Source organism: Campylobacter concisus, from assembly GCF_050447505.1.
Classification (GTDB): Bacteria; Campylobacterota; Campylobacteria; order Campylobacterales; family Campylobacteraceae; genus Campylobacter_A; species Campylobacter_A concisus_BP.
Genome location: NZ_JALMFZ010000001.1, coordinates 1,837,288 through 1,894,788, shown reverse-complemented (window position 1 = coordinate 1,894,788; position 57,501 = coordinate 1,837,288). Strand labels below are relative to the sequence as shown.

The 57,501-nt window shown below is 40.0% G+C and carries 56 protein-coding genes (2 of these 56 cut by a window edge); 37 read left to right on the top strand and 19 right to left on the bottom strand.

Annotated features, from left to right (window positions below; all coding sequences use genetic code 11):
* Positions 1–315, top strand: partial view of a carbamoyl-phosphate synthase large subunit gene (gene carB, locus MTT09_RS09550; RefSeq protein ID WP_107964718.1) — the 3' end only. The gene continues 2,946 nt to the left of window position 1, outside the view; the window shows 315 of its 3,261 coding nt (coding positions 2,947–3,261); its start codon lies beyond the left edge, outside the window; its stop codon occupies positions 313–315.
* Between the two features lie 52 nt (positions 316–367).
* Here carB and MTT09_RS09545 read toward each other — a convergent pair whose 3' ends face one another.
* The 10 genes from MTT09_RS09545 to MTT09_RS09500 form a co-directional block, all read right to left on the bottom strand.
* Positions 368–844, bottom strand: a complete 477-nt coding sequence (locus MTT09_RS09545; protein WP_429803640.1) for an NAD(P)/FAD-dependent oxidoreductase — start codon at positions 842–844, stop codon at positions 368–370.
* Between the two features lie 68 nt (positions 845–912).
* Positions 913–1,476: a MotE family protein gene (locus tag MTT09_RS09540; RefSeq protein ID WP_429803639.1), complete on the bottom strand. Its 564-nt coding sequence runs from the start codon at positions 1,474–1,476 to the stop codon at positions 913–915.
* Positions 1,476–1,898 (bottom strand): flagellar export protein FliJ, encoded by a 423-nt coding sequence (locus MTT09_RS09535; protein ID WP_429803638.1) that lies wholly within the window; start codon positions 1,896–1,898, stop codon positions 1,476–1,478. The genes MTT09_RS09540 and MTT09_RS09535 overlap by 1 nt, the downstream gene beginning before the upstream one ends.
* The gene (locus tag MTT09_RS09530) at positions 1,895–3,145 is read right to left on the bottom strand and encodes an adenylosuccinate synthase (protein WP_012140419.1); all 1,251 of its coding nucleotides are present in this window, start codon (positions 3,143–3,145) and stop codon (positions 1,895–1,897) included. The genes MTT09_RS09535 and MTT09_RS09530 overlap by 4 nt, the downstream gene beginning before the upstream one ends.
* A gap of 2 nt (positions 3,146–3,147) precedes the next feature.
* Entirely contained in the window at positions 3,148–4,008 is an 861-nt protein-coding gene (locus MTT09_RS09525; RefSeq protein WP_429803637.1) for an ATP phosphoribosyltransferase regulatory subunit, read from the bottom strand.
* Positions 4,001–8,053, bottom strand: a complete 4,053-nt coding sequence (locus tag MTT09_RS09520; RefSeq protein WP_429803636.1) for a diguanylate cyclase domain-containing protein — start codon at positions 8,051–8,053, stop codon at positions 4,001–4,003. Before MTT09_RS09520 ends, MTT09_RS09525 begins: the two co-directional genes overlap by 8 nt.
* A 120-nt stretch (positions 8,054–8,173) precedes the next feature.
* Complete coding sequence (locus MTT09_RS09515; RefSeq protein WP_429803635.1) at positions 8,174–8,803, bottom strand: NAD(P)H-dependent oxidoreductase; 630 nt, start codon at positions 8,801–8,803, stop codon at positions 8,174–8,176.
* A gap of 107 nt (positions 8,804–8,910) precedes the next feature.
* The gene (selD, locus tag MTT09_RS09510) at positions 8,911–9,933 is read right to left on the bottom strand and encodes a selenide, water dikinase SelD (RefSeq protein WP_180999384.1); all 1,023 of its coding nucleotides are present in this window, start codon (positions 9,931–9,933) and stop codon (positions 8,911–8,913) included.
* Positions 9,930–10,532 (bottom strand): sulfurtransferase-like selenium metabolism protein YedF, encoded by a 603-nt coding sequence (yedF, locus tag MTT09_RS09505; RefSeq protein WP_429803634.1) that lies wholly within the window; start codon positions 10,530–10,532, stop codon positions 9,930–9,932. The genes selD and yedF overlap by 4 nt, the downstream gene beginning before the upstream one ends.
* 146 nt (positions 10,533–10,678) lie before the next feature.
* Positions 10,679–11,626, bottom strand: coding sequence for a formate dehydrogenase subunit gamma (locus MTT09_RS09500; RefSeq protein ID WP_103578161.1), 948 nt, complete (start codon positions 11,624–11,626; stop codon positions 10,679–10,681).
* Positions 11,627–11,860: 234 nt separating this feature from the next.
* Here MTT09_RS09500 and MTT09_RS09495 point away from each other — a divergent pair, with 234 nt between their 5' ends.
* Positions 11,861–12,457 carry a DJ-1/PfpI family protein gene (locus MTT09_RS09495; protein WP_103611632.1) on the top strand — a complete coding sequence of 199 codons (597 nt, stop codon included), beginning with the start codon at positions 11,861–11,863 and terminating at the stop codon, positions 12,455–12,457.
* 282 nt (positions 12,458–12,739) lie between these two features.
* On the opposite strand, the gene nspC is transcribed toward MTT09_RS09495, so the two are convergent.
* Entirely contained in the window at positions 12,740–13,879 is a 1,140-nt protein-coding gene (gene nspC, locus MTT09_RS09490; RefSeq protein WP_103611633.1) for a carboxynorspermidine decarboxylase, read from the bottom strand.
* Between the two features lie 84 nt (positions 13,880–13,963).
* Between nspC and MTT09_RS09485 the strand changes: the two genes are divergently transcribed.
* Genes MTT09_RS09485 through MTT09_RS09475 form a run of 3 tightly spaced genes read left to right on the top strand, consistent with a single transcriptional unit; the run spans position 13,964 to position 15,099 of the window.
* On the top strand, positions 13,964–14,185 hold the full coding sequence (locus MTT09_RS09485) for a MoaD/ThiS family protein (RefSeq protein ID WP_103575825.1): 222 nt from the start codon (positions 13,964–13,966) through the stop codon (positions 14,183–14,185).
* A gap of 1 nt (position 14,186) precedes the next feature.
* Complete coding sequence (locus tag MTT09_RS09480) at positions 14,187–14,621, top strand: molybdopterin synthase catalytic subunit (RefSeq protein ID WP_012140409.1); 435 nt, start codon at positions 14,187–14,189, stop codon at positions 14,619–14,621.
* A 10-nt stretch (positions 14,622–14,631) separates the two neighbouring features.
* Positions 14,632–15,099 (top strand): molybdate transport repressor, encoded by a 468-nt coding sequence (locus MTT09_RS09475; RefSeq protein WP_103608529.1) that lies wholly within the window; start codon positions 14,632–14,634, stop codon positions 15,097–15,099.
* Positions 15,100–15,106: 7 nt separating this feature from the next.
* On the opposite strand, the gene MTT09_RS09470 is transcribed toward MTT09_RS09475, so the two are convergent.
* Positions 15,107–15,745: a Crp/Fnr family transcriptional regulator gene (locus MTT09_RS09470; protein ID WP_103589931.1), complete on the bottom strand. Its 639-nt coding sequence runs from the start codon at positions 15,743–15,745 to the stop codon at positions 15,107–15,109.
* 149 nt (positions 15,746–15,894) lie between these two features.
* Positions 15,895–16,308, bottom strand: coding sequence for an acyl-CoA thioesterase (locus MTT09_RS09465; RefSeq protein WP_009295346.1), 414 nt, complete (start codon positions 16,306–16,308; stop codon positions 15,895–15,897).
* Between the two features lie 89 nt (positions 16,309–16,397).
* Here MTT09_RS09465 and ciaB point away from each other — a divergent pair, with 89 nt between their 5' ends.
* Both ciaB and MTT09_RS09455 read left to right on the top strand, forming a co-directional pair.
* On the top strand, positions 16,398–18,242 hold the full coding sequence (ciaB, locus tag MTT09_RS09460) for an invasion protein CiaB (protein WP_429803633.1): 1,845 nt from the start codon (positions 16,398–16,400) through the stop codon (positions 18,240–18,242).
* Positions 18,235–20,595 carry a putative bifunctional diguanylate cyclase/phosphodiesterase gene (locus MTT09_RS09455; protein ID WP_429803632.1) on the top strand — a complete coding sequence of 787 codons (2,361 nt, stop codon included), beginning with the start codon at positions 18,235–18,237 and terminating at the stop codon, positions 20,593–20,595. Before ciaB ends, MTT09_RS09455 begins: the two co-directional genes overlap by 8 nt.
* An 18-nt stretch (positions 20,596–20,613) precedes the next feature.
* Here the strand turns inward: MTT09_RS09455 and MTT09_RS09450 are convergent, their stop codons facing one another.
* Entirely contained in the window at positions 20,614–21,153 is a 540-nt protein-coding gene (locus tag MTT09_RS09450) for a hypothetical protein (protein WP_429803631.1), read from the bottom strand.
* Between the two features lie 64 nt (positions 21,154–21,217).
* Here MTT09_RS09450 and MTT09_RS09445 point away from each other — a divergent pair, with 64 nt between their 5' ends.
* On the top strand, positions 21,218–23,587 hold the full coding sequence (locus MTT09_RS09445) for an EAL domain-containing protein (protein ID WP_429803630.1): 2,370 nt from the start codon (positions 21,218–21,220) through the stop codon (positions 23,585–23,587).
* Here the strand turns inward: MTT09_RS09445 and MTT09_RS09440 are convergent.
* Complete coding sequence (locus MTT09_RS09440; RefSeq protein WP_002940779.1) at positions 23,584–23,772, bottom strand: hypothetical protein; 189 nt, start codon at positions 23,770–23,772, stop codon at positions 23,584–23,586. The two genes, MTT09_RS09445 and MTT09_RS09440, sit on opposite strands and share 4 nt — an antisense overlap.
* A 129-nt stretch (positions 23,773–23,901) precedes the next feature.
* Here MTT09_RS09440 and dut point away from each other — a divergent pair, with 129 nt between their 5' ends.
* A complete protein-coding gene (gene dut / locus MTT09_RS09435) occupies positions 23,902–24,597 on the top strand; it encodes a dUTPase (protein ID WP_009294967.1) in 696 nt (231 codons plus the stop codon).
* Positions 24,594–25,334, top strand: coding sequence for an EI24 domain-containing protein (locus MTT09_RS09430; protein ID WP_429803629.1), 741 nt, complete (start codon positions 24,594–24,596; stop codon positions 25,332–25,334). Before dut ends, MTT09_RS09430 begins: the two co-directional genes overlap by 4 nt.
* 17 nt (positions 25,335–25,351) lie before the next feature.
* Here MTT09_RS09430 and MTT09_RS09425 read toward each other — a convergent pair whose 3' ends face one another.
* Positions 25,352–25,873, bottom strand: coding sequence for an ATP/GTP-binding protein (locus MTT09_RS09425; protein ID WP_149720112.1), 522 nt, complete (start codon positions 25,871–25,873; stop codon positions 25,352–25,354).
* An 84-nt stretch (positions 25,874–25,957) separates the two neighbouring features.
* Between MTT09_RS09425 and MTT09_RS09420 the strand changes: the two genes are divergently transcribed.
* The 23 genes from MTT09_RS09420 to MTT09_RS09310 all read left to right on the top strand — a co-directional run bounded on the left by MTT09_RS09420 (position 25,958) and on the right by MTT09_RS09310 (position 48,996).
* The gene (locus tag MTT09_RS09420; RefSeq protein WP_223154214.1) at positions 25,958–26,326 is read left to right on the top strand and encodes an L-arabinose ABC transporter; all 369 of its coding nucleotides are present in this window, start codon (positions 25,958–25,960) and stop codon (positions 26,324–26,326) included.
* Positions 26,327–26,734, top strand: coding sequence for a pyridoxamine 5'-phosphate oxidase family protein (locus tag MTT09_RS09415; protein WP_429803628.1), 408 nt, complete (start codon positions 26,327–26,329; stop codon positions 26,732–26,734).
* A gap of 290 nt (positions 26,735–27,024) precedes the next feature.
* A complete protein-coding gene (locus tag MTT09_RS09410; RefSeq protein WP_429803627.1) occupies positions 27,025–32,454 on the top strand; it encodes a retention module-containing protein in 5,430 nt (1,809 codons plus the stop codon).
* Positions 32,455–32,563: 109 nt separating this feature from the next.
* Positions 32,564–33,157, top strand: a complete 594-nt coding sequence (locus tag MTT09_RS09405; protein WP_429803626.1) for a LemA family protein — start codon at positions 32,564–32,566, stop codon at positions 33,155–33,157.
* On the top strand, positions 33,157–34,011 hold the full coding sequence (locus MTT09_RS09400; RefSeq protein WP_429803625.1) for a TPM domain-containing protein: 855 nt from the start codon (positions 33,157–33,159) through the stop codon (positions 34,009–34,011). The genes MTT09_RS09405 and MTT09_RS09400 overlap by 1 nt, the downstream gene beginning before the upstream one ends.
* A 663-nt stretch (positions 34,012–34,674) precedes the next feature.
* Positions 34,675–35,358 (top strand): sulfate ABC transporter ATP-binding protein, encoded by a 684-nt coding sequence (locus tag MTT09_RS09395; protein ID WP_429803624.1) that lies wholly within the window; start codon positions 34,675–34,677, stop codon positions 35,356–35,358.
* A complete protein-coding gene (locus MTT09_RS09390; RefSeq protein WP_429803623.1) occupies positions 35,339–35,860 on the top strand; it encodes a 4'-phosphopantetheinyl transferase family protein in 522 nt (173 codons plus the stop codon). Before MTT09_RS09395 ends, MTT09_RS09390 begins: the two co-directional genes overlap by 20 nt.
* The gene (locus MTT09_RS09385; protein ID WP_429803622.1) at positions 35,844–36,263 is read left to right on the top strand and encodes a hypothetical protein; all 420 of its coding nucleotides are present in this window, start codon (positions 35,844–35,846) and stop codon (positions 36,261–36,263) included. The genes MTT09_RS09390 and MTT09_RS09385 overlap by 17 nt, the downstream gene beginning before the upstream one ends.
* Complete coding sequence (locus MTT09_RS09380) at positions 36,250–37,416, top strand: beta-ketoacyl synthase N-terminal-like domain-containing protein (RefSeq protein WP_429803621.1); 1,167 nt, start codon at positions 36,250–36,252, stop codon at positions 37,414–37,416. The genes MTT09_RS09385 and MTT09_RS09380 overlap by 14 nt, the downstream gene beginning before the upstream one ends.
* Entirely contained in the window at positions 37,413–37,856 is a 444-nt protein-coding gene (locus MTT09_RS09375; protein WP_429803620.1) for a thioester dehydrase, read from the top strand. Before MTT09_RS09380 ends, MTT09_RS09375 begins: the two co-directional genes overlap by 4 nt.
* Positions 37,849–38,568, top strand: coding sequence for a 3-oxoacyl-ACP reductase FabG (gene fabG, locus MTT09_RS09370; protein ID WP_087581352.1), 720 nt, complete (start codon positions 37,849–37,851; stop codon positions 38,566–38,568). The genes MTT09_RS09375 and fabG overlap by 8 nt, the downstream gene beginning before the upstream one ends.
* Positions 38,568–39,821 carry a beta-ketoacyl-ACP synthase gene (locus tag MTT09_RS09365; protein WP_429803619.1) on the top strand — a complete coding sequence of 418 codons (1,254 nt, stop codon included), beginning with the start codon at positions 38,568–38,570 and terminating at the stop codon, positions 39,819–39,821. The genes fabG and MTT09_RS09365 overlap by 1 nt, the downstream gene beginning before the upstream one ends.
* Positions 39,822–39,833: 12 nt before the next feature.
* Positions 39,834–40,250, top strand: coding sequence for a hypothetical protein (locus MTT09_RS09360; RefSeq protein ID WP_021085308.1), 417 nt, complete (start codon positions 39,834–39,836; stop codon positions 40,248–40,250).
* Positions 40,250–40,918 (top strand): beta-ketoacyl synthase chain length factor, encoded by a 669-nt coding sequence (locus tag MTT09_RS09355; RefSeq protein ID WP_429803618.1) that lies wholly within the window; start codon positions 40,250–40,252, stop codon positions 40,916–40,918. The genes MTT09_RS09360 and MTT09_RS09355 overlap by 1 nt, the downstream gene beginning before the upstream one ends.
* A complete protein-coding gene (locus MTT09_RS09350) occupies positions 40,908–41,654 on the top strand; it encodes a lysophospholipid acyltransferase family protein (RefSeq protein WP_429803617.1) in 747 nt (248 codons plus the stop codon). Before MTT09_RS09355 ends, MTT09_RS09350 begins: the two co-directional genes overlap by 11 nt.
* Positions 41,638–41,895, top strand: coding sequence for a phosphopantetheine-binding protein (locus MTT09_RS09345; protein ID WP_012140381.1), 258 nt, complete (start codon positions 41,638–41,640; stop codon positions 41,893–41,895). The genes MTT09_RS09350 and MTT09_RS09345 overlap by 17 nt, the downstream gene beginning before the upstream one ends.
* Positions 41,896–41,897: 2 nt before the next feature.
* The gene (locus MTT09_RS09340) at positions 41,898–42,143 is read left to right on the top strand and encodes an acyl carrier protein (RefSeq protein WP_012140380.1); all 246 of its coding nucleotides are present in this window, start codon (positions 41,898–41,900) and stop codon (positions 42,141–42,143) included.
* Positions 42,133–42,678 (top strand): DNA gyrase subunit B, encoded by a 546-nt coding sequence (locus MTT09_RS09335; RefSeq protein ID WP_429803616.1) that lies wholly within the window; start codon positions 42,133–42,135, stop codon positions 42,676–42,678. Before MTT09_RS09340 ends, MTT09_RS09335 begins: the two co-directional genes overlap by 11 nt.
* Positions 42,668–44,224 carry an AMP-binding protein gene (locus MTT09_RS09330; protein ID WP_429803615.1) on the top strand — a complete coding sequence of 519 codons (1,557 nt, stop codon included), beginning with the start codon at positions 42,668–42,670 and terminating at the stop codon, positions 44,222–44,224. Before MTT09_RS09335 ends, MTT09_RS09330 begins: the two co-directional genes overlap by 11 nt.
* Positions 44,221–45,831, top strand: a complete 1,611-nt coding sequence (locus tag MTT09_RS09325; protein WP_429803614.1) for a glycosyltransferase family 2 protein — start codon at positions 44,221–44,223, stop codon at positions 45,829–45,831. The genes MTT09_RS09330 and MTT09_RS09325 overlap by 4 nt, the downstream gene beginning before the upstream one ends.
* Positions 45,828–46,256, top strand: coding sequence for an acyl-CoA thioesterase (locus MTT09_RS09320; protein WP_103569094.1), 429 nt, complete (start codon positions 45,828–45,830; stop codon positions 46,254–46,256). Before MTT09_RS09325 ends, MTT09_RS09320 begins: the two co-directional genes overlap by 4 nt.
* Positions 46,253–46,771, top strand: a complete 519-nt coding sequence (locus MTT09_RS09315; protein WP_429803613.1) for a LolA family protein — start codon at positions 46,253–46,255, stop codon at positions 46,769–46,771. The genes MTT09_RS09320 and MTT09_RS09315 overlap by 4 nt, the downstream gene beginning before the upstream one ends.
* Entirely contained in the window at positions 46,768–48,996 is a 2,229-nt protein-coding gene (locus tag MTT09_RS09310) for a hypothetical protein (protein ID WP_429803612.1), read from the top strand. Before MTT09_RS09315 ends, MTT09_RS09310 begins: the two co-directional genes overlap by 4 nt.
* Before the next feature lie 50 nt (positions 48,997–49,046).
* Here MTT09_RS09310 and MTT09_RS09305 read toward each other — a convergent pair whose 3' ends face one another.
* The 3 genes from MTT09_RS09305 to MTT09_RS09295 all read right to left on the bottom strand — a co-directional run bounded on the left by MTT09_RS09305 (position 49,047) and on the right by MTT09_RS09295 (position 51,478).
* On the bottom strand, positions 49,047–49,562 hold the full coding sequence (locus MTT09_RS09305) for a hypothetical protein (protein WP_262974893.1): 516 nt from the start codon (positions 49,560–49,562) through the stop codon (positions 49,047–49,049).
* Positions 49,472–50,290 carry a hypothetical protein gene (locus tag MTT09_RS09300; RefSeq protein WP_429803611.1) on the bottom strand — a complete coding sequence of 273 codons (819 nt, stop codon included), beginning with the start codon at positions 50,288–50,290 and terminating at the stop codon, positions 49,472–49,474. Before MTT09_RS09300 ends, MTT09_RS09305 begins: the two co-directional genes overlap by 91 nt.
* Positions 50,291–50,380: 90 nt before the next feature.
* Entirely contained in the window at positions 50,381–51,478 is a 1,098-nt protein-coding gene (locus tag MTT09_RS09295; RefSeq protein WP_103601394.1) for a CinA family protein, read from the bottom strand.
* A gap of 95 nt (positions 51,479–51,573) precedes the next feature.
* Here MTT09_RS09295 and ileS point away from each other — a divergent pair, with 95 nt between their 5' ends.
* The 4 genes from ileS to metX form a co-directional block, all read left to right on the top strand.
* A complete protein-coding gene (gene ileS / locus MTT09_RS09290; protein WP_429803610.1) occupies positions 51,574–54,330 on the top strand; it encodes an isoleucine--tRNA ligase in 2,757 nt (918 codons plus the stop codon).
* 99 nt (positions 54,331–54,429) lie between these two features.
* Positions 54,430–55,788: an Asp-tRNA(Asn)/Glu-tRNA(Gln) amidotransferase subunit GatA gene (gatA, locus tag MTT09_RS09285; RefSeq protein WP_429803609.1), complete on the top strand. Its 1,359-nt coding sequence runs from the start codon at positions 54,430–54,432 to the stop codon at positions 55,786–55,788.
* Between the two features lie 4 nt (positions 55,789–55,792).
* Positions 55,793–57,241, top strand: a complete 1,449-nt coding sequence (gene guaB / locus MTT09_RS09280) for an IMP dehydrogenase (protein WP_429803608.1) — start codon at positions 55,793–55,795, stop codon at positions 57,239–57,241.
* Positions 57,241–57,501, top strand: partial view of a homoserine O-acetyltransferase MetX gene (gene metX / locus MTT09_RS09275; protein ID WP_429803607.1) — the start only. The gene runs 846 nt beyond the window's last position; only the first 261 of its 1,107 coding nucleotides appear in the window; it begins with the start codon at positions 57,241–57,243; its stop codon lies beyond the right edge, outside the window. Before guaB ends, metX begins: the two co-directional genes overlap by 1 nt.

Genomic DNA, 57,501 nt, shown 5'->3' with positions numbered 1-57,501 from the left:
GTCGCAACTGGCGGTACGCATAAAATTTTAAGCGAAGCTGGCGTGGAGGCTGAGTTTGTCTATAAGATAAGCGAGGGCAGACCAAACGTTGAAGATAGGCTTAAAAACGGCGATATCGCACTTGTTATAAATACAAGCGATACTAAATCAAGCGTGGATGATGGCAAAAAGATCCGCCAAAATGTACTTAGATTTAAGATCCCTTACTTCACAACTATCCGTGCAGCACTTGCAGCTGCTAAGTCACTAAGCACAGTTCAAACTGGCAAAGCACTTGAAGTAAAAAGCTTGCAAGAGTATCTAAGCGAGAGATAGTAAATTTAGTGGTAGTCTTTGCTGCCACTAGCTAAATTTCACTTCTATTTAATTAGCTATTTTTTAAAGCGCTAGCTACCTTTAAAGCACTTGCAAATGCAAAATGCAAGTTATATCCACCAAGCATACCAGTGATATCTAAAACCTCTCCTATAAAGTAAAGCCCTTTTACGCTTTTGCACTCTAAATTTTCATCTAAAAAATTAGTTTTTACCCCACCTTTTGTAACTTCAGCTCTTTCAAAGTCAAATGTCCCAGCAGGAGCAAATTCGTAAGCAAAAAGCCTTTTCATGATGCTCTTTTCATCATCATTAAATTCATAAAACGCTCTATCTTTTAAACCAAAATTTCTTAAAAACTCCAGCACAAATCTTTTCGGCAAAGGCAAAACCGAGCTAAGCTGCTTTTTGCCATTTACTAAGTTTTTCTCACTAAATTTAGGCAAAAAATTTATGCAAATTCGACCCTTTTGCCAAAAGAGTGAGGCGTTTAATATCGCTGGACCGCCAAGAGCAGGCGCAAAAATCAAAGATGGATGAGAAAATAGATTAAATTTATCAGTTAAATTTAGTTTTTTAGATTAACAGTAAATTAAATTTACTGCATATTTATGCTTCCAGCTGGAGCGGGCATATCGCCCTTTTCATCGATAAATGGAGGGCCTTTTTGAAGTAGTGCTGTCACTTCAGAAGCAACCTTTGGATCCATCTTGGCAATGATGGTTGAGATCTTTTTTGCATCAAGGGCGTAAAGTATGGTGGCTGCGTTTGATCTAGGCATTTGCGAGAGCACTTCGGCTGCTGCGCCATCTTTCATTTTGGCGTAGGATTCATTGACTTTATCAGTCGTCATCGTTCGAAGCTCTTTTAAAATTTTCTCATTTTTAGCGACAACTTCATCGATCTCTTTGCGTTTTTGCTCGATCACTTTCATCGTCGCATTCAGATCAGCCTCTTTTTTGGCGAGCTTTTTGTTGTTCTCTTCATAAGCTGCAGCCGAGCTTGCTCGAAAGACCTCTAGGGCTTGACGCTGCTCATCGATAACCTCAAGCTCCTTTGAAATTTCTTCTTTTCTAGCTTCAAAGATCTGCGTGCAATCAACCGGCACTTCAAAGCAAAATGCAAAATTTATAACCATAAAAAAGAGTAAAACAGCTCTCATTACGCCTCGCTTTTGGCTGCAAATTTCATAACTGCAAACTCATCAAGAGCCAGCGCTTCAGCCTTTTGTATGCGTTTTATCTCTTTTTTAAATTCTTCTTTTTCTAGATATTTCATCTTTTCATACTCTAAATTTGCATTTTTATATTTGTGCTCGTAGTGCAAGACCTCTTTTTTTGCTATCTCTAAGCTCTCTTTGCATGCGCTTAGCTCGGCTCTTGCTATATTTATGAGCTCTAAATTTTCTCTTAGCTCGCCTATGTTGCCACTTTTTGGCAGGCTAAACTCGTTAAGCTTGGCTCTTAAGAGTGCTATTTTTTCTTCATCATTTCTTACATTTAGCCTAGCAACGACGAGCTTAGCCTCTACCTTATCCATCTCCTGCTTTTTGACGCGGACGACGGAGGTAAATTTACTTTTCATCTAATGATCGTATCGCTTCTCTCAGGGCTTGTTGAGATATAGCCGACTTTCACGCCAGTTAGCTCCTCTATACGCTCGATATACGCTCTTGCGTTTGCTGGTAGGTCTTCATATCTGCTGATACCCTTTACGCTATCCCAGCCCGCAAGCTCTTCATAGATAGGCGTTGCATTTTCAAGATCTGTTGGCACGTAGTCGATAGTTTCGCCGTTGTATTGATAGGCTTTGCAAATTTTTACCACTTCAAAGCCATCAAGTACGTCAAGCTTCATAAGCGCATAAGTATCGACGCCATCAAGCCTTGAAGCGTATTTTACGCTTACTGCATCAAACCAGCCACAACGTCTGCGGCGGCCTGTTGTTGTGCCAAATTCTTTACCGATCTCGCACATCTTATCGCCGTTCGTGCCTTTGTCTTCAGTTGGGAAAGGTCCATGACCTACGCGAGTTGTATATGCTTTGATGACGCCTATGACCTTGCCTATCTCTTTTGGATTTAGCCCAAGGCCTGTGCAAGCGCCAGCGCTTATGGTATTTGAGCTAGTTACATAAGGATATGTGCCGTGATCGATGTCTAAAAGTGTGCCCTGAGCGCCTTCAAGTAGGACTTTTTTGTCTTCATCAAGCGCTTTCCAAACTAAATTTGTAGTGTTTGCGATAAATGGAGCAAGCACCTCTTTATATCTTTTTAGCTCTTCAAGCAGCTCATTTTCTTCAGGTATCTTTACGCCAAGAGCGTCAAATACAGGTTTATTTGTTTCAAAATCATGCATCAAAGCATCGCACAAGCGCTCTGGCTCAAGTAGCTCGCCAACTCTGTGGCCGCTTCTACTTATCTTGTCTGCGTATGTTGGTCCGATGCCTTTGCCAGTCGTTCCGATCGCTTTTTCGCCTTTTAAGCGCTCTTTTGCTTGATCGACTTGGCTGTGGTAGCTTAAATTTAAGTGTGCTTTGTCGCTTATATAAAGTCTGCCCTCTAAGTTGTCAAATTGCGCCATCTCAGTGATGAGCACCTCTGGAGAGACAACGACGCCGTTGCCGATGATATTTATGATATTTTTGTGCAAAATTCCGCTTGGGACAAGGTGAAGCGCGTATCTAACGCCATCGACCCAGATCGTATGACCAGCGTTGTGGCCACCTTGAGAGCGACAAATCATGTCATAGTTTAGTCCTAGCATATCAACTATCTTGCCTTTGCCCTCATCACCCCATTGAACACCAACTACTAAATCAGCCTTTCTCATTCTTACTTCCTTAAATTAATTTTTTCTTCTATCAATGCATCAGTATATACAGCGAACCCGCTGCTTGAAATATCGTCTATTTCATAGTTTCCGCCACTTGCTAAGATGGCGTTGTCTTTTAAAAATCTAAAAAATAAACTATCATAATATCTCATTTTTGAGTAATATAGCGGAACTATTCTTAAATTTTTATATTCTAGTGATTTTGCCACAGCTTGTAAATTTTTTAGCGCCTCTTTTAGCTTATCAGGGACTAAATTTATTATCTCATCAAGCTCGCTAGCGTCCTTTAAAAGGGCTAGTTTGCTAAGCCACGGCACGTTTTGGGCTAAAATTTTTTCTAGCCATGAGTTTTCAAAAATTTCTATCTCTAAGTTTAAAATTTCGCAAATTATCCTTGGGATTTGCATGTTGCTAAGCTGCAAACAAGCGCCGATCTCAAGCTCGCTAAAGAGCTTTGCTACTATGTTTATACTCTTTAAAATGTCGTTTTCACCGATAAGCTCAGCGCCTATTTGATAAATTTCTTGGCTTGGGTAGCGAAAGACTGGCTGGATGTAAAACCACCTCTTTGGCTCGTTTGCTTTTAGCCTTCTAAGCACGATCCTAACGGTATCAACCGTGCTATCAGCCCTTAGGCTTATCTCGTGGTTTAGACTGTCGCTAAAGCGCAGAAGGTTTGTCGCATCCACGCTTAGATGTTGATGATACGAAAAAAACGGCGTTACGATCTCGCTAAAACCCTCATCTTCTAAAATTTCACTCGCTTTTTGCTCGATTTTTCTCTTTAACTTTGCACTTTTTGCAAAGTAAAGTTTGCTTCCGTTTGGGATCTCGTGCTCATAAACATTTACATCACTCAACTCTTATCTCCTTACTAAAACCTAAATTTATATCGCACTCTTTGATGATGGACATGGCTAGATTATAGAGTTCGCTGCTGTCACTACTGCTTGCTAGTTTGCTTAAATTTATGGAAATTTCTTGATTAAATTTACCTATATTTTTTATCTCGTCTTCTATTTTTTGTTTTAGGCTTTGTGCTAGTTTGTCGTCTTGATTTAAATTTGCTATCACTTCATTTGCAAGCTCTTTTAGCACGACTAAGCCTTTGAAAAGCTCGAAATTTTCGCTATTTTTATAGTCTTTTATGTGCAGATATGGTCTTTCAAATTTAAACGAAGCAGCATCTTTTGCCAAAAGCGCTAATGAGAAAATGTTGCCTTGAAATTTATTAAAACCAAGACCAAGTAAAAACTCAAGCGTTCTTTTGTCATCTATATTTTTTATAGTCGCATTTAGTCCAAATTTATCAGCCACAAACCTTATCATATTTATGCTCTCAAGCGCCTCTTTTGAGTTAAAGATATGTTTGCAAAATTTATTGTCTATATTAAAGCGGTTTGTCTTTAGCATACCAAGAGCTTCTATCGAGCTTGAGTATGAGGCAAAATCATCAAGCGAGAAGTGTATGCCAAGCTCTTTATATTTTCTCACATAAATTTCTAAAACTTCTAAATTTGTAGCTGTTGCAGCGTCGATAACATCGATGATAAGCCCAGTTGGATCAAGGCTTTTATCCTCATCAAATATCGCTTTAAATTTATGCCAAAATTCCTCTGTAAAGAGCTTTTTAACGCTTAAATTTACGCGAACCTTTGCGCTTATGCCATTTTCTAGCCACATCTTTCTTGCTAAAAGCGCCTCTTTTATCGTAAATAAAGCGATATTACTCGATGCGCTACTTGTCTTTATAAGTGGTAAAAAGTCGCTTGGATAGATGATCTCGCCATCTTTTCTCCATCTAATAAGAGCTTCAAAACTTAAAGTCTCGCCCGTGCTAAAGCTGATCTCTGGTTGAAATTCTAAAAACATCTCACCAGCGTCAAGCGCTTTTAAAATTTTTGAGCCATCTTCGTATTGGCTCTTAAAATAGACATCTTTTTTCGCATCAAATGTATAGCTTCTGTTTTTGCCGCTTATCTTAGCTTGATACATCGCCCAGTCGGCTCTTTGTAGCACATCATCAGCCCCAAGCTCACTATCAGCCAAGGCTATGCCTACGCTAGCGCTTGCTTTTAGTTTTAGCTCGTCTATCTTTACTTCATCTGAAGCTAGCCTTAGCATATTTTGCGCTATTTCATAGACTTCACCTAAATTTTCATAGTTTATGACGCCTACAAACTCATCTCCGCCTATCCTTGCAAAGATATTTTTGCCATTAAACATAGCGCCTATTTTTTCAGAGATAGCCACTAAAAATTTATCGCCTATTTGGTGGCCAAAGTTGTCGTTTATGCTCTTAAAATCATCCATATCAAGGTAGATGACGGCTATTTTTTGTTCATTTTTTTGTATGAGAGAATTTAGCTTGTTGTAGAGTAAAAATCTATTTGGTAGCTTTGTGAGCGGATCGTGATATGCGATAAATTCTAGATATTTCTCATTTTGCGCTTCGTTATTTGCCAGCATTGCTAGCATGATGTAGCCAGTTCTTTTCTCGCTCGCATCGATAAGCGGTAAAATTTCTATGACTTCAAGCTTGCTCTTATTTTTATTATTTTCGCTCCAAACCTTGCCACTCCACGAGCCACCTTGGTTTATAGTCTCTATGATCTGGTGTTTTATATCGCTTAAGCCTTGCTTTATAAAGGTGATATCTTTTAGATATACGCTATCTTTTGCGCCCGCACTTTCAAAAAATGCGTCATTTGCATCAATAACCCTCATCTCCTCATCAAGCAAGACGACCTCTTCTTTGCTAAATGAGAAAATTTTTGCAAGCAGGTCTTGGCAGACAAAGAAGCTATCCTCTAGGCTAAGATCTCTTAATGTGCCTTTTATCAAGCTTACTTCGCCAAATTCGTCGTATTCAAGCGCTTTTGCCCTTAGTCTAAAGTGTAAAATTTCTTTATCTATGCTGTAAAGCTTGATATCTTTGATGTATGTTTGAGCATCTCTTAAGCTCTCAAAAAAGCTATAAAAACTATCAAACTCATCGACAAAGACCGACTTTGCTTGCTCGAAATTTAGAGTGCTTTGCGTGCCGAGAATTTTACTTAGCTCGTCTGAGATGTTGAGCATGTCGCTTCTTTTATCCCAAGTAAAGACATTTGCCTCACTCGCCCAAAGCAGCGCCTTACTCTCTTTGCTTTGTTTTTCAAATCTCTCTTGAAGCTTTAGCATATCACTAAGATCGGTAAATGAGTAGATGACCTTTTGTTCGTCTGCATCGATAAATTTAGCCTTTATCTTAAATGGAATTTTCTTGCCGTAAGCGTTTGTCATATTTGCTATGAAATTTAGCTCTTCATTTTTAAAGCTTGCTTGCAAAAAGGCTTTTTTACCTGCTAGCACGGCAGCTTTAAAGCTATCAAAGTCCTCGCTTGCGATTATATCTTCTAAATTTATAAGACCTTGGCTTTGGACATTAAAAATTCTCTCGACATTGTTTGTGCTTTGGATGATCAAAAATGGCTCTTGTGCCGAAGCGATGGCGATGACATTTGGCGATAAAAAGACGTAGCTTTTGATGATATCGTCATTTCTTTGCGTCATCTTTTCTTGAGTGATATCTTTTATAAGTATGAAATTTAGCCTTGTGTTTTCTAGCTCGAAGCTACTTTGGGTCGCTAAAACGTCGATTATCTCGCCATTTTTACGCCTTAGCTTAGCTTCATACGATAGATCATTATTGATAGCGTTTTCTCTATCTTCTACTAAATTTTTAGACTCATCTTCAAGTAGCTCTTTGATATTTAGATCTGCTACGTCATCTTTTTTGTAGCCTAGATTTTCTAAAAGAGCGTTGCTAATGTCCGTGATGACGCCAGTATAAGCGTCATAGACCACGATCTTTAAAAAGCTCTTTTCAAATACATAGCCAAATCTACTCTCGTAGCTTTGTGCCGTCTCGTAAGCTCTATCTCTATCTTCGTAGAGTTTTTTGATGCTGTTGTTTAGCGAGGTAAATTCTTTTATGTCAAATTCTTCATCAGCCAGCCTACTTTTATCTGCCGCAAAAAGAGCGATTCTAATAAATGGAGAGAGAATTTTATCTTTTATATATGAGTTATCACGTAGCCAAAGTATGCTAAATGCGACAAAACACAAGAACGAAAGTACGACTAGAACTAGCTGGATAAAGATCTGCGCTTGTCTGCTAGAGCCTGTTATGACAAATAGCTTTTGCTCCTCTAGGTAGCTGATCTTGTAAAAATTCATATCCTTTAGTATAAAAATGATCTTGTCAGCTTTAAACTCGCCACCTTGCGAGATGTATTTGTTAAAGTCCTCTTTTATAAATTTTCTATAAAACTCATCTCTTGAGAGGTTGCCATCTTTATCGACCAAAAAGACGTATGCGGCAAGGTTTTTATTGTAGCCTGTATCGACCTTGTTTTTTAAAAGATTTGGATTTAGCTGGGCGAGAATTTTATTGCCATTTTTTAGCCCGTAAGCTATGTAGATATCTTTAAAGCGTCTATTTTTGTAAAATCTATCAGAGAGCCTAAACTCGCCTGCTTTTATATCTGAAAACCACGAGATATCGTAGTTGTGTAACTCAAAAGCGCCCTCAAATTTACGCTCATAAAGCAAGGAGTTGTCTTTTGCTATCACGTAAAAAGCGGCGTAGAATTTACTTACAACAGTATCTTCATAAAATGGCTCTACGCCGTTTGCTATGAGTCTTGCCTTTGTGGTGATATTGTCTTTTACCTCTACAAATGTACTCACGATATTGTTTCTAGTGATTAAATTTAGCGTTGAAATTTCATATTTTATATCGTTTATGCCAGCAAATATGACAAAAAGTGCAAGAAAGATGAAGGCAAAAAGAAGTAGTGCTATCTTTACATAGAACCTCTTAAAAATCTGCAAAACTGGTTTAGCGCTATTTTTTTGCATTAAATTTAAGCCTCGCTTTTTAAAACTAGCCATGATTTTAACGCAAATTTACTTTTTTTAGCTTATAAAATGCCTTTTTGTTTAAATTTAAAGAGATCACAGGGCGTTTTGCCCCGTGACTTAGTAGATCCAAGTAACTACTTCGGCTCTTTGTCTGCGTATTTTTTCAGGTTGTGGATTTAGGCGGTAGCCAAATGGCACTACGATAGCCACTCTTTTTTCGCTCTCATCAAGACCTAAAATTTCATTTAAAGCGTGCCTGTCAAAGCCTTCGATCGGGCAGCTGTCAATCCCAAGGCTAGCGGCTGCGTTCATCATATTTGTCGCAGCTATCATGCACTGCTCGTGTGACCACTGAAAGGTTAGCTCATCGTCATTTTTAAAATTTGATAGCAAAAAGTCGTGATAAAATTTCTGCCTTGCAGCGATAGCTTCGTGGTCTTTATCAGCCCTTCTAGCGATCATTTTATCGATATAGCTACTACCAACCTTTACCTCTTTGATCTTAGCTAAGATGACAACCAAATGCGAGCAAGAGGTGATTTGCACTTGGTTCCATGAAACAGCTTTTATCTTCTCTCTAAGCTCTTTATTTTGCACGACCAAAAAGTCCCACTGCTCAAGCCCAGTCGAGCTTGGGCTTAGTCTGCCAGCCTCTAGGATAAAGTCAAATTCGCCAGCGCCGATCTTTTTGCTCTCATCAAAAATTTTGCAAGCGTGACGAAATTTTAAAATTTCAAGATAGTTCATCATATCTCCTTTGTTAAATTTCTTGACATTATAAAGCGACTAGGTAAATTAAAAGAAATTTAGCCAGACTTTAGCTGGCCTTGAAATAGGCTAAATTTAGCCTAGAGTTAGTTTAAAAATATATCAAACTCGCCTTTTTGTATCGCCTCTGCGATGATGGCTGAGCGCTCATAGCCAGCCTCTTTTAGGCGCTTTAGTGCTAGGCTCGCATCGTTCTCGCTAACAGCTAGCAAAAGTCCGCCAGAAGTTTGCGCGTCAAAAAGCAATATATCAGCCTCTTTGCTCACAAAATGCTTTGCAAATTCGCGGTTTTTGTAGCTTCCCTCTGGGATGATGCCCATGTCGGCAAACTCTTTCGCACTTGCGATCACTGGCACATCTTTTTCAAAGACGTTAAAGCTGATCTTGTCGTTTAACATCTCGCTTAAATGCCCTAAAAATCCAAATCCAGTCACATCGGTAGCAGCATAAACCTTAATGCCGCTTAGCGCTTTTAGAGCGTAGAAATTTAGCTGAGCCATGATGCCAGCGACCTCATTTATCTGCTCCATGCTTAGTAGATCAGCCTTGATCGCTGTGCTTAAGATGCCACTGCCAAGAGGCTTTGTAAGGATCAAAACGTTGCCAACTTCTGCTGTATTGTTTGCCCAGAAATTTTGTGGGCTCACCTTGCCAGTCGCGCTTAGTCCATAATACATCTGTTGCGTCTCTATCGTATGTCCGCCAACGATGACGCCGCCACACTCTCTTACTTTATCGGCTCCACCTTGCAAAATTTCGCCTAAAATTTCAGGTGCAAGGTTGCAGCTATCAAAGCCCACGATATTTAGGGCGTTTATCACCTCGCCACCCATTGCAAAGACGTCGCTTAGGCTATTTGCAGCAGCGATCTGACCGTAGATAAATGGGTCATTGACTACTGGCGTGATAAAGTCAAGCGTCTGAACGAGCGCAAGATCGTCTGAGAGCTTAAAAACGCTCGCATCTTCGTTTGAGCCGATGCTTGAGAGCAGGTTTGGATGAGATAAATTTAAACTACTAATCGTTTTGTGAAGACCCGACGGGTCAAGCTTAGCAGCTCAACCAGCGGCTTTAACAAACTGCGTAAGCTTTTTGTCGTGATAGATCATAGTTTGATTTGCTCGTGAGTTGAGAGTATGTCGATGATCTCATAAGCGTTTGAAATTTCGCCAACTGCAAGATCGCTTACTAGTTTATAAGCCTCCAAGCAGCTTCCGCAGCTTAAAATTTGAACACCAGCAGCTTCAAGATCTTTAAGCGGCTTAAAGCTTGGATGTGAGCGGTTTGTCGTCATCTTAACGGCGTTATTTACGCAGATGATTATCTTTGGTTTTTTCTCTACTTGAATAAGTGCGCCTAGGAATTTTGATAGCAAATTTATGCCAACTTCTCCGCTACCTGCGCGCTCTTCGTTTAGATAGAGCACCTTTTCATTTTTTGGTGTTATGTCGCAGACAAACTCATCAAAATTTGTAAGCTCAAGTGCGCTTTTGCCCTTGATGGCTAAAATTTTAGTCTCATTGCCATTGCTTTCTAGGCTAAATTCTATATTTTGATTTTTTAAAAATCTTGAGATATTTTCTTTTGGAGCTAGGGCATTTACGATGATCTCTAAGCTCTCTCCTTCATTTAAACCCTCTAGTGCGTTTTTAGTCATGATGACTGGTTTTGGGCACTCTAAATTTCTGCAATCAATTGTTCTTGTCATTGTTTTTCCTTTGTGATTAGTATTTCAAACCTTGAAACTGATTTTGGATTATAGCTAAAAAATATTAATTTTTTAAAAGGATTTGTGCTTTGAAATTTGCTATAAAAGAGAGTTTGACCCTGCGTAAGTCGCAAGGTCAAGATTAATTATTTTAAATTTGTGTAAGATTTCTCGTAGTCAGATACTGGGATCTTGTTTTTCTTAACAAGCTCTTGATACCAGTAGTGGTGAAGTACATAGACCTCTTCTTCTTCTTTGTATCCAGTGATCATCGACCAGATAGCGCCATGTATAGCGATCGCAGCCATATAGATATGAACTAGGAAAAATACCGCACAGACGATGCCAAGGCAGTTGTGGATAACGACGCTATATCTTAAAAGCTCGATCTGTGATATGCCTAGCCAAGTAGCGACTGCTGGCTCTTTGAAGTCTTGAAAATACATAATCGCACCAGTGATGATCATCACGATACCACCAGGGATAGCGATCCAATACCATGCTTTTTGTCCTGCGTTAAATTTACCAGCAGGAACTGGTCTTTTCTTCTTTGATAGATAACCACCAACTATAAACATCCATCTGATGTCATACACTGCTGGGAGCATTCTTTTTGTCCAGCTAAAGAGCATCGGTAGCACAGATATAGCAAAGATCACAGTTGCTATCTCGTGCAAGTATCTACAGAAACGCACAAATGTGCCGCCGCCTAGCTCTGCACCCCACATGATGATGATACCAGTTGGCACCAAGATGATCCAAGAGATCGCAGCTAAACCGTGAGCTATACGTATAAATACTGAAAAAGCAAGCACTTTTTTGCCCTCGTGACTAAAGTGTTTTGGTCCGATGATCAAGAAGTGTAGCACGAACGCGCCGATAACAGCTAAAATGATAGAAAGTGCAGCTATCGCGAAGTAGTCGTTGCCTTGTATAAAAGTAAATATCGGGCCCCAGCCATGCTCATAAGGCTTGATATTTTCTATCCTCTGTGCTGCCCAAATGGTGCTGTCATATTGATTGACGCCAGTTGGTCCCTCAATGGCCATTGCCGCAACGGACAATGTAAAAAGTAGAGTAAGAATTCTCGTCATTTTATTCCTTTATTTGCTAAAGCTTAAATGATTTAAGCTTTGGTTAAATATGCTAAAATCACACAGCTATGCCGTTTTGCGGCTATTATATCAGAGCTAATCACAAGCAAACCTTAGCAAAAAAGATTACTAAAAATTTTATAAAAAACATTTAAGTTTTGTTAATTTTTAGCGTTTTTGATCTGAAAATTTAGCTAAAATAAAGCCAAATTTTAGCCGAAAAAGGACCGCACTATGCATCTTTTTTGCCTTATATTTGATGAGTATGAGACACTTGATCTCATGGGGCCAGTGGAGTTTTTAGCAAGGGTGCCTGAAATGCAGATAAGCTACGTCTCGTTTGATGGCGGGATGAAAAGAAGCAAGCAAGGCTTTTTTATAAAGACTAAAAAGCTTAGTAAGATGCCAAAAGAGAGCGTTTTGCTACTCCCTGGGGGTCAGGGCACGAGGACGCTTGTAGATGATAGTGAGTTTATTTTGAGACTTAAAGAGTGCGTTTTGGCTTCACAATTTTGCCTAAGCGTATGCACTGGCTCGGCGCTCATCGCTCGCACCGGAGAGCTTGACGGACTAAAGGCTACTTCAAATAAAAGGTCGCTTGAGTGGGTAAAAAGTTGCGGCGAGGCGGTAAAATGGCAAGAGCGCGCCAGGTGGGTGAGGGCAGGTAAATTTTACACAGCTTCAGGCGTGGCTGCTGGCATGGATATGGCGCTTGGCTTTATCAGTGATCATTTTGGCAAAGAACTAGCCCAAAAGATCGCAAATGAGACCGAATACAAGTGGCAAAAAAGCTCAAAGATAGATAAATTTGCCAAAATTTATGGGTATTAAATTTAAAATAGCTTGTGACTTTTTGATAAAGTTAGAAATTTGCTAAATTTTAAAAAGGATAGCAAGCTAAGATAGCTTTAGCAAAAAGTGTCAAGATAAATTTTGTAGAGAATAAATTTAAATCATTTTGGAGTTCGTAATCGGACTTTAAATTTTGAAAACGAAAATAGCTTCAAGATAAATTTTTAAATTTAAGTAGCTCAAAGCTATTTTGGCGAAATTTGCAAGCCAGATAAATTTGACCTAAATTTAAAAATCCAAATTTACCTTCAAAAACTCAGCCTAGTTTCTGCGCCTATACTCTTCGTAGTCTAGCTCTCTAATCATCTTTATCTCGCCATTTTCTTTTAGAAGTAGCAGATCAGGCAGTTTTATGCCGTTAAACGTCGTATTTTTCACGATGGTGTAGTGAATTTGATCTTCAAATATGACGCGGTCGCCGATTTTTAGCTCACTATCAAATTTATACTCCGCATCGCCCGCTTCAAGCCCTACTATATCGCCAGCTAGGCAGGTATTGCCGCCAAATCTATAAGCAAAATTACCATTTTTGCTCTCGCCTCTAACGGCTGGGCGGTAAGGCATGAGCACAGTATCTGGCATGTGCGCCTCAGCTGAGGTGTCAAGGATGGCGATATCTTTTTCGTTGTGCACGATGTCAAGCACGCTACTTATCAAAAAGCCAGTCTGCCAGCCCACCGCTTCGCCTGGCTCCAGATAGACCTCCACGCCGTATTTCTCGCGAAAGCGCCTAATGATCCTTATAAGCAGCTCCACGTCGTAGTCGGCTCTCGTGATGTGGTGACCGCCGCCCATATTTATCCACTTCATCTTTGGTATAAACTCGCCAAATTTCTCCTCAAACGCCTCCAGCACGACCTGCAAGCTGCTAGCGCTCTCCTCACAAAGCGCGTGAAAATGAAGCCCAGTGATGCCATCAAGAAGCTCTGGCTTAAAATTTGCTCTCGTGATGCCAAGCCTGCTAAATTTACCGCATGGGTTGTAGCTATCAGTTGGCGCAAGTGAGACCTCTGGATTGACCCTTAGGCCGCAGATGATGTCGTTTTGTAGGGCAATGCCTTTAAATTTTTGCCACTGCGCAAAAGAGTTAAATGTGATGTGTTTTGAAATTTTTAAAATTTCATCAAAATCCTCATCTTTAAAGGCTGGGCTATACGTGTGGATCTCGCCTTTTACGTATTCGCTCGCAAATTTGGCCTCATGAAGCCCACTGCAAGTCGCTCCGTCAAGATATGAGCCCACCATATCCATCACTCCGCTAAATGCAAAACCTTTGAGCGCTACTAAAATTTTAGCTCCGCTTTGCTCTTTTACATACTTTAAAAGCTCTAAATTTTTACGTACTTTTGCCTCTTCGCAGACGTAGGCTGGGGTTTTTATGCTTTTTAAAATTTCGTTCATCTTCTATCTCTTTTGTAAATTTTCAAATAAGTATATCTAAATTTATTTTTAAGTAAAATCAGCAAAAATTTCAAAGGATAAAATGTGATAGAGATCGAATTTCTTGGGCCTATCGGGCTTGAGAGTATAAAAGTAGAAGCAAAAAATTTAGGCGAGGTAAAAGCGGCTTTAAGCGAGAAAGAAGAGCTTAAAAAGTGGCTAAATATCTGCGCTGTGGCTGTAAATGACGAGATCGTAAGCGATATAAATTTCGCTCTAAAATCAGGCGATAAAATTTCTATTTTACCGCCAGTTTGTGGAGGCTAAGATGCAAATTTATAATGGAAGCTTGGATGTTCAAAACATCACAAATGAGTGGTATGAGAAATTTAAAGACAAAAACTGCGGCGCGCTCATCACTTTTGTGGGCATAGTAAGAGAAGAGGGCGGTATTTCGGCGCTTAGCTTTGATATCTATGAGCCGATCCTTAAAAAATGGCTAGATGCTTGGCAGGAACGAGCCAAAAAAGAAAATGCCTACGTGCTCTTTGCTCACTCAAAAGGCGATGTGCCAGTGCATACGAGCTCTTATGTAGCAGGTGTTGTTAGTCCTCAAAGAAAGGTCGCGCTAAGGCTTATAAACGAGTTTGTCGAGGACTTTAAGGCAAATGCACCGATCTGGAAATATGACGTGATAAATGGCGAGAGAATTTACGCCAAAGAGCGCAGCCAAGCGATAAATGGCGCTGGACTTTTGGCATAAAAGGGCAAAAATGATAACCAAAGAGAGTAAAAAAGATGTTTTTTGGGCACTAGCCTTTGGGCTTGGGCTCTTTGTCTTTAGCGTCGCTAGCTACTTTTATCTTGATCTTGGCACGCCCTCTCTTTTTGGTGTCATCGTTGGTGCTATTTCAACCTTTTTTTGCGTGAGAAAGATCTTGCAAAACAACTTTTTTGAGATAGATGATGATGGATTTGTCATAAAAAAAGGCTCAAAAAATATCAAATTTTTCTTCAAAGATATCGACGAGATCGCCATTAAGAGCTTTGGCGATAAGAAAAAAGTCGATGCGCTAAGTGTTAAATTTAGAAAAAATCGCCTCGATAGAGATGCGTGTTTTGGCTTAGTGCAAGCGCTTGGCGATGATATGATCGTTATTTTTGACAGATATGAGCTTTCACAATTTACACTTTCAAAAGAGCTTCGAGATAGGCTCGCTAAATTTAAAGATAGGGCGTAAAAGCTATTTAATTTGTATAACTTTCAAGTTTTTCGTGGTCGATGATGAGAAATTCGTGCGGTGTGATCTTTCTAATGATGTCGTCTTTGATAAGCTCATTAAAGGCTGTTGAGGCGCTTTGGCGCTTTAGCCCAACAAAGCTTGATAGCACCTTTAGAGAAAACGGCAAAAATACATATTGGTAGCCATTTTGTTTTAGATCTTGCTCATTTGCAAGCTCGATCAAGAAATTTGCGATCCTGCCCTTTGCGTCCTCAAAAAGTATCGACTTTGTGATCTGGCGCTGCACTATGATGGTGTTTAGCGTGGTTGTTAGGATCTCGCTTGCAGCTTTTTGATTGTGCAAAATTTCACCTATTTTATCCAGTCTAATGACGTAAATTTGGGCATCTTCAAGCACTTCAAAGGCGCAGTTGTCATCGAGTATGGCGATATTGTTTTTTTCTAAATGATAAAGGATAAATTCCTCGCCATCTTCAAAAAATGAGAGCTTTGCTGAGCCGGTTTTTAAGATGATGATCTCGATATCTTCGGTGTAGATCGTGCTTGTTTTTGGCAGCTCTTTAAACTCAAATTTCTCCAGCTCATCTTGTGTTAAGATATCTAAAATATGCGTTTGTAAAAGCCCTAAGCGTGATTTTTTCATCTTTCTCCCAAAAAAGTGTAAGGGCTGATTTTACTTTATAAAGCATTTAAATAAGTTGAAATTTCTCTTTTTTGGTGTTACTTTTTTTCAAATTCTTTTAAAAACAGTGATAAATTTAGGGGTTTGGCTGCATAAATTGCAACCAAATTTTAAAAGCCATGAAGCTCTTTTATCTTCTCATCTATCGGTTTTTTGTGCCCATCTTTTGTCACACTAACATAGGTCGCAGTCGCGCTTGTGACGTGTATAGTCTCTCTAAAACCGCCGTCATTTAGCCTAAGTGCAGTCACTTCTATCTGCGTTGTTATCGATGTTTTGCCAACTGCGATGATCTTTGCGTAGCAGCTTAGCACGTCACCAACAAAGACTGGTTGCTTAAATATGATCTCTTTCATCGAAATTGTCACAACTCGCTCAGGCGAAATTTCTCTAGCAGCCTGCGCACCTGCAAGGTCGATCTGGCTCATTATCCAGCCACCAAAAATATTTCCAGCTGAGTTTGTATCTTTTGGTAGCATCACTTGCTTGATGCGTGGCTCGCCAAAGTCCTTTAAAATGTCCATTTTTGCCCTTTAGATTTTAAATTTTTGGTAAATTGTAGCAAATTTTAATGGCTTTATGCTAAAATCCTGCAACTTTAAGGGATGAAAAGATGAATGATTTTAAAAGACTAAACGAACTTACAAAAGAGCAAAAATCCAAGCTAAATGCGATTTATAAAAATTTAGATGACAAGATCATAGCTGATGCTTTGAAAATTTGCGGCCTTACTGGCACACCAAGCCAAAAACTAGCCCTTGCAAGAAGGATAGTTGATCTTAAAGTTGATCCGCTTCAAAATGAGCTAAAAAAGCTAAATTTAGGCGAGGACGAGCAAAAACGCGTGCTAAATTTGATCTATGGCTATGTTAGAAATTTATATGAAAATCTACACTCCCAGCTTATAAAAAAGGCACGTGATGAGCAAATTTTAGACCCATTTTTTCAAGCCTTTGTAGAGGCTATGCACGAGTTTGGGCTTAGTCTAAATGCGTGGCAAATTTCATGGCAAGATAAGATAATAGATACTACAAATAAAGAGTTTGAAGCTAAATTTAAAGATTTAGGCGAGGCAAATGAGTTCATCACTAAAAACGGCTTATTTCAGTGTGATGATAACGGCGTAAGAGCTGATAGAACGTATGGTGCAGTTTGCAAAGAGGGCGAGAAATTTAGCTTTTTGCCTTATGCGCTTGCTTTTAAAGATGAGGTTAGAGAGCTTAAAAAAGTATTTGTAAAAAATCTTGAAATTTTAAGAAATTTAGCTAAGAGCGACGAGCAAAAATCCTACGTAAAATACCTTGAAAAGCTGCAAAATGCCTTTTGCGAAGAGGACAACGCAAAGGTTATAAACGCTTGGCAAGAGGCTGAGATAGCGTGGATGGATGTAAAAGGTGCGCTTCAGCCAGGCCATCCGCTAGAGTACTACGAGGACGCCTACACGCATGCAGTCGCACTTGAATGGGACATCAGGCTGGTCGATAGCGAGGGCATTGATGAGCTTAAATTTAAAGAAAAAGTGACAAAAACTTACGAGAGCGTTTGCGAAAAGATCAAATTTAATAACGCCGCGACAAACAAGGTAGTTAGCGAAAATATCGTTAGAACGCAGCTTTATATAAGCGTGCCGATGATCTATTACGGCGCGGAGCTAAACGGACTTTTTAGCGCTCAAGTCGTGCCAAATGACGAGAGTGTGAGCGCAAAATGCGGCAAGAAAATTTTTGCCTTTGTAAATCACGTCTACGAGGGGGCAAAGGCAAAGCCTTTTATGAAGCTTGGGGCTGAAATTTTTAGCAAGGAATTTTTGGATTTTGGTAGGGAAATTTTATTTTTAAAGCCAAAAATTTGGAAAAAAGTATATGAAATTTCAACGATCGGCCATGAGTTTGGGCACATCCTCTTTATCGGACTTGATACGGAGATGAGCATGAATAAAAGTGGCGTCTTTAAATTTATAGAAGAGTACAAGGCGACGACTGGCGGGCTAGTAAATTTCTTCTTGCACGAAGAAGCGGAGTATAAAATTGCCGTCTTTCACGAGCTAATAGCCCGCGCGGTTGGGCTTATAGCGTGGCGAAAGGTCGATGAGGTAAGGGCTTATTACTGCGAGGGGCTCATACATCTTAGCCTGCTTTTTAGGGCTGGGGTGCTTAAATTTGACGGCAAACTAAGCGTGGATATGAGCGAGCAAGCTTACGCTAAATTTAAAGAAATTTGCTTACAAAACTACTTCGAGCTAGCGCAAACATACGCTAAAAAAGCTGATGCGAGCACATTTTTGGAGAAATTTTGCCAAAAAGATGAGCAGAGCTATCTGCCAAAAGATGAAGAGTGCAAGAAATTTGTTGAGCATTTTTACGCCAGGTACGAAGCTATCGGCAACGACGTCGATGATAGCGGCGAGTGGCAAAGGTGGCAAAAGCTAGCCCAAGAAGCGGAGAGTGGCCGTGCTTGATAGGATAACAAATTTTCACAACGGCTCGTTTTTATTTATATTTGCCCTGATTATTGCTTATTTTTTTGCTATTTATCTGGGTGATCAGCTTTATCTGACAGCTATATCAGTAGGCACTGATGTAGTGATCGCCTTGTTTTTGTTCTTTTTCTTAAAAAGTAGTAGAAATTTAAACTCATACTGGACCTATATATTTTTAGCTATCGCGAGCTGGGCGCTGGCTGATATCCTTTTATTGCTTTATGATAGATCGCTTCTTATGCCAGGAAACATCTCCCGCACGGATCTTATGCAAATTTTATATTTGATCCCATTTTTTATGTTTCTTGTATCTGCTATTGCTTTTTTTGCAAGAATTTTAAAAAGAGTGATATGGCAGCAAGTCGTGGTAGATGCGCTTGCTTTGATGCTTATAACGGTTAGTTTTTTTTGGTTTGTAGTTTTTGATAGAAGTTTGGCAGTAGCGCTTAATAAAGAATTCGTGACTAGCCTTTCATACATCATAATGGATATTTTTATCTTTTGCTTTGTCTTTGTTGTCGCATTTTCACTAAATTTTGTATCAAAAAAACCAATTTTTAGCTATAAAAGAGTTAGCCTACTTTTATATCTATTAGCCTTGCTTATCATTTGCATTTGCGACGCATACTACTCATCAAAGGCCTATTTGACGCATAGCGGCACAAATGTTCATTACGAGTTTTTCTTTAAAGTTGCATTTTTTATTATATTTGTAGCTTGTTTGCATCTAAAGGAAAACGAGGCAAATATCAAGATAAGAAGCTACAGAAAAGACTATACAAGGGCGCTTATATATAAATTTGTCACCTTGCTTTTCATCTCTTTGCTTTTTTTGGGAGCTGCTAATACCGATAAAATTTACTCTGTATGGATAGTTTTTCTACTTATGGTTTTGCTAGCCTATGCAGCGCTAATTTATAGTATCTCAAGCACAGTTGCCATGAGGGATCTGGCTAGATCTGAAAGGCATATCATCGCTAAACTAGATGAAGAGATCCAAGATAGCCTAAGAGAGCTTGAAGAGAAAAACGAACGCTTAAGGCAGCTTAGCGAATTTGACTCACTCACTGGGCTTTTAAATAGACAGTCATTTTTAAGCAAACTATCAGAGATGATAAAGACCAAAGCGCTTGGCGAAAAGATAGATATTTATTGCATCGACATCAACCACTTTAAGGCAATAAACGACTCATACGGCCACTACGTGGGCGATGAGGTGCTTTTAAAACTTTCTAAAAATATCAAAGCTATCTTGCCAGAAGGTGCTATCATCTCAAGGTTTGGCGGTGATGACTTTATGATAGTTTTAAAGCAAAAAAATGAGGGGCATTATAGAGAATTTTTATACTACCTGCTAAACATCATAGCCGAGCAAATCTCAGTTGGCGATTATAAGATAGCTCTTGGAGCAAAGGTTGGCGTTAGCTCAACGCAAACAAGTGAAATTTTAGCTGATGATCTCATCATGCAAGCTGGAGCTGCACTTGATGCAGCCAAAAGAGATGTCAATACAAAATATGTCTTTTACGATGATATAAAAGAGATCATTCAGGAGAAAAACTACATAGAAATTTTGCTAAATTCTATGAATTTTGATGAGGAATTTAGCCTAAATTTCCAGCCGCAGTATCTGCTAAATGGTAAAAAGATAATAGGTGCTGAGGCTCTTATAAGATGGAACTCTCCGGTAAAAGGCTTTGTAAGTCCGGCCAAATTTATCCCAGTAGCTGAGCAAAGCTCAATTATAAATACAATAGGAATATGGGTAGCAAAAGAGGCCATAAGGCAGATGAGCTACTGGAACAAAAAGTATGGCATCAGCCTAAAAGTTGGCATCAATATCTCGCCAAAACAGGTTGATAATGTAAATTTTGCATCAGATATCTTTGGCTATGTTGAAGAATTTGGCATGGATCCAAAGTGCGTTGATATCGAGCTTACAGAGGCAAGCCTCGTCAATGCCGAAGAGATCATGCAAACAGTCTTAAAGAAATTTTCAGATAAGGGCATGAGCATCTCTATCGATGACTTTGGCACTGGCTTTTCGTCGATGAACTACGTCAAAAAGTATCCACTAGATAGGCTAAAGATCGCAAAAGAGTTAGTTGATAACATCGCTACAAACGAGATAGATAGAGACGTCGTAAAGAGCGTTATAACATTTGCTAAAAATATCGGGCTAAAAACGATCGCTGAGGGTGTTGAAGATGAAACTCAACTTGAAATTTTAAGAGAGCTAGGCTGCGATGAGATACAAGGTTATTTCTGGGGTAAGCCGATGAATGCTAAAGACTTTGAAGAGCTCATAAGAATCACGCTTGATCACATCTAAGCTTGTAAATTTACAAGCTTAGCCAATAACGCTTTTGTAGTCTAAATTTTCAAAAAGTAGTAGCTCTTTTTTGCTCTCTTTTATAAGCGCTTTTACTAGCTCTGAGGTTTCTTTGTTTTTTGGCAAGACAAGGTGGATTTTTTCATTTATAAAGATGACAAAGATATTTTTAAGCTCGTAAATTTCACTTACATCTTTTATGTCAAAAATTTCATTTTCTTTTGGCTCTTTCTCATAAAATGCCAAATTTTTCTCATTTACTTCAAAGATCATCTCTTTTTTAAAGTCTGAAATTTCTAAGCTTTTTAGCACTGATTTTCGTCTATTTTTTAAAAAAATTGGATAAAAAATGATCCAAAAAATAGCAAAAATGACACCGATAATAGTAAAAATTTTGGTTTTTAAGAGCATATCAGCGACAAATCCAGCTATAATGGCCTCCGTAAAAATCATAAAAACATTTATAAAATACTGTTTTCTAGCCTTTTTTGAGAAAAATAGATTAAATGCTTGGTAGTCTATTAAATTTTCTCCAGATAAGACGATATTACATTTCATGATTAACCTTAAAGAAAAATTTGCAAAATTATAACTAAAAATAAGGTTTGAAACAGAATAAACAATGGAGAGAAACATTTTTTTTACGTCAAATTCGTCACTTATCCTAAGACAAAAACAAATTTTCTATGCCGTTATAGCTCTTTTTATATTTTCTCAGTTTGCCGGCATTTTAAACTATAAAATTTTTGAAAATTTGTTGATATTTTTGGGCTTTGGTCTTGTAGTTCTTGGTATCTACATCTCTATGAATAGATCAAAGCTTAAAGCTATGCACTGGCTTGCTGCATGCTTTGGAGTCTTTATCTGGACTATTATTGACGCCATTAGAAGTGTCAATGAAGACTTTCTTTTAAGAAGCAAAGAGCAAATTTCTTATCTTGATTTTTTCGATCTGCTCCCTATGTTTTTACTATTGGCCGCTGTTGGTATATTTTTTGTGGTCAAATTTATAGCTAGTGATAAAAAGATCCTAGTTCTAGCCGATAGCTTTAATGTCCTTTTGCTAGTTTTCACGCTTGCTTATTGCATTGTTGGCGATATGGGCGATTTTAATATATTGATCCATCCTAAAAGCCCTAGCGAGCTTGCTGCTAGCATTGCTATTTTTGTAAATTTATCTATTTTATTCATCGCTCTTAGTGAAATTTTTAATAGCAACCATCTTTACATTAGACATAGCGGCTTTTTCTTGATAATCGCAAGTGCGATTTTTACGCTATTAAATTTATATGTTTTTTATAATGAGCTTATAAACAAAGGGCATGATTTTACTCTGCACTCTATCTATCTTGTGCCATTTTTTCTCTTGATGCTTGGAGCTTTTTACTTAAGGGGCGACAACAAGCGTATAAGCGCAGCAGATGTTGGCATAAAAACAACATCCAAGCTCGTACCTATCATCTCAGCTGCACTAATACTTATAAAAGCCAACCTCTCATCTTATGTCGATCTACTTATAATTTTTGTGATTGTAGCTGGAGCGGTCATTAGCTATTTTATGAAGGTGCTTGATCAAAGCGAAGAGATATATAACGCAGAGCAAAATTTACATGATGCTAAAAATAAAGAGAAGCACCTAAAGACAAACGAACTTGAGATGATAAATTTAAGCTTAGAGGGTGTATCTGAAAAAGACTATCTAACCTCTCTTGGCAACAGAGACTCTTTGCTAAATGAGCTAAAAGGTATGTGTAGTGTTTTGGGCGAGAAGCAAGAGATCGCAGTTTATTATATAAATATAAGTCGCTTTAAAAATATAAATACATCTTATGGACATGAGGTTGGCGATAAAATTTTAAAAGCGATAGCAAAGCGCATACGTGAAGCGTGCAACAGACAAGAGGTCACCGCAAGGATCGGCGCTGATGAGTTCATCGTGCTTTCAAAAATGGAAGAAAATAGCCACACTAAACGCATGAAGCTTGGTATGGAGCTAAGAGATACGATAGAAAAACCTTTGCAAATAGATAAGTATCACTTTGCGATCAAGAGTGTCGTTGGTATCCACGTTGTCACAAGAGACAACATCAGCGATCCTAGAAATATCATCAAAAAAGCTGATATGGCGATGTACTACGCTAAGCAAAATCCAGCCAAAAACCCGATGGTTTATAATAATGAGATAGATAGCGAAATACAACAAAGCTCAAATATAGAGATAGCTCTTAAAAAAGCAAATTTACAAGAGGATTTTGAGGTATATTTTCAGCCGATTTATGACATTAAAAATTTAAAGATCATCTGCGTAGAAGCGCTACTTAGATGGCAGTCAAAAGAGTATGGACAAAAAGAGGCTGGCGAGTTTATGGATATAGCTAGCTTAAATAGCGATATCTTAAACGACATCTGCACGCTTGCTGTCTCAAAAACAGTAGAGCAAGCTGTAAGGTGGCAAAACAAAAAGCTAAAAATGCCAAAAATAAGCATAAACGTAGCGCAAATTCAAAGCACATCTGAAAAATTTGTAAATGAATTTATGCTAACTTTAAACTCGCACCACCTAAATCCAAAGCAGTTTGAGCTTGAATTTAGCGAGGATATCTGGAAAAACGACCAAGAGACGCTTGATAAAATTTTCTCACTTTTAGAGAAAAATAGCATAGATGTTTGTATAGATGACTTTGGCTCTGGATATACGTCGTTTGTCTATATCAGAAAGTATAAGATCGACCGTATAAAGATAGCAAATGACTTTGTCGCTCAGTCTGTGATAAATAAAAAAGATATGCAAGTAGTCGCTGCTATCATAAATATAGCAAAATCAATGAAGCTAAAAGTAACAGCAAAATGCGTTGAAAGCCACGAGATAAAAGAGCTTTTAAAAGAGCTTAATTGTAATGAAATGCAAGGATATTTCTTATCTCGTCCGATGAGTGCGGAGGAGTTTGAGAATTCTTTAAGGCAGAATTCTCACATGGTGGCTGATATTTAAATTTCAGCCTTTATCTCTTCGTTTGATTTTACGACCATGCCTGAGCCATGTATCACGCTTGGGATACAGCTTGTGCAGATATCAACCTCTTCGCCGTTTTTGTGAGCGTGGATGAAAACTGCATTTTTATCATCGCTGCTTTTTAGTCCGCAAACGTTGCAAACTACTAGATCTTTCTCTCTCATCTTTTCTCCTTTGAAATTTTGGGTGATTTTACATCTTGTAAGCTTGCATTAAGATGATTTGGGTCAAGCTTGTCGCTTAAGCATTAATTGTTTTTTGTTATAATCATTTAAAATTTAAAAGGTTTAAAAATGGATGAAAGAACTATTGTTTTAGAGATGTTAAAGATGCAACAAAGCCTAAATGACGAGACAAACGGGCTTGGTTGGGAAAATGGCTATACAAATAAAAATAAACTCATAAGCTGGAGGCGCTGCATATATATGGAGTGCGCTGAGCTTATCGACAGCTTTGCGTGGAAGCACTGGAAGAGCATAGATGCTAAGACTGATGAGCAAAATTTACGCATCGAGGTTGTCGATATCTGGCACTTTATAATGAGCCTAGCGCTACAAATTTACAAGGCAAAGCAGCTTGGTGATGTTGAGACATTAGCTGATGATATCTGCCAGTCAAGTGGCTTTAGCGACTATTGTAAAGAGCCATTAAAGGTCGAAGATGAGAGCATTTACGAGATCATGAACGACGTTGAGATGCTTATACATGAGTGCAGCGGCTTTGACTATGACATCTTTGATATCTTTAAAATTTATTTCTCAATGTCTTTAAAATGTGGCGTAAATTTATACTCACTTTATGAGTGCTACATCGCTAAAAACGTGCTAAATCGTTTCCGCCAAAACAATGGCTACAAAGAGGGAAGTTATAAGAAAATTTGGAACGGACGCGAAGATAACGAAGTGATGAGTGAAATTTTATCAAATGGCGTTAGTAAGATAGATGAAATTTACGCCGCACTTGAGCGTGAGTACAAAAAGGTAAAATGATAAATCTTCTTCGCCTTGGCTTTAAAGACTTTTTTACAGCCAAATTTATAACGCTATCGATCTTGCCGCTTTTTCTTAGCATCGCAAGCCTTGCATGGCTTACGATCTGGGGAGGCGGCGAGATATTTGACCTTTTAAGCGATGGCGCTAAAAACGAGAATTTCGCCTTTTTGGAGACAAACTCGACGCTATCTTTTATAGTTATTAAAATTTTAAGCTTTAGCGCTACAAAGTGGATAGTTAGCATACTTTTTTATGTTTTAAGCACCTTTTTAACGATCATCATTAGCATCGTGATCGCCCTAATCGTAGCTGGCTTTTTAACGCCAGTCGTGGCTAAAGAGATAAACAAAAGGCACTACAACTACGTGCTTAAAAGCGAGGCTAGCACGGCTAGAGTGCTAAAGGTGATGATGGTTGAGATCATGAAATTTCTTGGGATCTTGCTCGTTTGCTTGCCACTTTTGTTTGTGCCGGTCTTAAATTTCTTTATCATCAACGTGCCGTTTTTTTACATCTACTACAAACTTTTACTCATAGACGTTGGCTCAAACACACTTGATAGCGATAAATTTGAGCTAGCACTGCTTGAAGGTGGCGGGGTTAAATTTATAGTTTTTACACTTTTGTTTTATCTCATCTCGCTTGTACCGCTTGTGGGATTATTTTTTCAGCTTTATTTCGTGATAGTCTTGGCGCACCTCTTTTATCAAAGAGAGGCGCTAGTTAAAATTTAGAGCCAAAAGCTCTAAATTTAAGCGTAGTAAGATACTTTTTTGCTCTCATCAAGCAATGTGTCAAATAGCCTTTTTGTTGCACTTAGTAGATTTTTATTAGCGTCATTTTTAGCTAAAAGTTCGTCAAACATTTTTAGCATATTGTCATTTATGAAATTTTTATGATCCAGATCTTTTGCGTCAGGCAACATCTGCTTGATCTTGTTTGAAAGCTCGCTTATGCTTTGGCTACTACCCGCGATCTTGTCGCCCTCTTTGACATTTTTCATAAACTCATCAACTTGCGGGCGAATTTGCTTCATCGCCTCTTCGATCTCTTTCATATCTTGCTCGTCTATGCCGTTGCCTTTATAAGCAAACTCATATCCGTATTCATGAGTGAGAGTTAGACTTTTTTGGCTTGAAGTGCCATTTTTTTGGCTTGAAAACTCCAAACTTTTGTTGTCATACATAGAAAAGCTTATCTCATCGCCTGAGCTAGTCTTCATCGAAAAGCTCATGTTGTTGTAGCTTCCTTGAGAGTAAAAATTTGTTTGCATTTTTAAATCCTTTTGAGGCTAAATCGGCAAATTTTTAAATTCATAAAGCAAAATTTTGTAAAATGCGTCAAAAAAGGACGGGCGATGTGTTGTTTTGGGACTAGGATCTTTTTGCTGATGCTTATCACTGTTTTAAGCTTCGTTTTTGCTAGGCTTTGCCCTGTTTTGCCAGTCGTTGGCTACTACTTGATACTTGCAAATTTGCTTGCCATTTTGATGTTTTCACTATTTTTTAAAGGGCTTTTGCCAAGCTTTGTAAAGGTAAATGCGATCCACTATTTTTCGCTAATTGGTGGCTTTTTTGGGGCGTTTTTAACAATGCTTGCTTTTAAAAAGGTTGCAAAAGATAAATTTACTCTAATAGAGCTCATTATTTTTACGCTTTGGGTGCTTATAATCGCCGTAGTCATCTTTAAATTTCAAACCATTCTTGACATTTTTAGGGGAATTTAGATGGATGAGAGGATAGTTAAATTTTTTAAAAAGATGCATCTTGCAAGCGTTTGCGCCATCGATGATGATGGGCAGCCTTACGCTTTTAGTGCATTTTACGCCTTTGATGAGGCAAATTTTAGCCTTTTGCTAGCTAGCTCTGATGAGAGCTCTCATGTTAAATTTTTAAAAAACTCAAAGCTCGTTGCTGGCACCATCGCTCTTGATACAAAGATCGTTGGTAAGATAGAGGGCGTGCAGTTTCAAGGAGCGATGAGAAAAGCGGACAATAACGAGAGAGAGTTATATTTTAATAAGTTTTTTTATGCTAGGGCGATGAATCCTGAAATTTGGTGTATATGCCTAGAAAAGCTTAAATTTACGAGCAATACACTTGGCTTTGGAAAGAAAATTCAGTGGCAAAAGTAAAAAAAGAGCATAATATTTCCGTACTAGCTTAAGAGCCAACTGTTAGATATGTGCCGAAAATAACGCTTTTCTTACAGTAAAATATACAAAAAATTTACAAAATTTTTTAGGATTTTGTTTAGCCTAAACTCATCTTGGTCGCTATTTTAAGCCATTTTTAAAAAAAATATGAAATCAAAAAACAAAATATTAAATAACTAAAAAATAGCTTAAAAGTACCGTAAATTCGGTTAATCTTTCTAGCCTTACCCTTATTATATAATCGCGATAAAATTTATAAAGGAGCACTTATGGCTAAGGAAGTAGGCGTAGTAAAGTCGCTAAATGGCAAGGCGGTTGCTGTTGACCAAAATGGAAACGAGAGAGAGCTAAAAGTTGGCGACATCGTTTATATGGGCGAGAGCATCAAGACAGATGGTGTAGCAGACAAGGTAACTATCGTTGCAAATAACGGCAAAGAGATCACAGTGTTAGGCAGTGATACGCTTTCTTTAAATCCAAGCACAATAGGAGCCGAGGGCTTAGCAGATATAAGCGCTCTGCAAAACGCTATCTTAAACGGCGGAGATCTAACAAAACTTGAAGAGACTGCTGCTGGTGGAAATGCTGCTGCAGGCGGTGGTGGCGATGGCGTTAGCCTTGGCGAAGCTAGATTTGCTGAGGGCGGTCACTATTCAAACATCAATGAAACTTATAGAAATTTAACTGACACAAATAGAGCTTTTGAATCATACGATAGCCCAATAGGCGGATATGCTGATGGTGGCACAGGCGCTGAGCCAGTGATAATCCCAGGCGCACCAACCGTAACTTTCATAAGCGATACAGATAATGATGGCACATTAGGCAGAGTAGAGCACTTGGCAGACAATAGTGCCAATACATCTAAAGTTCTTATAGAGGTACCAAATGACGGTACAGTAAGAGCTGGCGATATCCTAAATGTCACTGTGACTGACCCAAATGGCGTTCAAACAACAACTAATATCGTTATAACTCCAAATATCATAGCTAATGGCTACCCGCTTGACGCTCCAGTTGAAAAAAACAAGACTTCAAAAGTAGAAGCAACTATTACAAATTTCCAAGGAAATGAGAGCGAAAAAGGCGAAGACTCTGTTAAGGTAATACCTGAGGTTATCAACCCGCCGGCTGTTGAATTTACAAATGACGGTGATGGCAACCACACTTTAAATAGATCAGAGCACGCAAACGATCCTGATCCAAGCAAGACAAAAGTAGTTATAAAAGTACCAAACGACGCAAACCCAGGCGATAAACTAGTCATTGAGGTGACAAACCCAGATGGCTCAAAAACTCCACTTCCACCGGTTGTTATCACTCCAGAGATCATTAGAGATGGTCATCCTATCGAAGTTCCTGTTGAAAGAGATAAGAAGACAACAGTCGATGCTAAGATCGTTGATAAGCACGGCGATGAGAGCACAACTGGAACAAACCACGTAACTCCTATCGAAGTTCCAGAGGCTCCAACTGTTAAATTTACAGAGGATATCGCAGGTGATGACGGACTTTTAACTTATACTGAAAACAATAACGACTCAAAACAAAATGTAACACCAGTTTTAATCACCGTACCAAGTGACGCAAAAGTAGGCGATACGCTAAATATCACTATCACAAAACCAGACGGTACAACTGAAAATAGACCTATATCAATCGATCAAAATATAATAGACAATGGCTACACAATACCAGATGTACCAGTTGGAAGTACAGATGGTACGACAAACTATACAAATGCAAATGGTGATGTTATACCAAATGTGCCAAATGAGACTCCAAAAACTTCAAAAGTAGAGGCTTTCATAACTGATCAGCACGGACAAAATAGCCAAACAGCAAGCGATACTACGACTCCAGATACAAGACCAGTACTAATCTTCACAGAAGATCTAAACAATGACACTGGACTTGGCGAGAGCGAAAACAAACAAGATGGCAACAACAGAAGTACAACAGTGGAGATAACTCTTCCAAAAGATGTAGCTGTTGGCGATAAAGTTGTTATCACATATACTGATCCGGTAAGAATTTTTGACGATCCTAATGCAAAACTTACAAAAGAGGTGATCCTTGATCAAGATATGGTAGATAACCTTAAAGTAAAAACAAACCTTCCGATATTCCCAGATGTAAACGTAAAAGCAACTGCACACGTTGAGACTCCAGCTGGCGTTCAAAAGAGCCCAGAGTCATATGAAGATAAGGTGTGGGTTGTGCCAAGAAACGTATCTATCGAGCTTATAGAGCAAAAATCTACAATCGAAATCACAAGAAATGAGAGTATGGGCGAGCACAAAGTAAACGTGACTACTGCTAGGATCACTCTACCAAATAAGATCGATGATGGTGATAAGCTTGAGCTTACAGTAAATGAGCACTCTAAACCTCAATATAAGAGAATTTTCACTATCCATATGGATGAAAAAGGCATGGTTACAAAGGTGACAGAGGATACAGACGGCGGTAAAGAATTCCCAGTTACTGCAACTAGCTTCCACACATTTACTATCGACGTGCCTGGCTTTGAACTAAGACATGGAGAAAATACTAAGATACATGCTCGCGTTGAGAACCATACAAGACATGCTGGCCGGTCGGACGCTGAAGCAAATGCTAGCTTAGAGCACGTAAAAGCTCCTGTTGTTAGCTTTGATGAGGCAAAAGGCTCAAAATCTATGAGTAGAGAAAAATCACTAAGTGATAATGACGAATACAGCACAACAGTAACTATCAAAATCCCTAAAAACGCAGTTGATGGCGATAAGATAGAGGTTAAGATCACTGAGCCACAACTTGACGGCACAACAAAAGATAGAACAGTTAAATTTGATATCCATAAAAATGGCTCAACATTTACAGTGACTGATGAAAATGGCAACAATGTACCAGTAGCGGATAATGGATTTAAGATCGGTGGTGTTGGTACTTTAACTAGCGCAAAAACCGTAGTTACAGCTACTATCATCGATACAGACGGCATCCAAAGCGCTACTGGTGCAAATAGCGTAACAGTAGCTGGCATAGATGATGCTGGAATTTACTTTGGTGAAGACGCAGACTTAAATACATCTATCACAAGAGATGAGAGCTCAAAAGATGGCGAGCTACGCCAAACTTCACTTGTTATAAAAGTGCCAAACAATGTTGTAACTGGCGATAAGATGACACTAGAGGTTACAAGTGATGGCGTGACTACAACTAAAGAATTTACTATCACGAAAGATATAGATCCTAACACCAATATTGCAACCATAACTCTAACAGGTGCTAATGGCGAAACTATCGTCGCTGATGCTAGCAATAAAGTGACAATCCCAGGTGTAGAGATCAAAGAAGATAAGCAAGCAGACGCAAAAGCTACATTTACAGATAGCAAGGGCTTTGCAAACAATGAGGTAGTAAACGAGGCTACACTTGAAGCGCTTCATGATGATATGAGTATCACATTTGCAGAAGATACAAATTTTGATGGAATTTTAAATCACGGCGAAGCAATAAGTGACGGAGATGTAAATTCTACAAAAGCTACTATCAAACTACCAAGCAACGTTGTTGATGGTGACATACTAAAAGTTAGCGTAGATGGCCAACCTGAGGTAGCGTATACTATCAATAAAGACACTAGTGGCAACATCACAATAAACGGACTAACTGTTGTTGGTAATAAAGCTGTTGAGTATCCACTAAATCTTACAGAAGATCATACTACAACTATAAAAGCGACAGTTTCAGACAAAACTGGTGTTGATAAAGTTGGCACAGTAAGTGACATCTTACTTGACGCACAAGGCGGCGGAGCTGGTACTGCGCTAAGAGTGCTAATCGATGAGGATAAAGACAGAAACGGCAAGCTAAGTAGAGATGAGGCAAATTCTGACGGCAATATCAATGTAACTTCAGCAACTGTAACTCTACCAAGCAGCCTAAACGCTGGTGAAAATTTTGTAATAACAGTAAATGGCACACCAACTACATATAAAGTCTCAACTAAAACTGGTAGCGTTTTAACTATAGAAGATGCAAGTGGAAATAGCGTGCCTCTACAGACAGGAAACGTACTAAAAATTCCTAATATCCCAATCAGCGTTGGCAACCCAGCTAAGGTAGAATTTACATCTGCTAACAGCGGTTCAAAAGCAGCAGAGGCTGAGCTAGAAGCTATAAAAGGTAGCGAAGTAAAAATATCTTTTGACGAAGATAATGCTAGTAGAGATGGCGGCCTAAGCAGAAATGAAGGTGTCTCAGTAGATGGCTTAAGACAAACAACAATGAGCGTTAAGATCCCTTACAACGTCATTACTGGAGATAAGGTGGCAGTAGTTGCAACTGATACAGTAACTGGAGATAAGATAGAAAAAACTTATGAGATTACTAAAGATGCTGACGGCAAAATATTTGCAAAAGACGAAAATGGCGTCTCTACATTGGTTGAAAACAACACTATCAAAGTTGCAAATGTACCTATGTCACCAGGTGGCACGACTGAGGCAAAAGCTACACTTACAAGCAAAGATGGCGAAGTAGTAGAAGACAATGGTCAGTTAAAGCTAGCTAAACTAAGCGCAGCAGGTCTAAACGTATCTTATCTTTCTGATACAAATGATGATGGCAAGATCGATAGAAGCGAAGCTGATAGCCAAACAACAAAAGTTGCCGTAACACTTCCAGCTAGCGTCATAACAAGCGATAGCCTAAAAGTGACTATTGATAATCCAGATGGCACACAAGATGTGAAAACCTATAGTATCGAAAAGAGTATAACTGGCGTAGTGACTTTAACAGATACAGTAACTCACGCTCAAACTGTGCTTGATGGCAGTACGCTAGTGCTTGATAACGTAGCGATCGCAGCTGGCACACCATCAAGGGTAACTGCAGAGCTAAGCGACCAAACAGGAGAGCACGTAGAAGTATCTGACGAAGCAGAAATCAGCACAAATGGTATAAGAGGTGTTTGGTTTAAAGAAGATGAAAATAGAGATGGCAACTTAACTAGATATGAAAACTCTATAGATGGCAGCAGAGGCACAACTAAACTAAGAGTATATCTTGATGATGACGCAAAAGTGGGCGACACTGTAGAGCTAACATATACAGATCCTTTCAACCCAGGTGCAAATGTGACAAAAACAGCCATTTTAACAGCTGATGATATCAACAGAGGCGAGATAAAAGATGGCATGACAGTTGATATCGATACAAGTGTACCAACGCACAATGTAACAGCTACTATCAACCTCGTGACACCAGGTGGTGTTAAAGGCAAAGCTACTACTACAACGCTTAGTATCGAGCATGAAGCTGAAAATGATACAGTTGCATTTAATGCAAACTCAGAGAGAATTTACGGCGGCGCAGGCAATGATACGCTTGTCTTTAATAACACTGCAGTTGTTGACTTTGGTAGCATAGCTGATCTAAACAAAAAGGTCGATAGCTTTGAAAATATCCAGCTAAAAGGCAACTCTGAGATCAAATTTGACGCTAAAGACATCTTTGCGATCACTGATGATATCAGCACAGTCCTAAAGATCAGCGGTGATGAGACAAGTAAAGTCGATATCAACGGCAAGTGGCATGAAGACACTTCAGTACACGCTGACGCTGGCTATAAAGGCTACACAAGCAACGATACAGTTAACGGCCAAACTCTTCACATCCAGATCGAAGATAAGATCCAAACAGACCTATAATCCCCCAAAAGTGAGTGCGCACCAAGCACTCACTTTACAAATTTCCAAAATTTATACTATTTTTTAAGCCTTATTTCATTAAATTTAGTTTTTTTAAAAAGGAGAAAAAATGAAAAATTTAATAGCCATCGTTGTGGTCATCGCAGCACTTGTTTTTGGCGCTTTCAAATACGCAAATTCATTTGTTGTACTTGATGAAAACACCAACGAGAAGTGGTCGCAGGTGCTAAATCAATACAAAAGAAGAGCCGATCTCGTGCCAAATTTAGTTGAAACCGTAAAAGGCTACGCAGCTCACGAGCAAAAGGTCTTTGAAGACGTGGCAAACGCAAGAAGCAAGAGCATGCAAATAAGCATTGACGCAAGCAGTCTTAGCGACGAGGCAAAGGTTAAAGAATTTATGGCGGCTCAAGGTCAGCTAGGCTCAGCTCTAAGCAGGCTAATGGCAGTTAGCGAGAGCTATCCAGAGCTAAAAGCAAATCAAAATTTCCTCTCACTCCAAAGCCAGCTTGAGGGCACAGAAAACCGCATAAGCGTAGCAAGACGCGACTACATCGAGGCTGTAAAAGAGTACAACGTAGCTCTTAGAAGCTTTCCTGGTAAATTTATAGCCAGCATCTTTCATCCAGAGATGAAGCCAAAGCAAGGCATCGAAGTTAGCAGCGAAGATATGAAAAATCCAAAAGTTTCGTTTGAGAAGTGATGAAAAAAGCTCTTGCTCTTTTGCTCTTTGCATTTTGCTTTTGTTTTGCTCTAAATTTCAATGAGCAGATCAACGATGAGGCTCATATCTTTTCACAAAACGAAAGAGACGAGCTTCTAAATTTAGTGCAAAATTTCGAGCAAAACAGCACCACGCAAATCGCCATAGTGACTTTAAATTCGCTTGATAGCAAAAGCATCGAAGAGCTATCGCTAGGGATTGCTAGAGGCTACAAACTAGGTCAAAAAGAAGATAACAACGGCGTGCTTTTGGTGGTTGCTCCAAATGAGAAAAAGGTCCGCATCGAGGTTGGATACGGGCTTGAAGGGGTGCTAACTGACGCCGTGGCAAGCGAGATCATAAATAGCGTGATGATACCTGAGTTTAAAAACGGCAATATGAGCGAAGGCGTGAAAGAGGGCGTTTTGGCGATCATGAAAGTGGCTAGCGGCGAGGAATTTAGTAGCAAATCCGGCCTTAGCGACTTGCCTTTTGGCGTGTTTGCCTTTTTTGCTGGCATGCTCTCTTGTTTTGCCTCCGTGATCTTTGGCAAATTTTTTATGCGAACTGGCTTTAGCACGTGCTTTGCTGGACTTGTATCAACAGCACTTGAACAGGGATTTGGCGTGCGAAACTACCTTATCATCTTTGGCGCTTTTGCCTTTATATTTGCGGTATTTTTCTTTATTCTAAAAGATGTTTTTAAGAGAAATAGCCAAGGTGGCTCTTTGCCAATAGGCTTTAGGCGTGATAATTCAGGCTCAAATGGTGGCGGTCGCTCAGGTGGTAGAGGAGGCGGCTTTAGTGGCGGAGGCGGTGGTTTTGGCGGAGGCGGAGCTAGCGGCAGTTGGTAAATTTGCCTACCTTAGAAGTAAATTTAACTACCCTTTGCAAATTTTAAAATTTGAGCTAGCCTTTTTAGAATAAACCGCATGCAGTGCTTTAGCACAATTGCATGCCACCTCTAACGTGCGAGGGGTTTAGGGGATTTAAAAAGGGGGATAAGGGGACGGCCTCGTAACTCGAGTCCCCTTGTCTCCCTTTTGGATAAAAGAGTTTTTAAATTTAAGGTCTGTATTTTTAAAAGAGAAATTTGCTATTTCGCAAATTTTAAAATTCCATTCACTCGCAAGAATTGACTACTGATTTTAGGTCTCGCAAAGCTTGCCACTAAAATCAGAGCCGAAATTGCTCGTTCATGAAATTTTAAAATTTACTTGATACTTATATGCCTGACAAAGCAAATTTACAAATTTTAAAATATTACTCGCTCGCCTTAGCAGACTACTAAATTTAGGCTGCACTTCGTTTAGCACTAAATTTAGAGCCGTGATATGTCAGCTCTAATTTTAAATTTGCTTTTTTGGAGTAAAACGCATGCAGTGCTTCGCATAAGTTTTAATCTAAAATTCACTATTTTTCTTTCTAAATTAAGAGATCATTTTATGGATTTTAGACCCAACATTTGCATATAAAAGCTAAATTTCTTAAAATATGCCAAAAAATTAGGAGCAAAAATGCTATCAGGCGAGCTACTTAAAAGCCATTTTGCTAAATTTGATCTAGTGGTGATGCTTAGTGAGTTTTTTGAGCAAAGTCGTTTTTATAAAGAAAAATTTCAAGCACTTAGGCGAGATGGTTTTAAAAGCTTAGATAAGAGCCAAAGAGAGGGGCTTCTTAAAATAGCAGGTTTTAAGGCGTATCTTGACGCGAAATTTCAGGGCTTTTTGCGTGAGCTGATGCAAAGCAAGATCCTCGTTGTAAGCGGCGCGGAGTATAAATTTAGCGAGCTTGAAATTTACACCTGCTTTGATGCAAACACCTACAAAAGATCGTGCGAGGCTGGCGAAATTTACTTTCACAACTTTGGTTTTGACATCTCTTTTAAGAGCGAGCCAGCGCTTTATGGTGGCATCTTGGTAAGGAGCTTGAAGCCATTAAATGAGCGAAATTTCATCTTTGGACCAAGAAAATGTGCCTTGCATATCTTAAATAGCAAAATAAGTAATTTAAATTTTGATCTAAAAGAGGCTGATTTTAGAGGGGATGAGGTCGCTTTTACGCCAAGGATTAGGTCGTTTAAAGATGAGAGTGAGCTTCAAAATGACGCTTTAAGGGCGGTTAGCGGCGAGTTTATAGGAGCACTTGAAAGTGCAAAAGAGTATAAAAAAAGAGTTGAAAATGCCTATAAAAAGGGGTGAAATTTATCTTTTTATCGGCTTTGGGGCTGAGAAATTTAGTCCCAAAATGCTCTCTAGAAAAGAGCGTAGAAAGCTAAAAAAATATCCAAATTTAATAAATTCAAACTCATTTAAACTTTCTCGCTATTTAAAATTTAAAGCAAAAAAACGGGGCAAAATTTGCCTTTCTCACAAAGAAAATATCGCCGTTTTGGCTATCTCAAAAGAAAAAGTTGGCGTAGATGTGGAGGAGCTAAAAGAGCGAAATTTTGACGGAGTGATCAAATTTTGCTTTAGCAAAAAAGAGAGCGAAATTTATGCAAACGCCAAAGATAAAATGCAAAAATTTTATGAAATTTACACCGCAAAAGAGGCTGTGATAAAAGTCAAAAATTTAGCCTTTAGTGATCTTGCTAACGTTAAATTTGACGAGATGGAGAGAAGATACTTGATTATTAATAATCTATTTATCATTTGCCTTGCATTTAAGCATTGCAAAGATATAATTGTTAAATTTTTATGATTTTAGAACACTAAAAAGGCAAAAAGTGCTTGTAAAAAAGATAGCTATGATCCTTGCAGTAACGCTTCTAGCTCTTGGCTGTACGAAGAAATTTGATGCGCCAAAGCTGGCAGATTTTAGCTTAAAAGCGTTTAAGGTTAGTTCATCAAAAGGGCCGCTAATGCTCTATGTGCAAAATAGTGAGAATGAGTATAAATTTAGCCTTGTAAACGCACTTGGCGCACCAGAAGCTAGGCGAGTTTTAAAGGGCGGCACATTTACAAATTTAGGCTTCTTGCCGCCAAATAGCGCCTACAACGAGCTTTTTATCAAGGTGCTTGAGATGATAAAAGATGAAAAAAATGAGCAAAAATTTATGATAAATGATCAAATTTATGAGGTAAAAAGCGTTGATCTACGTTAGCAAACCAGCCATTATCAGCGCAGCAGGTAGCAGTAGTGATGAGAATTTAAGCTCACTTTTAAGTGGCAAGAGATTTTTAAGTAAAAGCTCTGAATTTCACCCGCAAAATGAGTTTTTGGTGGGTAAATTTAGCGGTGAACTGCCACAATTTGCTAAGAGCACAAAAGAGCACTTCAAAACTCGCACCAACGCCTTGCTTTTAAGCACGATGCTAGAGATTGGTGATGAGATAAAAAGAGCGATAAAAAAATATGGCAAAAGCCGTGTGGGAGTAGTTCTTGGCACTACAACAAGCGGCGTTGAGGAGAATTTCGAGCCATTTAAAGGCTATATCGCGACTGGATTTTTTGATAAAAGCAGGTTTGGCATAAACAGAAACTGCCTTGCAAATGTGGCTGAATTCGTAAGTGACTTTTACGAGCTTAGCGGCCCAAGCTACTGCGTATCGACTGCGTGTACCTCGGGCGTTAAGGCGGTTATTGAGGCAAAAAGGCTCATTGAAAGCGAGCTTTGTGACGCGGTCATTTGTGGTGGAGTAGATAGCCTAAATACGCTTACGATAAATGGCTTTAACTCGCTTAGCATACTAAGCAGCGCCCCAAGTCAGGCCTTTTCTAAAAATAGAGAGGGGATAAATATCGGTGAGGGAGCTGGGCTATTTTTACTAAGCCGTGATGAAATTTCAAACGTCGTAGTCGCTAGCTCAGCCTCAAACTGCGATGCTTTTCACATGACGCAGCCTGATTTTAGTGCCAAAATGGCAATTTCTTGCATAGAAGAAGCTTTAAAAAAAGCTGGCATAGACGGCGTGGACTATGTAAATTTACACGGCACTGGCACGCAGGCAAATGACAAAATGGAGGCAAAAGCTGTAAATTTAACGCTTGGCGCCACCTTTGCAAGCACGCTAAAGCCTCAGATCGGTCATACGCTTGGGGCTGCTGGAGCTGTTGAGAGCGCCATTTGCGTCATGCTTTGCATGGAGGAAAATAGCACCTTGCCACCACACGTTTATGACGGCGAGTATGATGAGAGCTTGGAGGCTATAAATTTAGTAAAAAGTGGCACGAAATTTGACGTAAAAACAGCGATGTCGCTATCTTTTGCCTTTGGCGGAGATAACGCCGCGATAATATTTAAAAGAGTGAGATGATGATAAGTGATTATTTGCCGCACAGCAGCGCCATAACCCTGATCGATGAAATTTTGGAATTTATCCCTTGCGAGAGCATAAGGGTAAGAAGCGTGATAAATGAGCAAAATCCATTTTTAGAAGATGGGAGATTGCAGACGCAAAAGGCGATAGAGATGATGGCTCAAAGTCTTGGGATTTACGACTCAAAGATGCGTGAGCTGCGCGGTGAGAAGGCGATATTTGGCTTTTTACTTGGTAGTAGAAAATTTGAAATTTTTAGGCCATATTTTAAAGTGGGCGATGAGATAGTGATCATCTCAAAGTGCTCGATCCAAGATGAGAGTGGATTTGGCGTTTATGACAGCGAGCTTTTTGTAAATGGCGAGCTTGGCGCAAGGGCGGTTTTAAACGTGATGAGCCCTGATGAAGAATTTGTAAAAAAGGCACTTAGTGAGTAAGAGAGTATTGATAACTGGATCAAGTAGAGGCATAGGAGCTAGCATCGCTAGGCGCCTTGCTAATGAATACGAAGTGGTGCTTCATGCAAGAAGTAAGAGTGATGAGCTTTTAAAGATGGCTAGCGAGCTTGGGGCTAAATTTATGACATTTGACGTGGCTGACACTGCTGCGGCTAAAGAAGCTATAGAGGCTGATATGGAGGCAAATGGCGTCTATTACGGCGTTATTTTAAACGCTGGTATAACAAGGGATAATACCTTTGTTGGGCTAAGCGATGAAGAGTGGTTTGATGTGATAGATGTAAATTTAAATGGCTTTTACAACGTCCTAAGGCCAGCGCTAATGCCTATGATAAGGGCTAGAAAGCCAGCTAGGATAGTGACGCTAAGCTCTGTTTCAGGGGTTATTGGTAACAGAGGTCAGGTGAATTACTCAGCTAGCAAAGCTGGCATCATAGGAGCTAGCAAAGCCCTTGCAGTCGAGCTTGCCAGCAGAGGCATAACAGTAAACTGCGTGGCACCTGGGCTTATAAAGACAGATATGAGCGAAGAAATTTTAAATAGCGATTTTTTAGACGAGGTGTTAAAGGCCATACCTGCAAAAAGAGCTGGTGAAGCAGATGAGGTGGCAGGGCTTGTTAAATTTCTACTAAGTGGCGAGGCTAGCTACATCACAAGGCAGGTCATCGGCGTAAATGGAGGACTTTGCTAATGCGTGTATTTGTCACAGGTATCGGCGCAGTCAGTGCTTTTGGCAACAGCTGGGAGGAGATGAGAGCTAAATTTCTTGAGGGCAAAAATGCCGTGAGATATATGAGCGAGTGGGAGGGCTATAAGGAGCTAAACACGCGCCTAGCAGCACCTATCATAGACTACAAACACCCGCAGGAGTGGGACAGAAAACAGCTAAGAAGCCTTGGTAAGGTCTCATGTTACAGCGTGCATGCGGCTGGACTTGCTTTAAAAGACGCTGGCTTGCTAAATGGCGAAGATTTGCAAGCTGCAAATTTAGACCCAAGCGTGCAAGATGGCAGGATGGGCGTGGCAAGTGGCTCAAGCACTGGTAGCACCGACTCTATACTTGACATGGCAAAGCTAGTTTTGGACATGGATAGCGGTTTTAACGCAAATACTTATATAAAAATGATGCCTCACACCACAGCGGCAAATATCGCGCTATTTTACTCGCTAAAAGGGCGCATCATCCCTACATCTTCGGCATGTACTAGCGGCTCACACGCCATTGGCTACGCTTATGAGAGCATAAAAAATGGCAGTATAGATATGATGCTAGCTGGTGGGGCTGAGGAGCTTTGTGTAAGTGAGGCATACGTCTTTGACAAGCTCTACGCGACTAGTGTCAAAAACCACACTCCAAATTTGACACCAACGCCGTTTGAAAAAGATAGAGATGGCTTGGTGCTTGGTGAGGGAGCTGGATTTTTAGTGCTTGAAAGCGAAGAGTGCGCTTTAAAAAGAGGAGCTAAAATTTATGCTGAGGTCGTTGGCTTTGGCTCTACGTGTGACGGCACGCACATCACTAGACCACAAAGCGCTACGATGAAAGCGGCGATGAGCCTAGCACTCCGCGCGGCAAAACTAGAGCCAAAAAGCATAGGCTACGTAAATGCCCACGCTACCGCTACAAAACATGGCGATATAGCTGAAAGTATCGCTACAAACGAGCTTTTTGGAGAGGATATCGCCATTAGCTCGCTTAAAAGCTATCTTGGTCACACGCTTGGCGCTTGTGGCGGGCTGGAGGCGATAGCTAGCATAATGATGATGAGAGAAGAGCTATTTTTCCCAACTATAAATTTAAACGTAACTGATCCTGAGTGTGCAAAACTAAACTACTTAAAGGAGCCAACGCCGATAAATACGGACTTTGTGATGAGTAACAACTTTGCATTTGGCGGTGTAAATACATCTTTGATATTTAAAAGATTAGATAACAAATTTTAAAAAGGATAGAAAATGAAAAGATTAGTTTCATTAGTTGCCGTTTTGGCATTTGCCTCAAGCCTTAGCGCAAGAGATGACGTGAAGTACCACTCACTAGACTTCTTAAATGGCCCAAAGGCTAAAGAATTTTTGCTACCAAACATTAGCATTAGCTTTGGCACAGGATACACTGGCAAGGTGATCGTAAGAGATCTAACGTCAAACAAAAAGACAAATGGCTTTAACAAAAGTGACGAAGAGGCTTGCCAGATCGCGCTTCTCTCTGCCTTAAAGTCATTTCAAGAAAGAGCGGTGAAAGAGGGTGGCACGAAGGTTGTAAATTTGACTGGATATTACAAAAAACAGCCATTTAACTCTAAGACTCAGTTTCAGTGCGGCAGCGGTTCTTTGATGTCTGGCGTCACACTAAGAGGCGACATCGCGAAATAATGAAATTTCAAGTTGATTTTTATGACGCTATAGCTTACGGCGAGATCAGCGAGGATCTAGCTAGATACAAAAAAGAATTTGATCTAGCAAAGATCCCGCCGATGCAAAGAAGAAGGCTAAGTAGTGCTGCAAAGTGCGCTTTTAGCCTGCTTAGTAGCTTTGATAAGATCGACATGCCAGTTATTTTTAGCTCCTATGAGGGCGAGATAAATCGCTGTTTTGAGCTAGAAACTGCGCTTGCAAAGGCTGAGCCAGTATCGCCAACATCTTTTTCACTCTCTGTGCATAACGCTATCTCGTCGCTTCTTAGCATCGAAGCTAAAAATCACAATGAAATTCTAGCCATCTCATCATTTAGCCCAGTAGAAGATGCGCTGCAAGCTGCGTTTTTAAGGCTAAATGACGGATATGAAAAGGTGCTCATCCTTGCCTATCATGAGTCGATATCGCAGAGCTATTTTGATGAGCAAAAGCCATCATTTATGCTAGCGCTTGTCGTCTCAAAGGCAAAAGATAAGAGAGTTTTAACTCTAAAAAGAGTGGAAAAAGAAGAAGAAATTTCAGAAAATTTACTGCAAAGCTTCATCGTAAATTTTGACCCAAATTTGGCAAAAACGTGGCAAAGTAGCAGTCATTTCGCGTCTTGGAATTTTAGCTATGAGCCTTAAAATAGTAAGAGCTGGATTTTTATTTTTCTTTTTTGCGCTAATTTGCATAAGTGGCGATCTTTTGCTCGTGCCAGTCGTGCTTTTAGGGCTAAATAAATTTAAATTTGTGCAAAATTTATGCCGAGATCTAGTTAGAGTTTCTTGGGGATTTTTTATAAAAGTTACTAAAATTTGTGGGTATCTGGACTATAAATTTGAGCTTAATAAGCTAAATAGCGGCTCAAATTTAGTCATCGCAAACCACCCTTCGCTGCTTGATGTGGTCTTTTTGGTCTCAAAATTTAAAAGGATAAACTGCATCGTAAAGGGCGAGCTTGGCAAAAATATATTTTTATTTGCAGCTATTAGGGCGTGCAACTACATACCAAACACAAATAACGAGGAATTTTTACAAAAAAGCGTAGATGTTTTAAAAAGTGGCGAAAATTTGCTCATTTTTCCAGAGGGTACACGTACGAAAGAGGAGATTATCTTTCATAAAGCGGCTGCGTATATGGGCATAAAGGGCGCGTCTAACGTGGTTTGCGTTGGTATAAATATGGCTCCAAGAAGCCTTAGAAAAAATGAGCCATGGTATAAAACGCCAGATGAAAAGATAAAGTACGTCTTTAAAGAGCTAAAGAAATTTGAAGTTAGTGAGTTTTTAAAAGATAGGCCAAGCCCCGTAAGGGCAAGGGCGCTACACGAAGAGATAAGTAAAATTTATAAGGAGGAATTTAGTGAAAGAACTAGTTAATGAGATAAAAGAGCTGATCATCACAAGCTTAAATTTAGAGGATATGAAGCCAAGCGATATCGACGAGAACGCGCCGCTTTTTAGCGAGGGGCTAGGCCTTGACAGCGTTGATGCACTAGAGCTTGGACTTGCTGTACAGAAAAAATATGGCCTCGTGCTTGACTCAAAGACAGCAAATTTAAAAGAGATATTCTTTAGCGTATCTTCTCTTGCAAAATACATTTACGAAAATAGGAAATAACAATGAGCGAAGTAGAAATTTTTGAAATTTTAAAGAAGGCTTTGATCGAGCTTTTTGAGATAGACGAGAGCAAGATAAAGCCTGAAACTAGGATATATGAGGACTTACAGATAGATAGCATAGATGCTATTGATATGATTGATTACATCAAGCGCCAAACTGGTTATAGACTGATGCCAGAGGACTTTAAAAACGTAAAAACGCTTGATGATATCGTAAAAGCCGTAGCAAAGAAATTTGAAGCATAAGATAGTAAAAGTAGCGCTAGTTTTAGCAAGCATCGCCTACCCTTTGGTGCTATTTTTTTGGCAAAAGGGTGCAACTCTTATCTTTTGCGTGCTCTGCGCTCTTTGGCTGGCTAGGGCATATTTTGAGAGCGGTAAAACAAGGCAGGTTTGCTTAGCGGCTGGGCTATTTTTTGCAGTTTGTGCTATTTTTAGAAGTGTAAATTTAGCGCTTTTATACCCAAGTATCGTAAGTCTTGGCTTTTTGGCGGTATTTTTTTACAGCTTAAAGGGCGAGGCGGTCATAACAAGACTTGCTAGGATAAAAGAGAAAAAGATAGATGAAAAGGTCGTTAGCTACACAAGAGGGCTAACTAAAATTTGGTGCTGGTTTTTCGTTTTTAACGCAGCTCTTGCCTTTGTTTTGGCGCAGTTTGAGGATAAAATTTACTGGAGCATTTACTGCTCATTTGTATCTTATATCTTGATGGGAGTTTTGTTTTTTGGCGAAATTTTATATCGTAAAATTTTTATTTTAAAGAGGGAAAATGGATTTTAAAAATAGCCTAAAGGCATTTAAATTTGTGGACATTAACAAGGATCTTTACGAGTACGCGGCTACTTTTGGGGCAAATTTAAAAGAGAAAAATTTAAGCGAGATAGAAATTTATCTAAGCCAGAGCTTTGACTTTTGCGCCGCTTTTTTTGGAGCACTTGCTATCGGCGTAAAACCTATCTTGCTTGCAAAGCCGATATATAGCGGGGATAAATTTGTTATTAATGATGAAAATTTTGGTGATTTTTTAGACTTTAGCAAGAGCATGGAGCTAAAATTTGATCAAAATTCTACATTTTTCCTTCAGACCTCAGGCTCTAGTGGAGCTAGTAAAAATATCCAAAAAAGCCTTGGAGCGATGATAGAAGAGGGGCTATTTTTAAAAGATGAGCTTGGATTTGGCGAAGGGGATAAATTTTTTGCTAGCGTCTCGCACCAGCATATGTTTGGCCTTACATTTAAGATCTTTTTGCCGCTCATCTCTGGCGCAAAAGCCGTTAGCAAGGAGCTAAACTACCCAGAAGCGATCTTTGAGCTAGACCTTACAAATTTAAGCTTTGTAACAAGCCCAGTCCTACTTCAAACGCTAGTTTCTAGCCCAAGAGCGGCTGAAATTTCAGGGCTAAAAAACATCATCTGCGCAGGTTCGGCGCTAAAGAGCGAGCTAAGAGCCAGCATAGCAAAACTAAGCAGCACGCGTATCATTGACATCTACGGCAGCACCGAAACTGGCGCGGTGGCTAGAAATTTAGGCGATGAGCTTTTGCTTTTTAGCAAGGTAAAAGCAGGCCTTAGCGAGGACGAGGCGTTAAATGTGAGCTCGCCTTGGTGCGAGTTTTTCCAAACTAGCGACTGGGCGCAGATAGATGGTAGCAGGCTCACGCTAAAGGGCAGGATCGATAGGATCGTTAAGCTAAATGACAAAAGGGTCAATCTAATAAGTATAGAAAATAAGATGTTTGAAAGTGGTCTTTTAAAAGACTGCTACTGCGACACACATCCTAAATTTAAGCGTCTAGCTGCGCTTTTGGAGCTTAGTGAAGAAGGGGTGAAGCTCTTTAGAGATAGCGGCAAAAAAGGCGTTGTAGCAAGGCTAAATGAGCTTTTAAGACCTGAGTTTAAAAATAGTGTTAGGTATTTTAAGATCGTTAGCTCGCTTTGTAAAAACGCTCAGGGCAAGTTTTTAAAGGCAAATTTTAAAGCTCTTTTAGAAAAAAACGAGGAGCTTTTTTGGGATAAAAGTAGCAAAGAGGGCGTTTATAAATTTAAGACAAAGCTTAGCCCTGCACTTGGCATTTTTATGGAGCATTTTCCAAATTTACCGCTTTTGCCTGGCTTTGTGCAGCTTGATTTTGTATTTAAATTTGCAAGAGAGCTTGGCGCAGAAATAGGCGATCAATGCGTGGTGGAGAATTTGAAATTTTTAAAATTTGTAAGGCCAAATGACGAGCTTTGTATAGAAATTTCGCAAAGAGATGAGAAGGTCTATTTTGAGATATTTTGTAATGGCGCTAGAAGTGCTGGTGGCAGGATAAAGCTGGGCTTATGAAGACGCTCTTTCTCATACCATTTTACAACCATCCAGAAAAGATCAAAGCCCTTTGTGAGGCGCTTGCGAGATATGATCTACACATTTTAATAGTCGATGATGGCTCAAACGAGGCATCAAAAAAAGCTTTGCAAAATTTGAGCAAATTTGGCATAGAAATTTTAACAAGAGCCCAAAATGGTGGCAAGGGAGCTGCGCTAAAAGATGGCTTTAGACACGCCTTGCAAAATGGCTACACGCACGCGTTTCAGATCGACGCTGACTTTCAGCACGACATAAGCTTGGTAGCGGAGTTTTTGGAGCTTAGCAAAAGATATCCAAGAGACCTAATCATGGCTGATCCAATTTACGGCGAAGACGCGCCAAAGTCGAGGTTTTATGGCAGAAAGATCACAAATTTTTGGGTCAAGATCAACACTTTAAGCTTTGACATCAAAGACGCGATGTGTGGCTTTAGAATTTATCCTCTAAAAGAGCTTGAGAGCGCGACCTCTAAAAGTAGCTCAAATAGGATGGAATTTGACATGGAGATCTTGGTCAATGCCATAAGATCTGGCGTAGAGATCAAGTGGATAGCGCTAAAAGTACGCTACGAGGCTGGTGGCGTTTCACACTTTAAAATGCTAAAAGATAACGCACTAATAAGCCTCATGCACGCAAGATATTTTTTTACTTTAGTGCCATTTTTGCTTGGTAAAGCCTTTAAAGGGCAAAAATACGCATGGTGGCAAAAGGGCGAGAGATCGAACGAATTTTTTCTTAGAGTTAGTCTATTTTTAACTAGAAATTTGCCTATATTTCTCATAAAACCTATCGTTATCATTGTCGTTTGCTTTTACTATCTCTTTTCAAAAGTTGAGCGAGAAAATATAAGAGAATTTCTTTTAAACGTAGAGAAATTTAGCGGTAAAAAGCCGGCAACTGGCGTTTTTAGCAACTTTTATGACTTTGGCATAGCAATATGTGATAAATTCCGTATCTGGCAAAATGGTGTGCTTGAAAGCGAGTTAGAACTTAGTAAATTTAATAGCATCAAAGATGAGTTTGAAGCTTCAAAGCGTGGTAGGATCGTGCTTACAAGCCATCTTGGAAATGTAGAAATTTGCAAGGCGCTCTCGCTTAGATCGCCAAATTTTCGAATGATCATCTTGGTTTATAGCAAGGGTAGCGAGAATTTTTATAAAATCTTAGAGCAGATCAGCAAGGGGCAGATCAAACTAATAAGTGTTGAAAAGCTTGATGCAGCCGCGATGATGCAGCTAAAAGAGGCGGTTGAAGATGGCGTAAATATCGGCATAATGGGCGATAGGACACCACTTAATGGAGATAAATTTATAAGGCTTAGCTTTCTTGGCAAGGAGGCTAAATTTAACTACGGCCCATACTTGCTAGCTGGCATTTTGGGAGTAAAAATGAGCGCACTTTGGTGCATAAAAAAGGGCGATAAATTTGACATAGAACTAAGCGATATCGCTGATGAGATAAAACTAGGTCGCGACCGCAAGGCAAGCGTCCTGCCATACGTGCAAAGCTATGTAAGACAGCTTGAAATAAGAGCGTGCAAGAGCCCATCGCAGTGGTTTAACTTTTTTGATTTTTGGAGATGAGAGTGAAAATTTCACACGTTAGCACATTTAAAGTGGCGTTTTTTGACGTTGATAGCATGGAGGTGATGTGGCATGGCAACTACGTCAAGTACCTAGAAATGGCGCGTTGCGAGCTGCTTGACAAGCTAGGATACAACTACATCGCTATGAAAAAAGATGGTTACGCCTTTCCTATCGTAAAACTTGACGTAAAGTACGTGCGCCCAGCCTTTTTTAACGACGTCATAAAGGTCACGACGACGCTTAGCGAGTGCGAAACGTTTTTGAAATTTCACTACCTTATAGAAAATGAAAAGGGCGAAAAACTAAGCGAGGCAAATACCGCGCAAGCCGTCATAGAGATGAAGAGCTTACAAACTTGCTTTGAGATGCCAGAAGCCTTAAAAAAGGCACTTAAAGCCTACAATGAAAAGGAGAAAAGATGAGAAAAATAGCTCTTTTTTTAGCCATTTTTATATCTTGCTTTGGCTATGAGCTGGGTGAGCTTAAAAATATAGTAAAAACAGATGGCGTAAGCGGAAATTTCACGCAGACAAAGAGTCTGGCTGGCTTTAACAAAAGCATAAAAAGCACGGGCGAGTTTAGGCTAGAAAAGGGCGGTCTTTACTGGGATACGCTTGAGCCTGTTACTTCAAAGGTTTTTATAAACAAAGATGGCATTTTCAAAAATGAAAATGGTAAGCTTGAAAAGACGAGCGCAAATTTTGATGAAAAGCTCTTTTTAGCTATTATCAGCCTCGATGAGAGCGAGCTTAGGAAAGAATTTGATATAAAAACAAGCGGCAGTCTAAAAGAGTGGAGCATAGAGCTAAGCCCTAAAAATTTACTCTTTAAACAAATTTTTAAATCCATAAAGATAAGTGGCGATAAGGCGGTAAAAAAGATCGAGCTTGACGAGGTAAGCGGCGATAAAACGCTAAATGAGTTTAGTATAAAATGAAAAAACTAGCCACGATCTTGGCTTTTATCTTTGTTTTTTTAGCCTCGCTTGGATATTCGCTTGCGAGCCTAAAAAACGTCCAAACTGACATCTTTTCACTGATAAATTTCAAAGACGCCAAAGAGGCAAAGGTGCTAAAAGAGGTGCAAGATGAGATGGCATCAAATTTTTTAGTACTGGTAAATTCCAAAGAGCTAGCCAAAAACGTGCAAAGCTTGGCGCTTAAAAGCTCGCTTTTTAAGAGCTTTGAGGCGACCATCGACGTAAATTTAAATGATATAAAAAGTGACATCAACCGCTCAAAGATCGCGCTTTTAAGTAGGGGTGATTTAGAGCTTTTAAAAAACGATAAAAACGCCTTTTTCAAAAAGCGCGCAGAGGAAATTTTTAATAGCTTTAGCTTTAGACTTTTAAATGTAAATGATGATTTTTTCTCGCTAAGTAGTGGCTTTAGCGCAAAAAATGGCAACGTAAGCTTAAATTTAGCAGATCTCATGCTTGAGGTAAAGGACGGTAAGAATAGCTTTTTCTTGCTAAAAGGCGAGCTAAAAAAGGGGGCTTCGAGTGAGGGGCTAATAAATTTTTATAACGAGCTAAATGCGCTAAAAGTTGGGCAAAACGAGCTTTTTGTACATTCAAGTGCCCTTTATCAGGCATTTTCAAAGCAAAAAAATGAGAGCGAGAGCCTTTATATGAGTGTGGTCTCGCTAAGCCTAACCGCTATATTTCTGATACTTGCTTTTAGAAATTTGAGAATTTTTTATGTGATATTTATCGCTGCATTTGGCTTTAGTGTGGCATTTGCAGGCACTTTGCTCTGCCTAAATGAGCTAAATATCCTTACTATTTTAATAAGCACGAGCCTCATTGGCCTCATGTTTGACTACGTCTTGCACTGGCTTAGCAAAAACGAGGGCGAAGCGATCAGGGCTAGCAGCATAAAAAATATGCTAAAAATTTTCTTGCTAGGCCTACTTATCACGCTTAGTGGCTATCTGGCTTTTACTTTTTCTGATCTTAGGCTACTTAAAGAGGTGGCGCTATTTTCGGCATTTGCGCTAGTTGCTGCGTTTTTAGCTAGCTACTTTTTTATGCCTTTAGTCTTTGAAGGGGTGAAATTTTATAGATCAAAGATTTTTGACGCGTTTTTAACTAAATTTTGTGATCTCTCAGGCGCGGCTGCAAGGCATTTAGGAGTTAAATTTCTAGCTATCTCACTTATTTTGTTAGCTATTTTTCTTGGTTTTGATCTTAAAAATTTATCAAAAAGCGAAAACGTAAAAGACTACTCAAATATGCCAAAGAGCCTGCTAGCGGACTCTTCTTATATATTAAGTCTAACTGGCAACAACCAAAACACGATGATAGTGACAAGATCAAGAGGTGACATTTTGGGAGGTGAAAAGAGCCTTTTAGATGAGCTAAAAAAGAGAAATTTGATAAAAAATGAGAGCTCACTAAGTGATATGTTTTTAAGTAAAAGCGAGCAGGATGAGCTAAAAGAGGCCTTTAAAAAGGCGCTTAATGATGAGCAAATTTATGTGATTTATGAGAAATTTGGCTTTAGCAAAGATGAAGTGCGAAGTGAAATTTTAAAGGTTTTGGGCGAAAAAGAGCTTAGCGTGAGTGAAATTTTGGCTCTAAAATCGATGAAGGATTTTAAGAAATTTATGCTTGATGAAAATGCAAGTGTGGCTTACGTGAGTGGCTTTGTAAAAGGGGCAGCAAGTGATGATGTGCTAGAGCGCCACAACGCATTTAGTCTAAATTTCGCTAGCTCTCTAAATGAGAGCCTAACGCAGGCAAAAGAGCTTGCACTAAAGCTAAAAATAGCAGCGCTTGCGATTGCGTTTGTACTGCTATGGTTTTATTTTAGTGCGCTTATCTCGGCACTTGTGATGGGCGTCATCATCTTTGGTGTGCTTCTTACGCTCTTTATCTTTGCCGTTTTTGGTGTAAATTTAAGCATTTTTGGTGTTTTTGGGCTCATCCTTGCAAGCGCTGTGGGGATTGACTACATGATATTTGCGCTAAATGAGAGCCTTAGCGAAAAAGAGCGAATTTATGGGATATTTTGCGCATTTATCACGAGTTTTATCTCGTTTTTCACACTCTCTTTTAGCCAGACCGCCGCTCTTAGCGTCTTTGGACTAAGTGTTAGCCTTTGCGTGCTGATATATGGGCTATGTGCTAGTGTTTTGGCTTGTAAAAATATAAAAATTTAGCTTTGTTTTCACGCCCCAAGCGTTTTGGCTAGCTTGGGGCTTTGGTGATATTATTTTATGACGGCTAGTTTGCCTGTGCCAGCGTTTTGATTTACCTCGTTTTGGACGTTTGAAGCTTCGAGGAGCTCAAATTTATATGGAGGCTCAAATGGCGGCTTGGTTAGCTTTTCGCAAACGCTGCCCTTTTTAGAAAGGTCTATGTTGCCGCTTTCAAAAATGGTGCCTTTGTTACATTTGTAGCTTATCTTGACGCCATTTGTAAAGTAGTTGTTTTGAGCGTATATTAGCGAGCCAAAGCGCACGCCAATGGCGTATTTTTGGTCATAAAAGCCATCTTTTGAGTCGTAAAAGTTGTTATAGACGTGCACCTTTGCATTGCGTGCTATAGGTAGGCGTTGCGCGCAGTTGCTAAAAATGTTATGAGCGACCGTTATCGTCCTTGTTTCGCTGCTGCCGTCTGAGTCTCTTGAGCCTATTAGCATCGTTTTGTCGTGGTTTTCAAAGATGTTGTGCGAGATCGTGATAGCCGCACTATCTCTCGCACAGCCCCGTCGTAGGCTTGCCATTTAGTAAGCTCCCCGCCTGCTAAATGCACATGGCTAAGCTCGACCGTGTCCTTAAAATGGCAGTGATCTACCCAGATGTTTTTGCTTGACTCTATGCTCACACCGTCATATTGCGCATTAAAGCCGTCATTTTTTTGTATATCTGGAAATGGATCAAAAGCATCTAAGGTATTCATGTTGCGGATAGCGATATTTTGGACATTTTTTAGTAAAAATGAGCCACCTTTTATGCCTGAGTTTTCGCCTAGGCCGATTATCGTGGTATTGCTAGCTACCGGCATTACGATGAGCTTTTTGTACTCGTTGGCTAAATTTTTGCGAAGCGCTGCTAACTTTGGATCTTGCGAACCATCTAAAAATGCACGGCATGAAGCGCCGTAAGCCTGCATAAATTTAGTATAAGTGTCAAATTCGCCACCGCTAATCTCACTTATAAATTTATCTAGCCCATCGCTATTGCCATTTTGCGGGATCTTACCTTCGCTAAGGTCTATGAGACCATCCACATAGATGACGTAACCACCCATTTTGGCGTATTTTACGAGCTCTTGTCTATCTTTTACGGTGACTTCTTTACTCTCTTTGCCGGCGTATCCGCCAAAATTTTGCTCTGCACCAACGCTAGCGTAACCAAAGGGCGAGTCGCTTGCTTTTATCTCGCCCACCTGTGCCTCAGCGCCAAATGCAAATAACGCACTAATGGCGAGTAATAATATCTTTTTAAACATCTTTAGCCTCCTAAATTTGGCTTTTTATTTTTGATATTTTACTGCGAATGTCGCTGTTAAATTTAGTGCAATTTTTAAAAAAGATAAAATTTACGCGAAAAATATCTCGCTTTTTAGCCGAAGCAAACATAGATAGGCGCTTAGCACGCTTTGCTCTCTAACGTAGTTGCGCTCCCCTTTTAAAAGTAGCCTCTCAACCTCGATGTTGCCGTTTCTATCGCCAGCTGCGACATATACCGTGCCAACTGGCTTGCTAGCTGTGCCCCCACCAGGTCCTGCTATACCGCTAATAGCAAGCGCAAAGTCCGCATTTGTCGTGCTTAGCGTGCCTTTTACCATCGCTTTTACGCAAGGCTCGCTCACGGCTCCGTAAGTATCTAAAATTTCATCCTCAACGCCCAGCCACTCGTGCTTTATGTGATTTGCATAAGTTACTAACGAGCCATCAAAGCTAGCTGATATGCCGCCATATCTTGCAAATTTAGCCGCCGCAAGCCCAGCCGTGCAAGACTCAGCAAATGAAATTTTAAGTCCCTTTTGCATGAGCTTTTTTGCTACAAATTTGATCACATCTTTTTGTGGGATAAATTTTTGTGAAAATAGCGTTTTTACACCTTGTAAAAAGCTCTCGATCTGGCCAAATTTATTGCTTTTTGCCCTTACTAGTATCAAATTTGGTAGGATCTGCGCAAGAGTGATATCGACCTCGTAAGTTTTGGCAAGTGGCAGCATAAGGATCTTCGCGCTATCTGCGTCGATGTCTATTAGATGAAAGTAGCTAAAATCAGGCTCGTACTCGACTAAAAACTCGCCTAGCTCTTCATTTGGATTAGCTTTTATGAGATTTATCTGGGCGTTATTTAGGCTGGCTAAAAAGCTATTTTTAGAGTAGTCTAAGCTATCTTTAAGCGCAAGGGTCGTGCTATCTTTTAGCTCGAGCGAGCCCCCAGTTAGCGTCGCTACGATCTTTGCAGCGATGGCAAAATTTTCATCCGAGCCAAAAATGCTTACAAAGTCATAATCTTTTGATAAATTTTCGATGATAAAAGGTAGCTCTTTACTATTTTTTGGAGCAAAACTGACCACTCCAAGCTCTCCAAAATGATCCTCGTAACTTTGAAAAATGTAGTTTAGAAATTCTCTATTTATCTCAAGATCTTCGCCTATTATCAAGATACTTTGTCTCATTTTTAAGCTCCTTTTTTTGCCTCATTATACTATTTTTCAGTGTGATTTAACCAGCACAGGTGTAAAATTAGCAAATTTTAAAATCAAGGTAAAAAATGGACTACAAAGAGACACTTTTACTCCCAGAGACAAATTTCCCGATGCGCGGAAATCTCCCACAAAATGAACCACAAAGACTAAAATCATGGTACGAAGAGCGCAAGGTTTATGAAAAAATGAAGAAAAATCGCCAAAATGCGGTTAAAAACTTCAACATCCACGACGGCCCTCCGTATGCAAACGGCCACCTACACATCGGCCACGCATTAAATAAAATTTTAAAAGATATCATCACAAAAACGCACTATTTTTACGGCGAAAACGTCCGCTACGTGCCAGGCTGGGACTGCCACGGCTTGCCGATCGAGCAACAAGTCGAAGTAAAACTTGGCGATAAGAAAAAAGAGCTTAGCAAGGTCGAGATCAGGGAGCTTTGCAGGCAGCACGCGAGAGAATTTATAGACATTCAGCGCGATGAGTTTAAAACTCTTGGCATCATCGGCGACTTTGAAAATCCATACATGACGATGAAATTTGAGTTTGAGGCTGACATCTACAAAGCACTTTGCGAGATCGCTAAAAAGGGCCTTTTGATAGAAAGAAGCAAGCCAGTTTATTGGAGCTGGGCGGCTAGATCGGCGCTAGCTGAAGCTGAGGTTGAGTACGAGGAGAAAGAGGACTACTCTATTTACGTAGCATTTGAGCTTGATGGCGACGCGTTAGAAAAGCTTGGCGTAAAAGAGGCAAGCGCTGTCATTTGGACGACCACGCCTTGGACACTTCCAGCAAATCAAGCCATAAGCCTAAATCCAGATGAAATTTATGTGCTAACGGCTGAAAATTTGATATTTGCAAAGCCACTACTTGAAAGCGTTGTGCAAAGTGGCCTAAGCAAGGGCGAGATCAAAAAAGAGTTTAAATCAAGCCTGCTTGAAAACGCCCACGCGATAAATCCACTAAACGGCAGAAAGTCTAAATTTTTACTGGGTGATCACGTTATGATGGATGGGGGTACTGGACTTGTTCATACAGCTCCAGGACACGGCGAGGACGACTACTACGTATGTTTGAAATATGGCTTTAGTGAAATTTTGATGCCAGTTGATGATGGTGGCTGCTACGATGAGAGCATAAAACATCACGGACTATTTAGAAGCGACGTGGTAGACGAGTTTGTCGGTATGCACATCTTTAAAGCAAATGAGAAAATTTTAGAGCTACTTGGCAAAAGCTTGCTTAGTGTATCTAAATTTAGGCACTCTTATCCATTTTGCTGGAGAACGCACAAGCCTGTCATTTATAGAGCCACAAAGCAGTGGTTTATAGCTATGGACGAGGCTAAACTAGGTGGAAAAACGCTTAGACAAACAGCGCTAAAAGAGCTTGAAAAGGTTAAATTTTACCCAAGTGTGGGCATAAAAAGAATAGGCTCTATGATAGAAAATCGCCCAGACTGGTGCATCTCTCGTCAGCGTGACTGGGGCGTGCCGATCGCGTTTTTCAGAGATAAAGCGACAAAAGAAGTTATATTTGATAGTGAAATTTTAGATCATATCGTGGCTATCTTTAAAGAAAAAGGCGCTGATGCGTGGTGGGCGCTAAGTGTTGATGATCTTTTACCAAAGGGCTCAAAATACAAGGCTGAAAATTTAGAAAAAGTGATGGATATCCTTGACGTTTGGTTTGATAGCGGCTCGACTTGGCATGCGGTCTTGCAAAGCGACAACTACGACGCTGGCAAATACCCTGCAAGCATGTATCTAGAGGGCTCAGACCAGCACCGCGGCTGGTTTCAAAGCTCGCTTCTAGTAAGCACAGCTATAAATTCTCACGCACCTTACGAGAGTATCCTAACTCACGGCTTTACTGTCGATGCCAAGGGCGAGAAGATGAGCAAAAGTAAGGGCAACGTCATCGCTCCACAAGACGTGGCTAAGACTCACGGCGTGGAAATTTTACGCCTTTGGGTTGGTATGAGTGATTATTCAAGCGACCTAAAAATAAGCGAAGATATATTAAAGCAAATAAGCGAGCAGTACCGCAAAATCCGCAATACGATCCGCTTTTTACTAGCAAACGTAAATGATCTTGAGAGCTTAAATACAGAGTTTAATATCCTTGATAAATGGATACTAGCTCGTGCTAAAAAGGTCTTTGACGAGGCGAGCGCTTGCTTTATAAACTACGACTTTTCAAAGGGTTTTAACATCCTTTTAAATTTCCTATCAGCCGATCTTAGCGGCGTCTATCTTGACATTTGCAAAGATAGACTTTACTGCGACGCAAAAGACGCCCCAAGAAGAAGATCAGCTCAAAGCGCAATGGCGATCATCACAAAGGCACTTTTGCCACTCATCGCTCCAACGCTTACTTACACCGTTGATGAGGTGATGGACTACGCTCCAAATATCATCAAAGGCGACGCTAAAGACGCGTTTGATCTAGTCTATGAGCCGATCAAATTTGACGTTAGCTTTGAAGATGAGCTGCTTTTTGCTAGCAGGGAGAAATTTAACGAGATCGTGGATGTTCTTAAGAAGGACAAAAAGATAAAATCAACCCTAGAGCTAAGCCTAGAGACCACAAACCACAACATCACAGGCTACGACGAGCGCGAAGTGGCCGATCTTTACATGGTAAGCTCGGTTAAAGCTTATGATGATAGTGAGCCATTAGCTGAGTTTGAGCTAGAGGGCGATAAATTTAAGATCATAGCAAGCAACCTTCACAAATGCCCAAGATGCTGGAAATTTAACGCTAGCAAAGAAGATGCGCTATGTCCAAGATGTGAAGAGGTCATAAGTGCTAAGTGAGCCAGTAAGCGCAACTATCATAGTCACAACGATCGCTGCGGTGGTCGTTGTTAGCTTGTTTGGCATATTTTTGGTTAATAAATTTAAAGGATAAAAATAGTGGTAACTTTAAAAGAAGCTTTGAAATTTTCAGCTGAAGAGATAAAAAATTTAAGAGCCGAGCTTGAGGCGAAGATCATAAAAGAAAAAGAGCTTGGCGCTTATGTTGAGCAGCTAGCAAATTTAGAGATCGCAAAACTAGGCGAGGGCGTGCCTATCGCTATAAAAGACAACATCCAAGTAAAAGGCTGGAGCGTCACGTGCGCTTCTAAAATTTTACAAGGCTACGTAGCACCATATAACGCAACCGTTATCGAAAAGCTACTTGGCAAGAATTTAGCTCCATTTGGCCGCACAAATATGGACGAATTTGCGATGGGAAGCACGACTGAGAGCTCATTTTACGGCAAAACACTAAACCCACTAAATCACGCTCACGTCCCAGGCGGCAGTAGCGGCGGCTCAGCAGCAGCAGTCGCAGCTGGTATTGCAGTCGCAGCACTTGGTAGCGACACTGGTGGCTCTATCCGCCAGCCAGCGGCATTTTGCGGATGCGTAGGACTTAAACCAACCTACGGCAGAGTGAGCAGATACGGCCTTGGCGCCTACTCAAGCAGCCTTGATCAAATAGGCCCAATCGCTCAAAACGTAGAAGACGCAGCCATTTTATATGACGCAATCGCTGGACACGACCCAAAAGATAGCACGAGCGCAGATGTGCCGTTTGTAAGCGTTAGCGATAAGATAGATGGCAACAAAAAGCTAAAAATTTGTGTCATCAAAAACTACGTAGAAAACGCAAGCGAGCAGACAAAAGCTGCTTTAAATTTAGCCATCGAGAAGCTAAAATCACACGGACACAGCGTAACTTACACAAATTTTGAAGACTCAAAATATGATGTCGCAGCCTACTACATCATCGCAACCGCAGAGGCAAGCGCAAATTTAAGCCGCTACGATGGCGTAAGATACGGCAGACGCGCAGATGCTAGAAATTTAAAAGAGCTATATGTAAATTCGCGTTCTGAAGGCTTTGGCGAAGAGGTAAAAAGAAGAATTTTGCTTGGTACATTTGTACTAAGTAGCGGATACTACGATGCTTACTACATCAAAGCGCAAAAAGCAAGAGCGCATATAAAAGCTCAGTATGAGAAAATTTTAGAAGAAAATGATCTCATCTTCATGCCAGTTGCCCCAAGCACAGCTTATAAATTTGGAGCACACAGTGATCCGCTTCAAGCCTACCTAAGCGACATTTACACGATCAGCGTAAATTTAGCAGGTCTGCCAGCTATCTCTGTGCCAGTTGGCAAAGATGATCAAAATTTAAACGTGAGCGCCCAGCTCATCGCAAAAGCGTGGGACGAACAGACCTTGATAAATGGTGCTAAGAGCCTAGAAAATTTAATAAAAGGATAAAAATATGAAGATAGTAAAGAGAGCTTTAACATTTGAGGATGTGCTTCTTGTGCCGCAATACTCTGAAATTTTGCCAAAGCAAGTTGATGTAAAAACAAGGATCAGCAAAAACGTCACGCTAAATATCCCGATCGTATCTGCTGCGATGGATACGGTGACTGAGCATAGAACTGCTATCATGATGGCAAGGCTTGGTGGTATCGGCGTCATTCACAAAAATATGGACGTCGAAAGCCAAGCAAAAGAGGTCAAACGCGTCAAAAAAAGCGAAAGTGGCGTCATCATCGATCCTATCTTTATAAATCCAGAAGCGACCGTGGCTGAAGCTCTAAGCCTTATGTCAGATCTTCATATTTCAGGCGTTCCAGTCATCGACAAAGACCGCAAACTAATAGGAATTTTAACAAACCGCGATTTGAGATTTGAGACAAATATGAGCACTTTGGTAAAAGACCGCATGACAAAAGCACCGCTTATCACTGCACCAAAGGGCTGCACGCTTGATGATGCGGAGAAAATTTTCTCTCAAAACAGGGTTGAGAAGCTACCTATCGTCGATAAAGACGGCAGACTTGACGGACTTATCACCATAAAAGATCTAAAAAAACGCAAAGAGTATCCAAATGCAAATAAAGACAGCTACGGCAGACTTCGCGTGGCTGCGGCTATTGGCGTGGGTCAGATAGAGCGCTCTAAAGCACTTGTTGATGCTGGCGTAGATGTCATCGTCATCGACTCAGCTCACGGCCACTCAAAGGGCATCATCGACACTTTAAAAGAGGTAAAAGCAAATTTTAAAGTCGATGTCGTAGCTGGCAATATCGCAAACCCAGCAGCCGTAAAAGACCTAGCAGAAGCAGGAGCTGACGGCATAAAAGTGGGCATTGGACCAGGGTCTATTTGCACTACAAGGATCGTTGCTGGCGTTGGCGTGCCTCAAATTTCAGCTATTGACGACTGCGCAAGCGAAGCAGCGAAATATGGCATCCCAGTTATCGCTGACGGCGGACTAAAATACTCAGGCGACGTGGCAAAAGCCCTTGCAGCAGGGGCAGCTTGCGTTATGGCTGGTAGCTTACTTGCAGGTTGTGAGGAGAGCCCAGGCGAGCTTATAACATTCCAAGGTCGCCAGTACAAAGTATATCGCGGTATGGGCTCAATAGGCGCTATGACAAAGGGCAGCTCAGACCGCTACTTCCAAGAGGGCACCGCTCAAGACAAGCTTGTGCCTGAAGGCATCGAAGGCCGTGTGCCATTTGCTGGCAGCATAAAAGATGTGATCCATCAGCTAATAGGCGGCCTAAGAAGCGCTATGGGCTATGTTGGCGCAAAAGATATCCCAACCCTTCAAGAAAGAGCTGAATTTGTCGAGATAACAAGCGCTGGACTAAAAGAGAGCCACGTCCACGACGTAGTTATCACTCACGAGGCACCAAACTACAAAGTTAATTAGTGTTAGAGCTGCAAACTAGAACTATTAAATTTAACGAGCCACTCTATCTTGAGAGTGGCCGTATGCTATCAAATTTCAAGCTTATTTACGAGACCTACGGCACGCTAAATGCTGATAAAAGCAACGTTATCGTGATCTGTCACGCCCTAACTGGCTCGCACCACGCTGCTGGCACCTACGCAGGCGATGAGAAAGCTGGCTGGTGGGACGGGCTAATAGGCAGCAAAAAGGCGGTCGATACGGATAAATTTTACGTCATC

Excerpts from the sequence above, each read along its gene's own strand:
- MTT09_RS09405 (WP_429803626.1), top strand. The coding sequence starts at position 32,564 with ATGAAAAATTTAATAGCCATCGTTGTGGTCATCGCAGCACTTGTTTTT.
- MTT09_RS09395 (WP_429803624.1), top strand. The coding sequence starts at position 34,675 with ATGCTATCAGGCGAGCTACTTAAAAGCCATTTTGCTAAATTTGATCTA.
- MTT09_RS09425 (WP_149720112.1), bottom strand. The coding sequence starts at position 25,873 with ATGCAAACAAATTTTTACTCTCAAGGAAGCTACAACAACATGAGCTTT.
- MTT09_RS09365 (WP_429803619.1), top strand. The coding sequence starts at position 38,568 with ATGCGTGTATTTGTCACAGGTATCGGCGCAGTCAGTGCTTTTGGCAAC.
- MTT09_RS09450 (WP_429803631.1), bottom strand. The coding sequence starts at position 21,153 with ATGAAATGTAATATCGTCTTATCTGGAGAAAATTTAATAGACTACCAA.
- MTT09_RS09355 (WP_429803618.1), top strand. The coding sequence starts at position 40,250 with ATGAAATTTCAAGTTGATTTTTATGACGCTATAGCTTACGGCGAGATC.
- MTT09_RS09300 (WP_429803611.1), bottom strand. The coding sequence starts at position 50,290 with ATGTTTAAAAAGATATTATTACTCGCCATTAGTGCGTTATTTGCATTT.
- MTT09_RS09520 (WP_429803636.1), bottom strand. The coding sequence starts at position 8,053 with ATGCAAAAAAATAGCGCTAAACCAGTTTTGCAGATTTTTAAGAGGTTC.
- MTT09_RS09530 (WP_012140419.1), bottom strand. The coding sequence starts at position 3,145 with ATGAGAAAGGCTGATTTAGTAGTTGGTGTTCAATGGGGTGATGAGGGC.
- MTT09_RS09480 (WP_012140409.1), top strand. The coding sequence starts at position 14,187 with ATGCAAATTTATAATGGAAGCTTGGATGTTCAAAACATCACAAATGAG.
- MTT09_RS09375 (WP_429803620.1), top strand. The coding sequence starts at position 37,413 with ATGATGATAAGTGATTATTTGCCGCACAGCAGCGCCATAACCCTGATC.
- MTT09_RS09440 (WP_002940779.1), bottom strand. The coding sequence starts at position 23,772 with ATGAGAGAGAAAGATCTAGTAGTTTGCAACGTTTGCGGACTAAAAAGC.
- MTT09_RS09465 (WP_009295346.1), bottom strand. The coding sequence starts at position 16,308 with ATGGACATTTTAAAGGACTTTGGCGAGCCACGCATCAAGCAAGTGATG.
- ileS (WP_429803610.1), top strand. The coding sequence starts at position 51,574 with ATGGACTACAAAGAGACACTTTTACTCCCAGAGACAAATTTCCCGATG.
- MTT09_RS09390 (WP_429803623.1), top strand. The coding sequence starts at position 35,339 with ATGCCTATAAAAAGGGGTGAAATTTATCTTTTTATCGGCTTTGGGGCT.
- MTT09_RS09310 (WP_429803612.1), top strand. The coding sequence starts at position 46,768 with ATGAAAAAACTAGCCACGATCTTGGCTTTTATCTTTGTTTTTTTAGCC.
- MTT09_RS09330 (WP_429803615.1), top strand. The coding sequence starts at position 42,668 with ATGGATTTTAAAAATAGCCTAAAGGCATTTAAATTTGTGGACATTAAC.
- MTT09_RS09420 (WP_223154214.1), top strand. The coding sequence starts at position 25,958 with ATGTGTTGTTTTGGGACTAGGATCTTTTTGCTGATGCTTATCACTGTT.
- MTT09_RS09340 (WP_012140380.1), top strand. The coding sequence starts at position 41,898 with ATGAGCGAAGTAGAAATTTTTGAAATTTTAAAGAAGGCTTTGATCGAG.
- MTT09_RS09400 (WP_429803625.1), top strand. The coding sequence starts at position 33,157 with ATGAAAAAAGCTCTTGCTCTTTTGCTCTTTGCATTTTGCTTTTGTTTT.
- ciaB (WP_429803633.1), top strand. The coding sequence starts at position 16,398 with ATGAATGATTTTAAAAGACTAAACGAACTTACAAAAGAGCAAAAATCC.
- MTT09_RS09415 (WP_429803628.1), top strand. The coding sequence starts at position 26,327 with ATGGATGAGAGGATAGTTAAATTTTTTAAAAAGATGCATCTTGCAAGC.
- MTT09_RS09500 (WP_103578161.1), bottom strand. The coding sequence starts at position 11,626 with ATGACGAGAATTCTTACTCTACTTTTTACATTGTCCGTTGCGGCAATG.
- MTT09_RS09535 (WP_429803638.1), bottom strand. The coding sequence starts at position 1,898 with ATGAAAAGTAAATTTACCTCCGTCGTCCGCGTCAAAAAGCAGGAGATG.
- MTT09_RS09320 (WP_103569094.1), top strand. The coding sequence starts at position 45,828 with ATGAGAGTGAAAATTTCACACGTTAGCACATTTAAAGTGGCGTTTTTT.
- MTT09_RS09495 (WP_103611632.1), top strand. The coding sequence starts at position 11,861 with ATGCATCTTTTTTGCCTTATATTTGATGAGTATGAGACACTTGATCTC.
- MTT09_RS09515 (WP_429803635.1), bottom strand. The coding sequence starts at position 8,803 with ATGAACTATCTTGAAATTTTAAAATTTCGTCACGCTTGCAAAATTTTT.
- dut (WP_009294967.1), top strand. The coding sequence starts at position 23,902 with ATGGATGAAAGAACTATTGTTTTAGAGATGTTAAAGATGCAACAAAGC.
- MTT09_RS09295 (WP_103601394.1), bottom strand. The coding sequence starts at position 51,478 with ATGAGACAAAGTATCTTGATAATAGGCGAAGATCTTGAGATAAATAGA.
- guaB (WP_429803608.1), top strand. The coding sequence starts at position 55,793 with ATGAAGATAGTAAAGAGAGCTTTAACATTTGAGGATGTGCTTCTTGTG.
- MTT09_RS09410 (WP_429803627.1), top strand. The coding sequence starts at position 27,025 with ATGGCTAAGGAAGTAGGCGTAGTAAAGTCGCTAAATGGCAAGGCGGTT.
- MTT09_RS09350 (WP_429803617.1), top strand. The coding sequence starts at position 40,908 with ATGAGCCTTAAAATAGTAAGAGCTGGATTTTTATTTTTCTTTTTTGCG.
- MTT09_RS09540 (WP_429803639.1), bottom strand. The coding sequence starts at position 1,476 with ATGAGAGCTGTTTTACTCTTTTTTATGGTTATAAATTTTGCATTTTGC.
- MTT09_RS09360 (WP_021085308.1), top strand. The coding sequence starts at position 39,834 with ATGAAAAGATTAGTTTCATTAGTTGCCGTTTTGGCATTTGCCTCAAGC.
- MTT09_RS09315 (WP_429803613.1), top strand. The coding sequence starts at position 46,253 with ATGAGAAAAATAGCTCTTTTTTTAGCCATTTTTATATCTTGCTTTGGC.
- nspC (WP_103611633.1), bottom strand. The coding sequence starts at position 13,879 with ATGAACGAAATTTTAAAAAGCATAAAAACCCCAGCCTACGTCTGCGAA.
- MTT09_RS09325 (WP_429803614.1), top strand. The coding sequence starts at position 44,221 with ATGAAGACGCTCTTTCTCATACCATTTTACAACCATCCAGAAAAGATC.
- MTT09_RS09305 (WP_262974893.1), bottom strand. The coding sequence starts at position 49,562 with ATGGCAAGCCTACGACGGGGCTGTGCGAGAGATAGTGCGGCTATCACG.
- MTT09_RS09470 (WP_103589931.1), bottom strand. The coding sequence starts at position 15,745 with ATGAAAAAATCACGCTTAGGGCTTTTACAAACGCATATTTTAGATATC.
- yedF (WP_429803634.1), bottom strand. The coding sequence starts at position 10,532 with ATGACAAGAACAATTGATTGCAGAAATTTAGAGTGCCCAAAACCAGTC.
- MTT09_RS09475 (WP_103608529.1), top strand. The coding sequence starts at position 14,632 with ATGATAACCAAAGAGAGTAAAAAAGATGTTTTTTGGGCACTAGCCTTT.
- MTT09_RS09445 (WP_429803630.1), top strand. The coding sequence starts at position 21,218 with ATGGAGAGAAACATTTTTTTTACGTCAAATTCGTCACTTATCCTAAGA.
- MTT09_RS09430 (WP_429803629.1), top strand. The coding sequence starts at position 24,594 with ATGATAAATCTTCTTCGCCTTGGCTTTAAAGACTTTTTTACAGCCAAA.